Annotated in this window: 69 protein-coding genes and 4 tRNA genes (1 of these 73 running past the window's edge); 48 read left to right on the forward strand and 25 right to left on the reverse strand. The window is 51.8% G+C overall.

Features of this window, described 5'->3' with window-relative positions; all coding sequences use genetic code 11:
• The first annotated feature begins 135 nt into the window (after positions 1–135).
• Positions 136–483, forward strand: coding sequence for a tetratricopeptide repeat protein (locus FTO68_RS06075; protein WP_255332492.1), 348 nt, complete (start codon positions 136–138; stop codon positions 481–483).
• Between the two features lie 8 nt (positions 484–491).
• Here FTO68_RS06075 and FTO68_RS06080 read toward each other — a convergent pair whose 3' ends face one another.
• Both FTO68_RS06080 and FTO68_RS06085 read right to left on the reverse strand, forming a co-directional pair.
• Entirely contained in the window at positions 492–911 is a 420-nt protein-coding gene (locus tag FTO68_RS06080) for a rhodanese-like domain-containing protein (RefSeq protein ID WP_255332493.1), read from the reverse strand.
• Between the two features lie 51 nt (positions 912–962).
• Positions 963–1,679: a glycerophosphodiester phosphodiesterase gene (locus FTO68_RS06085; protein WP_255332494.1), complete on the reverse strand. Its 717-nt coding sequence runs from the start codon at positions 1,677–1,679 to the stop codon at positions 963–965.
• 237 nt (positions 1,680–1,916) lie between these two features.
• Here FTO68_RS06085 and FTO68_RS06090 point away from each other — a divergent pair, with 237 nt between their 5' ends.
• Positions 1,917–3,908: a hybrid sensor histidine kinase/response regulator gene (locus FTO68_RS06090; protein ID WP_255332495.1), complete on the forward strand. Its 1,992-nt coding sequence runs from the start codon at positions 1,917–1,919 to the stop codon at positions 3,906–3,908.
• Between the two features lie 10 nt (positions 3,909–3,918).
• On the opposite strand, the gene FTO68_RS06095 is transcribed toward FTO68_RS06090, so the two are convergent.
• Together FTO68_RS06095 and FTO68_RS06100 are read right to left on the reverse strand one after the other, a co-directional pair.
• Positions 3,919–5,358, reverse strand: coding sequence for a PAS domain-containing protein (locus FTO68_RS06095; RefSeq protein WP_255332496.1), 1,440 nt, complete (start codon positions 5,356–5,358; stop codon positions 3,919–3,921).
• Positions 5,359–5,432: 74 nt separating this feature from the next.
• A complete protein-coding gene (locus FTO68_RS06100) occupies positions 5,433–6,998 on the reverse strand; it encodes a beta-ribofuranosylaminobenzene 5'-phosphate synthase (protein WP_255332497.1) in 1,566 nt (521 codons plus the stop codon).
• An 87-nt stretch (positions 6,999–7,085) separates the two neighbouring features.
• Between FTO68_RS06100 and FTO68_RS06105 the strand changes: the two genes are divergently transcribed.
• From FTO68_RS06105 to FTO68_RS06130, 6 genes are all read left to right on the forward strand, one after another.
• A complete protein-coding gene (locus FTO68_RS06105) occupies positions 7,086–7,532 on the forward strand; it encodes a PPC domain-containing DNA-binding protein (RefSeq protein WP_255332498.1) in 447 nt (148 codons plus the stop codon).
• Between the two features lie 118 nt (positions 7,533–7,650).
• A complete protein-coding gene (locus tag FTO68_RS06110; protein ID WP_255332499.1) occupies positions 7,651–7,905 on the forward strand; it encodes a FeoA family protein in 255 nt (84 codons plus the stop codon).
• A gap of 2 nt (positions 7,906–7,907) precedes the next feature.
• Positions 7,908–8,147: a FeoA family protein gene (locus FTO68_RS06115; RefSeq protein WP_255332500.1), complete on the forward strand. Its 240-nt coding sequence runs from the start codon at positions 7,908–7,910 to the stop codon at positions 8,145–8,147.
• Positions 8,144–10,144 carry a ferrous iron transport protein B gene (gene feoB / locus FTO68_RS06120; RefSeq protein WP_255332501.1) on the forward strand — a complete coding sequence of 667 codons (2,001 nt, stop codon included), beginning with the start codon at positions 8,144–8,146 and terminating at the stop codon, positions 10,142–10,144. The genes FTO68_RS06115 and feoB overlap by 4 nt, the downstream gene beginning before the upstream one ends.
• 3 nt (positions 10,145–10,147) lie before the next feature.
• A complete protein-coding gene (locus FTO68_RS06125) occupies positions 10,148–10,588 on the forward strand; it encodes a hypothetical protein (RefSeq protein ID WP_255332502.1) in 441 nt (146 codons plus the stop codon).
• The gene (locus tag FTO68_RS06130) at positions 10,589–10,852 is read left to right on the forward strand and encodes a hypothetical protein (protein ID WP_255332503.1); all 264 of its coding nucleotides are present in this window, start codon (positions 10,589–10,591) and stop codon (positions 10,850–10,852) included.
• Here the strand turns inward: FTO68_RS06130 and FTO68_RS06135 are convergent.
• Both FTO68_RS06135 and FTO68_RS06140 read right to left on the reverse strand, forming a co-directional pair.
• Positions 10,849–12,603, reverse strand: a complete 1,755-nt coding sequence (locus FTO68_RS06135; RefSeq protein ID WP_255332504.1) for a serine hydrolase domain-containing protein — start codon at positions 12,601–12,603, stop codon at positions 10,849–10,851. The two genes, FTO68_RS06130 and FTO68_RS06135, sit on opposite strands and share 4 nt — an antisense overlap.
• Positions 12,600–13,316 carry a SagB/ThcOx family dehydrogenase gene (locus FTO68_RS06140; protein ID WP_255332505.1) on the reverse strand — a complete coding sequence of 239 codons (717 nt, stop codon included), beginning with the start codon at positions 13,314–13,316 and terminating at the stop codon, positions 12,600–12,602. The genes FTO68_RS06135 and FTO68_RS06140 overlap by 4 nt, the downstream gene beginning before the upstream one ends.
• Positions 13,317–13,400: 84 nt before the next feature.
• Between FTO68_RS06140 and FTO68_RS06145 the strand changes: the two genes are divergently transcribed.
• Complete coding sequence (locus tag FTO68_RS06145; protein ID WP_255332506.1) at positions 13,401–13,871, forward strand: peptidylprolyl isomerase; 471 nt, start codon at positions 13,401–13,403, stop codon at positions 13,869–13,871.
• A gap of 13 nt (positions 13,872–13,884) precedes the next feature.
• On the opposite strand, the gene FTO68_RS06150 is transcribed toward FTO68_RS06145, so the two are convergent.
• The 3 genes from FTO68_RS06150 to FTO68_RS06160 form a co-directional block, all read right to left on the reverse strand.
• Entirely contained in the window at positions 13,885–14,706 is an 822-nt protein-coding gene (locus FTO68_RS06150; protein WP_255332507.1) for an ATP-binding protein, read from the reverse strand.
• Positions 14,696–16,663, reverse strand: a complete 1,968-nt coding sequence (gene cooS / locus FTO68_RS06155) for an anaerobic carbon-monoxide dehydrogenase catalytic subunit (protein WP_255332508.1) — start codon at positions 16,661–16,663, stop codon at positions 14,696–14,698. Before cooS ends, FTO68_RS06150 begins: the two co-directional genes overlap by 11 nt.
• A gap of 180 nt (positions 16,664–16,843) precedes the next feature.
• Positions 16,844–16,916, reverse strand: a tRNA-His gene (locus FTO68_RS06160).
• Between the two features lie 180 nt (positions 16,917–17,096).
• Here FTO68_RS06160 and infB point away from each other — a divergent pair.
• Together infB and FTO68_RS06170 are read left to right on the forward strand one after the other, a co-directional pair.
• Entirely contained in the window at positions 17,097–18,872 is a 1,776-nt protein-coding gene (gene infB / locus FTO68_RS06165; RefSeq protein WP_255332509.1) for a translation initiation factor IF-2, read from the forward strand.
• A gap of 69 nt (positions 18,873–18,941) precedes the next feature.
• Positions 18,942–19,343: a 30S ribosomal protein S6e gene (locus FTO68_RS06170; RefSeq protein WP_255332510.1), complete on the forward strand. Its 402-nt coding sequence runs from the start codon at positions 18,942–18,944 to the stop codon at positions 19,341–19,343.
• A gap of 18 nt (positions 19,344–19,361) precedes the next feature.
• Here the strand turns inward: FTO68_RS06170 and FTO68_RS06175 are convergent, their stop codons facing one another.
• From FTO68_RS06175 to hypB, 4 genes are all read right to left on the reverse strand, one after another.
• Positions 19,362–19,841 carry a DUF2240 family protein gene (locus FTO68_RS06175; RefSeq protein ID WP_255332511.1) on the reverse strand — a complete coding sequence of 160 codons (480 nt, stop codon included), beginning with the start codon at positions 19,839–19,841 and terminating at the stop codon, positions 19,362–19,364.
• Entirely contained in the window at positions 19,838–20,260 is a 423-nt protein-coding gene (locus tag FTO68_RS06180) for a hypothetical protein (protein ID WP_255332512.1), read from the reverse strand. The genes FTO68_RS06175 and FTO68_RS06180 overlap by 4 nt, the downstream gene beginning before the upstream one ends.
• 147 nt (positions 20,261–20,407) lie before the next feature.
• Positions 20,408–20,785, reverse strand: coding sequence for a 30S ribosomal protein S8e (locus FTO68_RS06185; protein ID WP_255332513.1), 378 nt, complete (start codon positions 20,783–20,785; stop codon positions 20,408–20,410).
• Between the two features lie 107 nt (positions 20,786–20,892).
• Positions 20,893–21,543, reverse strand: coding sequence for a hydrogenase nickel incorporation protein HypB (gene hypB / locus FTO68_RS06190; protein ID WP_255332514.1), 651 nt, complete (start codon positions 21,541–21,543; stop codon positions 20,893–20,895).
• A gap of 50 nt (positions 21,544–21,593) precedes the next feature.
• Here hypB and FTO68_RS06195 point away from each other — a divergent pair, with 50 nt between their 5' ends.
• The 5 genes from FTO68_RS06195 (at position 21,594) to FTO68_RS06215 (ending at position 23,945) form a co-directional block, all read left to right on the forward strand.
• The gene (locus FTO68_RS06195) at positions 21,594–21,869 is read left to right on the forward strand and encodes a signal recognition particle subunit SRP19/SEC65 family protein (RefSeq protein WP_255332515.1); all 276 of its coding nucleotides are present in this window, start codon (positions 21,594–21,596) and stop codon (positions 21,867–21,869) included.
• On the forward strand, positions 21,866–22,519 hold the full coding sequence (locus FTO68_RS06200) for a histidinol phosphate phosphatase domain-containing protein (protein ID WP_255332516.1): 654 nt from the start codon (positions 21,866–21,868) through the stop codon (positions 22,517–22,519). Before FTO68_RS06195 ends, FTO68_RS06200 begins: the two co-directional genes overlap by 4 nt.
• A gap of 98 nt (positions 22,520–22,617) precedes the next feature.
• The gene (locus tag FTO68_RS06205) at positions 22,618–22,866 is read left to right on the forward strand and encodes an H/ACA ribonucleoprotein complex subunit GAR1 (protein WP_255332517.1); all 249 of its coding nucleotides are present in this window, start codon (positions 22,618–22,620) and stop codon (positions 22,864–22,866) included.
• Positions 22,854–23,861 carry a transcription initiation factor IIB gene (locus FTO68_RS06210; RefSeq protein ID WP_255332518.1) on the forward strand — a complete coding sequence of 336 codons (1,008 nt, stop codon included), beginning with the start codon at positions 22,854–22,856 and terminating at the stop codon, positions 23,859–23,861. Before FTO68_RS06205 ends, FTO68_RS06210 begins: the two co-directional genes overlap by 13 nt.
• 12 nt (positions 23,862–23,873) lie before the next feature.
• Positions 23,874–23,945: transfer RNA gene (locus tag FTO68_RS06215), tRNA-Ala, on the forward strand.
• A gap of 1,056 nt (positions 23,946–25,001) precedes the next feature.
• Here the strand turns inward: FTO68_RS06215 and FTO68_RS06220 are convergent.
• Positions 25,002–25,340 (reverse strand): hypothetical protein, encoded by a 339-nt coding sequence (locus FTO68_RS06220; protein WP_255332519.1) that lies wholly within the window; start codon positions 25,338–25,340, stop codon positions 25,002–25,004.
• Positions 25,341–25,445: 105 nt separating this feature from the next.
• On the opposite strand from FTO68_RS06220, the gene FTO68_RS06225 reads away from it, so the two are divergent.
• The 26 genes from FTO68_RS06225 to FTO68_RS06350 all read left to right on the forward strand — a co-directional run bounded on the left by FTO68_RS06225 (position 25,446) and on the right by FTO68_RS06350 (position 38,576).
• Complete coding sequence (locus tag FTO68_RS06225) at positions 25,446–25,691, forward strand: hypothetical protein (RefSeq protein WP_255332520.1); 246 nt, start codon at positions 25,446–25,448, stop codon at positions 25,689–25,691.
• Positions 25,692–25,878: 187 nt separating this feature from the next.
• A complete protein-coding gene (locus tag FTO68_RS06230) occupies positions 25,879–26,229 on the forward strand; it encodes a hypothetical protein (protein ID WP_255332521.1) in 351 nt (116 codons plus the stop codon).
• Positions 26,229–26,492: a hypothetical protein gene (locus tag FTO68_RS06235; protein ID WP_255332522.1), complete on the forward strand. Its 264-nt coding sequence runs from the start codon at positions 26,229–26,231 to the stop codon at positions 26,490–26,492. The genes FTO68_RS06230 and FTO68_RS06235 overlap by 1 nt, the downstream gene beginning before the upstream one ends.
• Before the next feature lie 152 nt (positions 26,493–26,644).
• A complete protein-coding gene (locus tag FTO68_RS06240; RefSeq protein WP_255332523.1) occupies positions 26,645–27,037 on the forward strand; it encodes a hypothetical protein in 393 nt (130 codons plus the stop codon).
• A complete protein-coding gene (locus FTO68_RS06245; protein WP_255332524.1) occupies positions 27,038–27,502 on the forward strand; it encodes a hypothetical protein in 465 nt (154 codons plus the stop codon).
• Positions 27,502–27,879, forward strand: a complete 378-nt coding sequence (locus FTO68_RS06250; RefSeq protein ID WP_255332525.1) for a hypothetical protein — start codon at positions 27,502–27,504, stop codon at positions 27,877–27,879. The genes FTO68_RS06245 and FTO68_RS06250 overlap by 1 nt, the downstream gene beginning before the upstream one ends.
• 183 nt (positions 27,880–28,062) lie before the next feature.
• The gene (locus FTO68_RS06255) at positions 28,063–28,350 is read left to right on the forward strand and encodes a hypothetical protein (protein WP_255332526.1); all 288 of its coding nucleotides are present in this window, start codon (positions 28,063–28,065) and stop codon (positions 28,348–28,350) included.
• Entirely contained in the window at positions 28,350–28,475 is a 126-nt protein-coding gene (locus tag FTO68_RS06260) for a hypothetical protein (protein ID WP_255332527.1), read from the forward strand. The genes FTO68_RS06255 and FTO68_RS06260 overlap by 1 nt, the downstream gene beginning before the upstream one ends.
• Positions 28,476–28,709: a hypothetical protein gene (locus FTO68_RS06265; RefSeq protein WP_255332528.1), complete on the forward strand. Its 234-nt coding sequence runs from the start codon at positions 28,476–28,478 to the stop codon at positions 28,707–28,709. It abuts the gene before it with no gap.
• Positions 28,693–28,932: a hypothetical protein gene (locus FTO68_RS06270; protein ID WP_255332529.1), complete on the forward strand. Its 240-nt coding sequence runs from the start codon at positions 28,693–28,695 to the stop codon at positions 28,930–28,932. The genes FTO68_RS06265 and FTO68_RS06270 overlap by 17 nt, the downstream gene beginning before the upstream one ends.
• 189 nt (positions 28,933–29,121) lie before the next feature.
• A complete protein-coding gene (locus FTO68_RS06275; protein ID WP_255332530.1) occupies positions 29,122–29,562 on the forward strand; it encodes a hypothetical protein in 441 nt (146 codons plus the stop codon).
• A complete protein-coding gene (locus FTO68_RS06280) occupies positions 29,562–29,729 on the forward strand; it encodes a hypothetical protein (RefSeq protein ID WP_255332531.1) in 168 nt (55 codons plus the stop codon). The genes FTO68_RS06275 and FTO68_RS06280 overlap by 1 nt, the downstream gene beginning before the upstream one ends.
• Positions 29,722–30,267: a hypothetical protein gene (locus FTO68_RS06285; protein WP_255332532.1), complete on the forward strand. Its 546-nt coding sequence runs from the start codon at positions 29,722–29,724 to the stop codon at positions 30,265–30,267. The genes FTO68_RS06280 and FTO68_RS06285 overlap by 8 nt, the downstream gene beginning before the upstream one ends.
• A gap of 1 nt (position 30,268) precedes the next feature.
• Positions 30,269–30,949 carry a type IV secretory system conjugative DNA transfer family protein gene (locus FTO68_RS06290; protein WP_255332533.1) on the forward strand — a complete coding sequence of 227 codons (681 nt, stop codon included), beginning with the start codon at positions 30,269–30,271 and terminating at the stop codon, positions 30,947–30,949.
• A gap of 1 nt (position 30,950) precedes the next feature.
• Positions 30,951–31,301 (forward strand): hypothetical protein, encoded by a 351-nt coding sequence (locus tag FTO68_RS06295; protein WP_255332534.1) that lies wholly within the window; start codon positions 30,951–30,953, stop codon positions 31,299–31,301.
• The gene (locus FTO68_RS06300; protein WP_255332535.1) at positions 31,301–31,462 is read left to right on the forward strand and encodes a hypothetical protein; all 162 of its coding nucleotides are present in this window, start codon (positions 31,301–31,303) and stop codon (positions 31,460–31,462) included. The genes FTO68_RS06295 and FTO68_RS06300 overlap by 1 nt, the downstream gene beginning before the upstream one ends.
• Before the next feature lie 305 nt (positions 31,463–31,767).
• A complete protein-coding gene (locus FTO68_RS06305) occupies positions 31,768–32,760 on the forward strand; it encodes a hypothetical protein (protein ID WP_255332536.1) in 993 nt (330 codons plus the stop codon).
• A 259-nt stretch (positions 32,761–33,019) separates the two neighbouring features.
• Positions 33,020–34,333, forward strand: a complete 1,314-nt coding sequence (locus tag FTO68_RS06310) for a hypothetical protein (RefSeq protein ID WP_255332537.1) — start codon at positions 33,020–33,022, stop codon at positions 34,331–34,333.
• A complete protein-coding gene (locus FTO68_RS06315; protein WP_255332539.1) occupies positions 34,330–34,677 on the forward strand; it encodes a hypothetical protein in 348 nt (115 codons plus the stop codon). Before FTO68_RS06310 ends, FTO68_RS06315 begins: the two co-directional genes overlap by 4 nt.
• Before the next feature lie 200 nt (positions 34,678–34,877).
• Positions 34,878–35,159 carry a hypothetical protein gene (locus FTO68_RS06320; RefSeq protein ID WP_255332540.1) on the forward strand — a complete coding sequence of 94 codons (282 nt, stop codon included), beginning with the start codon at positions 34,878–34,880 and terminating at the stop codon, positions 35,157–35,159.
• A 1-nt stretch (position 35,160) separates the two neighbouring features.
• The gene (locus tag FTO68_RS06325; RefSeq protein ID WP_255332541.1) at positions 35,161–36,852 is read left to right on the forward strand and encodes a hyaluronate lyase N-terminal domain-containing protein; all 1,692 of its coding nucleotides are present in this window, start codon (positions 35,161–35,163) and stop codon (positions 36,850–36,852) included.
• 10 nt (positions 36,853–36,862) lie between these two features.
• Positions 36,863–37,018, forward strand: a complete 156-nt coding sequence (locus tag FTO68_RS06330; RefSeq protein WP_255332542.1) for a Loki-CTERM sorting domain-containing protein — start codon at positions 36,863–36,865, stop codon at positions 37,016–37,018.
• On the forward strand, positions 37,018–37,143 hold the full coding sequence (locus FTO68_RS06335; RefSeq protein ID WP_255332543.1) for a hypothetical protein: 126 nt from the start codon (positions 37,018–37,020) through the stop codon (positions 37,141–37,143). Before FTO68_RS06330 ends, FTO68_RS06335 begins: the two co-directional genes overlap by 1 nt.
• Entirely contained in the window at positions 37,140–37,553 is a 414-nt protein-coding gene (locus FTO68_RS06340) for a hypothetical protein (RefSeq protein ID WP_255332544.1), read from the forward strand. The genes FTO68_RS06335 and FTO68_RS06340 overlap by 4 nt, the downstream gene beginning before the upstream one ends.
• Positions 37,554–38,076: 523 nt before the next feature.
• Positions 38,077–38,298, forward strand: coding sequence for a hypothetical protein (locus tag FTO68_RS06345; RefSeq protein WP_255332545.1), 222 nt, complete (start codon positions 38,077–38,079; stop codon positions 38,296–38,298).
• A 2-nt stretch (positions 38,299–38,300) separates the two neighbouring features.
• Positions 38,301–38,576, forward strand: a complete 276-nt coding sequence (locus tag FTO68_RS06350; RefSeq protein ID WP_255332546.1) for a hypothetical protein — start codon at positions 38,301–38,303, stop codon at positions 38,574–38,576.
• Between the two features lie 102 nt (positions 38,577–38,678).
• Here the strand turns inward: FTO68_RS06350 and FTO68_RS06355 are convergent, their stop codons facing one another.
• From FTO68_RS06355 to iorA, 5 genes are all read right to left on the reverse strand, one after another.
• Positions 38,679–39,047: a hypothetical protein gene (locus FTO68_RS06355; RefSeq protein WP_255332547.1), complete on the reverse strand. Its 369-nt coding sequence runs from the start codon at positions 39,045–39,047 to the stop codon at positions 38,679–38,681.
• Positions 39,044–40,210, reverse strand: coding sequence for an integrase (locus FTO68_RS06360; protein WP_255332548.1), 1,167 nt, complete (start codon positions 40,208–40,210; stop codon positions 39,044–39,046). Before FTO68_RS06360 ends, FTO68_RS06355 begins: the two co-directional genes overlap by 4 nt.
• Positions 40,211–40,244: 34 nt before the next feature.
• Positions 40,245–40,481 (reverse strand): ChaB family protein, encoded by a 237-nt coding sequence (locus FTO68_RS06365; protein ID WP_255332549.1) that lies wholly within the window; start codon positions 40,479–40,481, stop codon positions 40,245–40,247.
• A gap of 102 nt (positions 40,482–40,583) precedes the next feature.
• Entirely contained in the window at positions 40,584–41,165 is a 582-nt protein-coding gene (locus FTO68_RS06370) for an indolepyruvate oxidoreductase subunit beta (RefSeq protein ID WP_255332550.1), read from the reverse strand.
• Positions 41,162–42,931, reverse strand: coding sequence for an indolepyruvate ferredoxin oxidoreductase subunit alpha (iorA, locus tag FTO68_RS06375; RefSeq protein ID WP_255332551.1), 1,770 nt, complete (start codon positions 42,929–42,931; stop codon positions 41,162–41,164). The genes FTO68_RS06370 and iorA overlap by 4 nt, the downstream gene beginning before the upstream one ends.
• Before the next feature lie 172 nt (positions 42,932–43,103).
• Between iorA and FTO68_RS06380 the strand changes: the two genes are divergently transcribed.
• Together FTO68_RS06380 and FTO68_RS06385 are read left to right on the forward strand one after the other, a co-directional pair.
• Positions 43,104–43,177, forward strand: a tRNA-Ile gene (locus FTO68_RS06380).
• Positions 43,178–43,240: 63 nt separating this feature from the next.
• Positions 43,241–43,702 carry a hypothetical protein gene (locus FTO68_RS06385; protein ID WP_255332552.1) on the forward strand — a complete coding sequence of 154 codons (462 nt, stop codon included), beginning with the start codon at positions 43,241–43,243 and terminating at the stop codon, positions 43,700–43,702.
• Positions 43,703–43,708: 6 nt separating this feature from the next.
• Here the strand turns inward: FTO68_RS06385 and FTO68_RS06390 are convergent, their stop codons facing one another.
• The 4 genes from FTO68_RS06390 to FTO68_RS06405 all read right to left on the reverse strand — a co-directional run bounded on the left by FTO68_RS06390 (position 43,709) and on the right by FTO68_RS06405 (position 46,805).
• The gene (locus FTO68_RS06390) at positions 43,709–44,245 is read right to left on the reverse strand and encodes a hypothetical protein (protein WP_255332553.1); all 537 of its coding nucleotides are present in this window, start codon (positions 44,243–44,245) and stop codon (positions 43,709–43,711) included.
• A gap of 119 nt (positions 44,246–44,364) precedes the next feature.
• Positions 44,365–45,447, reverse strand: coding sequence for a CPBP family glutamic-type intramembrane protease (locus FTO68_RS06395; RefSeq protein WP_255332554.1), 1,083 nt, complete (start codon positions 45,445–45,447; stop codon positions 44,365–44,367).
• Between the two features lie 184 nt (positions 45,448–45,631).
• Complete coding sequence (locus tag FTO68_RS06400) at positions 45,632–46,117, reverse strand: FKBP-type peptidyl-prolyl cis-trans isomerase (RefSeq protein WP_255332555.1); 486 nt, start codon at positions 46,115–46,117, stop codon at positions 45,632–45,634.
• 85 nt (positions 46,118–46,202) lie between these two features.
• Positions 46,203–46,805 (reverse strand): superoxide dismutase, encoded by a 603-nt coding sequence (locus tag FTO68_RS06405; RefSeq protein ID WP_255332556.1) that lies wholly within the window; start codon positions 46,803–46,805, stop codon positions 46,203–46,205.
• A 269-nt stretch (positions 46,806–47,074) separates the two neighbouring features.
• Here FTO68_RS06405 and FTO68_RS06410 point away from each other — a divergent pair, with 269 nt between their 5' ends.
• Positions 47,075–47,830 carry an FkbM family methyltransferase gene (locus FTO68_RS06410; protein WP_255332557.1) on the forward strand — a complete coding sequence of 252 codons (756 nt, stop codon included), beginning with the start codon at positions 47,075–47,077 and terminating at the stop codon, positions 47,828–47,830.
• A gap of 227 nt (positions 47,831–48,057) precedes the next feature.
• On the forward strand, positions 48,058–48,456 hold the full coding sequence (locus tag FTO68_RS06415; protein ID WP_255332558.1) for a polysaccharide biosynthesis C-terminal domain-containing protein: 399 nt from the start codon (positions 48,058–48,060) through the stop codon (positions 48,454–48,456).
• A 95-nt stretch (positions 48,457–48,551) separates the two neighbouring features.
• Here the strand turns inward: FTO68_RS06415 and FTO68_RS06420 are convergent.
• Together FTO68_RS06420 and serA are read right to left on the reverse strand one after the other, a co-directional pair.
• Positions 48,552–48,625, reverse strand: a tRNA-Val gene (locus FTO68_RS06420).
• 100 nt (positions 48,626–48,725) lie between these two features.
• Positions 48,726–50,312 (reverse strand): phosphoglycerate dehydrogenase, encoded by a 1,587-nt coding sequence (serA, locus tag FTO68_RS06425; RefSeq protein ID WP_255332559.1) that lies wholly within the window; start codon positions 50,310–50,312, stop codon positions 48,726–48,728.
• Between the two features lie 119 nt (positions 50,313–50,431).
• Between serA and ppsA the strand changes: the two genes are divergently transcribed.
• Both ppsA and mfnA read left to right on the forward strand, forming a co-directional pair.
• Positions 50,432–52,726 carry a phosphoenolpyruvate synthase gene (gene ppsA, locus FTO68_RS06430; RefSeq protein WP_255332560.1) on the forward strand — a complete coding sequence of 765 codons (2,295 nt, stop codon included), beginning with the start codon at positions 50,432–50,434 and terminating at the stop codon, positions 52,724–52,726.
• Positions 52,704–53,753, forward strand: the 5' portion of a protein-coding gene (gene mfnA / locus FTO68_RS06435) for a tyrosine decarboxylase MfnA (protein WP_255332561.1). It continues 48 nt past the right edge of the window; 1,050 of the gene's 1,098 nt are visible here — the first part of the coding sequence; the start codon lies at positions 52,704–52,706; its stop codon lies beyond the right edge, outside the window. Before ppsA ends, mfnA begins: the two co-directional genes overlap by 23 nt.

Below are 53,753 nucleotides of genomic sequence, written 5' to 3' on the forward strand. Positions count from 1 at the left end.
CTTTTCAAAGGTGATGCGGATCTCCTATGAAGGGTTTGACCAGATCACTGAGGTGCCAAAGAAGGTCCGGGAGCTTGAGAAGAAGCTGAAACTTGATTTATTCCCTAAGTGAGAGCATAGTTTGGGCAGAATATTATGGCAGCAGCACTGGTGGAATTGGGACGGCCGGCTGAGGCTCTTCCTCTTCTTGAGCAAAATCTCTCAATCGATCCAGAGAGTGGGTATGCCTGGCATTTTCATGGGCGGGCACTGATGGACTGTAAAAAATATGTTGAAGCGCTTGAATCCTTTGAAAATGCCCTCGAATATAATCCGGAGAATGCAAATACCTGGTTCTATCGAAGTATCGCCCTTCATACTCTTGGAGAGATACAGGAAGCAGAGAAATCAATGAAAGAGGCGGCAAGCCTTGATCCGGTTAACATAGGATTGACCGCTTCACGGTATCTGACTATCTTCTCAGATCTGCTCAGAAGAACATGATCTCCCCTTCATCTGGCGATGGCTCCCCCTGCCCTCTCCCAGGCGGAGATTCCTCCTCCGAGATTATAAACTCTCATAAAACCCTGCTCTCCCATTATCCTGAGTGCAGAGCTGCTCTTTCCGCCTGCTGTACAGTAGAGGAGGTATGATCCATTTCGATCTAAAGTCTCCACATTATCAGCAAATGATGAGGAGATATCGATATTCACTGCGCCGGGGATATGTGCGGCAGCATACTCATCAGATCTTCTGAGATCGATGATTGTAAGGGTGGGATCTAATTCAATCAGGATGATCGCCTCCTCTGCTGTAATCGTCTGGAGTGTTGGAACCTCACTATTATCCGTAGATTCTCCCTGGCTCATACATCCGGATGCTGCAAGCAGCATAAGAAGAATTACCGCTGCCGGCAGGATTGCATTTCGCATAGGATCTCTATTGCCTCACACCGGATATCTGTTTTCCTGCCCGCAACGTTGCTATGAATCAAATGGATCCTTTTCTGCATCTCTCACATTCCTCAAAGAGCAGAAGAATGACCATGCTGAAGAAGGATCATCTGTTACTACTCCCTCAACTCCGATTTTAGAGGCTTCTGCATATGCTTTGTCCGAATTGAGGGTCCATACAATGACATTGAGGTCTGCTCTCTGGCTGAGATCTCTCAGCTCCTCTGTCATGTCTATAAACCGCAGAAGGATATATGATGCTGGGATTGATGCCGCCACCCGGACCGGATCAGCACCGGGAGAGCGGAAGATATACCCGATCCCGGCATCAGGGAGCTGGAGTGCGATCCGGCGGAGGCAGTCTGCATCAAAGGAGACGATCAGAACCTTCGAAAGCCCTGCCTCTTCTACAAGAGTGGCAACCTGCTCCTCATATCCTCCCTCCTTCAGCTCGATCACAAGGCCGCATTCACCAATGTCAAGGGCGAGCACCTCTGCGAGTGTCGGGATTCGCTCGCCCTCCCCGGCATCCAGTGCTTTCAGCTCAGCGAGGGTATAATCCCTGACAAAGCCAGTTCCATCTGTTGTCCGGTCAAGGGTTGGATCGTGGATCACAACCGGAACACCATCCCGGCTGATCCGGACATCTATCTCGACATAGTCAGACCACCTGCTCCCTTCCCGGAGTGCGGCGATGGTGTTCTCAGGCCGGGTGGCTCGGGCACCCCGGTGGCCGATGATGATCATATACTACAACAGGTTCGGCTTTTTGGTTAAATGTATTGAAAGAACGCTTATCCAGATTGCAAAAAAAATCCGATATCCCGGGAGATTTTCGATAGTCGAATCCCGGAGATTTGTGTTCTCTCTTGTATGAAGGATGATGCTGTATCTGAAGTGGCGTGTATGGGTCTTCGGTCTTTTCAATAAAACAGAATATTCTTCGTACTGCCACTATATCTACCAAATATCAGAGATCTCTGCGTGAAATCATCAGGTTGTGTTACAATCCATTCTCATGAATCCTATGAGGAGAGGCTTGTTCAAAATAACGGAAGAAAAATGCATCTGCTTCATGTCGATGATGAACCGCTCTTCCTTGAATTGACAGAGATCTATCTGAACCGAAGCGGGGATATGATGGTCACCAGCTGCTCCTCGGCAGCAGAGGCTCTCAGGCTGGTTGAGACAGAGGATTTTGACGGAATCATCTCTGATTACCAGATGCCTGGAATGAATGGCATCGAATTCCTCTTTGAATTGAGAAGCTCCTCAAATAACCTGCCATTTATCATCTTCACCGGGAGGGGGCGGCAGGAGGTTGTTATTGAGGCTCTCAATAATGGGGCGGATTTCTACATCCAGAAAGGCGGTGATATCAGCTCGCAGTTTGCAGAACTGGAGAATGCAATCCGGCAGGCTGTTTTGAAATACCGATCAGATATTCATCTCCGCCAATCCAGGCAGCTTATTTGCGACATCTTCCATCATCTCCCGGATGCCACCTATGCAATTGATTGCATGGGAAGGGTAATTGCCTGGAACCGGATGATGGAGAGGATGGCCGGAATAACCGCAGGCCAGGTGATCGGGAGGAGCGGGCATCCCTACGCTATCCCTTTCTTCCGGGAATCCAGAAAGACCCTCGTTGATTATATTCTCCATCCTGACGAAGAGATTTTGCGCACATATTCTCTTCTCAGGAAGGAGCATGGGATGATTATAGCAGAGACGGAAGGAATACTGCCCAATGGAAAGCCAATTTTCCTCAGGGCAAAAGCCTCGCTCCTGTATGATGAAAAGGGAACTGTTATTGGCTCCATTGAGTCAGTGCGTGATATAACAAAGAGCAAGATGGCAGAAATGGAACTCATCTCTGCTGGTGAATACCGGCGTACCCTGATCGAAGCACATATCGATCCACTTGTAACAATCGGTTCTGACGGCGGGATACAGGATCTGAATGCCGCAACAGAGGCATTAACCGGCATGACACGCGATGCATTGATAGGGCGATCATTCTCCTCCCTCTTCACCGATCCTGAATCTGCAGAATTGATATATCAAAAGACGATACGATCAGGTGCCGAAAGAAAACACTCTCTCTTCATCCGTTCGCCAGATGGGGGGGCTCTCCCTGTCATATTCTATGGCACAGTCTATCGTGGCCCGGATGGTGATGTACGGGGTGTCTTTGCAGAACTCCATGAAAGTATTCCTGCTCTTGATGCGATCCCGGCATCCTGTCCATGCAGCGAGGGAAGGTGCGGGTGTGCTGAAGCTGAGCGAGAATATACCCTGCATTTTGATATCATTCTTCATGATCTTGGAAATGCCGTACATACGGCACGTGGGTATATGGATCTCCTCGATGTACGTCTTGAAGAGGATCTTCGTACTGTTTCAGGGAAGATGAAGCAGGCTGTTGTCAAGGCAGGTGAGATCATCAGGATGGTGGGAGATGCGCGAAGAAACGGCAGTCAGATCACAATAGACAGGCACCAAGCAGTCATCCCTCTTGATGAAGTGATACGAAACGAGATCTCCCATTTCCCGGGAATCAGGATCGAGTATGGGGGATGTGATGAAGAGGTGCTGGCAGATGATCTTCTCGGTGAGGTGATCTGGAATCTTCTGCATAACAGCGTTAAATTTGGCGGTGACGATGTTGCCATCAGTATCAGGGTTGAAGGACGTGAGGATCGGATCATCCTCACTGTCACTGATACAGGGCCCGGTATTCCCGTGGATGTCATCATTCCTCCACCACAGAATCTCAGTGGCCGCGGGCTGTGTATCGTCCGTGATCTGGTTGCAGCCTATGGCGGTGAGCTATGGGTTGAATCCAATTCTTCCGATGGGGATGGGCGGGGTGCCTCCATCAGCCTCTCGCTCCAAAAGGCTGGTCTGGCAGGGTCTTCTGTATCCACCGGCGTGCCTTCATCGTCTCATCGGCTTCAGGAGTCAATCCAATAAACACACATATTCAACATTTCATATCCTCGGGGTTCCGCCATCCTCCCTCCGGCACATGTATCTCAAAACGTGCCCCTTCACCGTACACTCCGTTCTCGTGGATGGTGATGCCGGTGATTGAGAGGATCTCATTGGCGAGAAAGAGCCCAAAACCGGTATTCTTTCCAAAACCTTTCGAAAAGATCTTCTTCTTCAGATCATCAGGAACGCCGGATCCGTCATCCTCCCAGGCAACGACGAGCCCGCCATCTGAGGTCTCGCATGTAAGATGAACACCGGTTGCCTTTTCACCATGCCGGATTGTGTTATCCATCAGGTTGGCAAAGACCTTCTCAAGCATCGGATCAGCGTAGATCTCAATGTTCCCGCACTCATTGGTAAGAGGAATACCGGATCGACCGGATCCTTCAACAGACTGTGCCAGATCAGTCAGGGAGAGCCAGAGAGGCTTATCGACCCCGATCATCTCATATGCACGGGTGAATTCACTGTCCCGCTGTATAGCCGTTGCTGCCTTCTTTACTTCGTCAAGGTATCGTGCCTGAACTTCATCCACACAGATCTCCTCTGCAAATTCGAGATATCCCTGCAGTACCATCACCTGATTGAGTATGTCATGCCGGGTGATTCCGGTCAGGATCTTCAGTTTATGATTTGCAATCCTGAGTGCTTCCTCTGCATGCTTCCTGTCAGTGATATCACGGAGAACACCATCCTCCTGAACGAGATTTCCCTCCTCATCATAGCGGGCATGGGAATGGAGTTCCTTCCATGTGATGATATCATTTTTGCCAAAGCATCGGAATTCAAGCCCTTTTGTATACTCCCGCCCCTCTTCGATAGCTTTTAAAAAGTCATTTACTACCAGTTCACGGTCTGATGGGTAAATGAGATCGAGGAATGGTTTTCCAACAGCAATCGCCGGTATATAATCCTCTATGGTCCCCGGAGCCTCATTCAGAAAGAGTATGGTTCCATCTCTGTCCAGTGAATAGATCACATCAGGAATATTCTCCATAAGGACCCGGTATTTCCTCTCACTCTCGCGTAGCGCTTCCTTGATCTGTTTGCGCTCGGTGATATCTGCAACAAGCCCAACGCATATGAGAGGCTTTCCTTCCTCATCATACTCTGCTACACTTGCAGTATCTGAAATCCAGATGTATGTTCCATCAGAGAGCCGGATCCGGTATTCGATCTGATGCCGATCAATTGTGCCGGTGAGGAGATCTTCGGTTGCCTCTCTTACCAGTCCAAGATCATCAGGGTGAATAATCCTCTCAAAATCGGTATACCCTGCAAAGTCTTCAGGCTGGTATCCGAGCATTGAGAGACTCTGATCAGAAAAACTGATCGAGCCGCTCCGGCAGTCAATCTCCCACCAGGATATGCCAGCAGCTCCCATCACCGTCATCAGCCGGTTATACAAAACCCGTTCCTCATCTCTCATCTGAGAATCCCTCCTCTTCCCCTCATTATTATACCTGCCCTATGGCTGTTCCGCGTCTGAGATCACGGAATGTCTCACCCCATCCTTACAATCGCTCCCCTGTTTCTCGCGGTGACCTCTTCCACCGTACCGCCGATCCCAAGAAGCGCACGCCGTGCTGCCTCTGCAACCTGTGTATCGCCCCTGTCGATGATTGCAAAGACAGTCGGCCCGAATGAGGAGAGGCCCGCCCCGTATGCCCCTGCCTCACAGAGCAGGGCGGGGAGGTTCCGGAGTTTCTCCGGCTGGAGTGATGCCTCCACCCTCTTGAAGCCGATCTCCTGTATCCGGTTCACTGCCGTCCCGAACCGCCTGATATCCCCTTCGACAACAGAGGGGAGCATCTGCATCATCACGAGATGGCAGATCTCCTGCACCTCGGCAAGAGGCACCGGGCAGTATTCCGAGAATATATCCACCTCTGCCTTCTCTGAGGCGCCAGGCATCGTATCCGGTGTGACCAGCAGAATCCCCCAGTCTTCGGGGAAGGAATGGCGGAAAATAACCGGTGCCGGTGCCACTCCACGTGAGGCAGATGAAGGCTTAAAACCCGTTTTCTCCTGATCGGGGCCGAAAAGGTGGCCCCCATCGATAATGATCCCCCCTGCGTCAAAGGCAGCCGTTCCAATCCCGGATGTCCCTCCTCGGCCGGTTATCCGGGCAAGCTCCAGTGCTGTCGCCTCTCTTCCGAAGAGTTCTGCCACCGCCTTTGCTGCTGCAAGTGCAATCTGCGTCCCGCTCCCAAGCCCCGAGTGGCGGGGGAGGAGGGTATGAAGGATGATTGTGACACCCCCGGTGAGCCCGAAGTGTTCGATCACTGAAGCTGCTGCATCTGCCGCACGCCGCCTGCTCTCCTCATCCCCTCCATGCACCGAAATACGGCCGGCAGCACGTGCTTCGATGAGAAGATGCGGCCGGTCAAGGGTGATTCCGACTCCACCGTCAACGCGGCCGATGCTCCCGTTCAGGTCGATCAAGCCGATGTGAAGGCGGGACGGGGTATCCACGATGACCCGCTTTGTATCTGAGAATGTGCCGGATGGAAAGATCTCGGTGATTACCATGAGGGGCTCGTCTTTGTGGATGATCCGATACCGCCGGGCAAAGAGCGGCTCACCCGGAAGAATGCCGAAGATCCTGGCGAGATGCTCATCTGCCGGATATGAATCAATCGACAGGATCTCACGGCGGGACTCGATTTTGTGATTTTTGAGGATAATTCCTATCGGAATATCGGCCTTCATCATATCCAATCTCATCTCTGGAGCAAGCCGGTTGATCGGGGTGTAGGAGATGGCATAGATCAGCGGCTGCCCCTCCTCCCCCTGGCCGAGATCGACGATCCGGTGGTTCACCTGGTCACCCTCGCAGATGGCAAGCAGGTGCGCTGTCTCGCGATCTGCTGTGAGCACCTCCTGAAGCCGTGTCTTTACACCCACCTTTGACTCGGTTGCAAGTGAGAGGAGGTGGGTGACTGATCCGTCTGTTCCAAGGAGCACCTTCTGGAAGGGAGATAGATCTCCGGTATTCACCTCAATCTCACCGATACGAACCGCGATCTCGGTTGCACTGAGCGGGTGGATCTCATGACCGGTATTCATTATGATGAGGTACTGACCCGGAGGTTCTTACCTCTATTGATCCAGAAATCCCAAACCATAACCACGATCAGATCCACACTATTGTATATGCAGTATTCGGAAGGCACAGTCGGCCGGGTCTTCTTCCTCCGGTTTGATGATGGTGAGGATCTGATCGAATCGGTCCGTTCATTTATACAGAAGATACAGATACGCCACGGGGTCATCTCATTTCTTGGAGCGCTCCATTCTGCCGGTCTTGTGACAGGTCCGGAAGAGGCGGTGATCCCCCCGGTACCGCACAAGGAGCATATTAAAGGCGGCTGGGAGTGCCTCGGCACCGCCACCATCTATCCGGGCGAGGATGGCCCCTCCCTCCATCTCCACGCAGCTGCCGGGCGTGGCCGCGATGCCGTCTGCGGCTGCCTCAGGACAGACTGCCGTGTCTACCTTGTGGTGGAGGCGGTCATCTGGGAGGCTCTTGGTATAGAAGGAGAACGCATCCATGATCCTCAGATCGGGGCGGCGCTTCCTGTGCTGGCAAACCGCCTGTAGTTCGCAATCAAAATCTTCGGTTTTCCAATAAAAACCGAATACTTTTCTATATTCTCCTCTCTTTTCGAATCTTCTTCGACTTGGGGTTATCCCTACCAAACAACAGAACAAGCAGGTAATGAGTTCACCAGATCACTCACCAGTTACCCTTGACACAGTCATATCCGGAGATAAGGCACGGATTGTGGGTGTCAAAGCGAAGGGGCATCTCAGAAAGCGCCTCCTTGAGATGGGCATTATTCCGGGTGCCATCATCGAGTCGATCCGGGTTGCCCCACTCGGCGATCCGGTAGAGTTCCGGGTCAAAGGCTACAACCTCTCCATCAGGAAAGGAGATGCCGCCTGTATCGAAGTCGTGATGGAGGTAGAGTGAGAATGGCATCCTGTCCGCTCTCTCTCCTTTCCGCCGGGACTACCGGGAAGATTACGGGCGTCCATGCAGGTGAGGGGCTTCGCCGCCGCCTCTATGCACTTGGTCTTATCCCTGAGGCGACTGTTACGGTTGTCACACGGGATCGTGGATCGATCATCGTCTCTGTCTGCGGCTGCCGGTATGCCCTCTCCCGCGGGATGGCGATGAAAGTCATAATCGCACCGGAGGTGGCAGCCCGATGAAGAAGACGATCTCGGTTGCTTTAACCGGCAACCCGAATGTCGGGAAGACGACTGTCTTCAATACCATAACCGGCTCCCGCCAGCATGTCGGGAACTGGCCCGGCGTCACTGTCGAGAAGAAGACGGGGAGATGTGAATATGCAGACACTTCAATTGAAGTGACCGATCTCCCCGGCACCTACAGCCTGACCGCATATTCGGCAGATGAAGTGATTGCCCGGAACTTCATCATCGAGGATAATCCGGATGTCGTTGTCCAGGTTGTGGATGCCTCAAACCTTGAGCGTAACCTCTACCTGACGATGCAGCTGGCAGAACTCGGCAGACCGGTCATCGTCGCCCTGAATATGGTTGACGTGGCCGAGGGGCGGGGCGATACCATCGATGAGAAGCGGCTCTCGGAACTCCTTGCAATGCCGGTTGTCAGGACGGTTGGGACGAGCGGCAGGGGGCTTGATAGGCTTCTTGAAACGATCATCGCAGTTGCCGCAAAAGGTGAGAAGCATACTCATACCATCGGCTATGGAGATGAGGCAGAGGCGCTTATCTCGGATCTCGTCCGGATACTCGACGATGATCCGGCTCTTGCAGGTGGATACCCGCTCCGCTGGCTTGCCGTACGGGCAATCGAAGGAGATTCTGCTGTCCTGGCACTGATCGAGAAAAGCAGTGTTGCAGGTGCCGTGCAGGCAAGACTTCAGCAGATCGATCTCGATGAATATGAAGCGCTTCTCGCTGATAAGCGGTACGAGGCAATAGGCGCAATCCTCCCGCAGGCATGCACAATGTGTGTCAGGAAGATGACCGGATCGGATATGATCGATCGTGTCGTCACCAACAAGTACCTTGGCATACCGATCTTCCTCGCCCTCATGTGGGGGGCATTCCAGCTCACCTTCGCGGTTGCCGAGCCGTTTATGGCAGGAATCGAGTATGTCTTCGGCTGGCTCGGTGAAGTGGTTGCAGGCTCAATTGGAAATGAATGGCTTGCCTCTCTCCTTGGAGATGGTGTGATCGGCGGGGTCGGCGGTGTGTTCGTCTTCGTCCCGAATATCTTCATCCTCTTCCTGATCCTCTCAATCCTTGAAGGGAGTGGGTATCTTGCCCGTGCCGCGTTCATTATGGATCGGCTGATGTACGTGATAGGGCTTCCAGGCAAGTCATTCATCCCGATGCTGATGGGTTTTGGCTGCAATGTCCCTGCGATCATGTCGACCCGGACGATTGAGGATGATCGTGACCGGCTCATTACCATCCTGGTCAATCCATTCATATCCTGTGGTGCCCGGCTTCCGGTGTATATCCTCTTTGCGGGGGTCTTCTTCGGAAGGGATGCAGGAAACGTGATCTTCGGTCTCTATGCCCTTGGTATTGTTGTTGCGATCCTCTCGGCAAAGCTCTTCAGGTGCACCATTCTGCCGGGCGAATCATCACCATTCATCATGGAGATGCCGCCATACCGGATCCCGACCATAAAGAACGCGATGCTGAATATGTGGGAGAAGGGATCGATGTACCTGAAGAAGGCCGGTGGAATCATCCTTATCGGCTCTTTGATCGTCTGGTTCCTCGCCTCATACCCGGCTGGTGTTGAGTATGGGAGTGAAGAGAGCTTTGCAGGGATGATCGGGCATCTGCTTGAGCCTCTCGTTTCACCGCTTGGCCTTGACTGGAAGATTGCGGTTGCATTGATCTTTGGGTTTGTTGCAAAAGAGATCGTCGTCAGCTCACTCGGTGTCCTCTATGGGGCAGACGAGGGATCAGCTGCCCTCTCGGATGCGCTGCTAGCAGATCCCGCCCTCTCAATGGCAGGAGCCCTTGCGGTGATGGTCTTTGTCCTCCTGTATATGCCCTGTGTGGCAACCCTCGGTGTAATCAAAAAAGAGACGGGATCATGGCGCTGGGCCGGTTTCTCGGTTCTGTATGGGCTGGTCGTGGCATGGATACTGGCGTTTGCCACCTTCCATCTCGCCAGCTACTTCCTCGGAGGTGCATAAGCGATGTCAGAATATCATAAGCAGTTGTTTGCAGGTTTCCTCGGGCTCCTGTATCTCATTGTGGGTGTGGCTGCGCTCATAGCGCTGGTGGTGCCGGATATTAAACTCTTTGAGCTCTTCGGGATCTCAGGCGATCCGGCTATGGGCTTTGTCCTTGTGGTCATCGGGCTCACCCTGATCTCCGGGTTTTTCGAGCTATCGAAGAAGATCCATGAGGGGGTTGCATACCTGCATGTCGGGATCGGACTTGCCCTTGTCTTCGGTATGATCTGGTTCCTTTCTGTGGGTGCAGAGTTTGCCACACTCGCCATCTTTGAAGGTGAGGAGATCACCCTGGAAATGATAAGGGAGGCGATTGTACCACAGCTCTATCTTGCTGTCATTGCCCTCTTCGGCTTCATTGCATGGGGAAAGGAATTCTCTGCCGGACTCCTGAGGGATTGAATGTTCAAGGACATTCTTTTGAAACTTGCAGTGGGTGGGGTTGCAGTCCCCATGCTTGCTGCCGAACTTGGTCTCTCTCCTGATCAGCTCCGTGAACGGCTCAGGATGATGGAGCATATGGGCTATATCGCCGGTGGTGCGGCATGCACTCCCGTAGACACCCCCCCTCTCTGCGCCTGCTGCAGCGGGTGCATCTGCAGTTCTCAGGAATTGCCTGCCCGGTATCTTCTCACCGATAAGGGCCGGCGGCTGATCCGCTCCTAAACCGGGAGCAGCAGGTTCCAGGAATTGAGCCAGAGCAGGAATAAGATTGCAATGGCTCCGATGAAAACCTCCTCAATCTTTCTCTTCTGCTTGTTCTGGATGGTATGCAGGATCAGGTATGCCGCCAGGATCGCAGTAAGAGCCGGTATGCACCGTATCACAATAAACCAATGCGGGAGGCCGAAAAGGATGCCGAAGATCCTGATGGTTCCAAAGAAGAGGAGCATGAAGAGGATCGCCGTTCCAGAAACAAGGGTGATTAGGAGGTATCCCTTCTTCTGAAATGAATTGGTCGTTTCAAATGCCCGTTTGCCCCCGATGACTGCCCCGGAGAGGAAGACTCCGGCAAAGAAGAGGAGAAATGCATACTGGATCTGCGGGTTCTCTCTCCATCCTGCCCGCTTCCATCCGATTGATGGCAGGCTGTCCAGGAAGAGCCAGTCTTCTCCCTCCCTTTCAGAGAAAACAAGCCTGTCCGGATTATTCAGCCCAATACAAAAGCCCGGCTCCACCTCTGCATATTCAGCATCATTGATTACAATCATCTCTCCTTCCAAACGCACCCAAATCGATAGCTGATCGCGTCCGATTACAAGCAGTATCTTCTCAAATCCTGCAAGAGGGGCACGCGATGATATGTAGGTTCCCGCATAGTCCTTTGTTGATTCTGTTTGGTATGTGAATTGTTCTTCTCTCTCTGTCTGCAGGTATGTATCAAGGAAGGTATGAAGGAGTATAAACCGCTCGGCTGATCCGCCCGTTCCTGTATAGCAGATATAAATCCCGAGATTCTCTTCGGGTATGAGGGCGAGAAGGGTGGACGTTCCGGGAACATCCCCTGTATGCCAGAGAATACGTTTCTTTCCATGGTACCGCTCAAAATATCCGCCCTGAACGATCCCTGAAAGCCGGTTGTCATGGGAGAATATCCGGGGGTAGGCGTCTTCTCCTGCTTCCAGCACATGGATCATATAGAGCCCCATATCATGTGCAGTCGTATGCATGCCGCCTGCCGGGGAATAGCGTGAGTAGGCGGGGATGCCTTCTGTCAGGATCATCTCTGGGGATCTGGATGCAAGATGATCCGGGAGGGGTTCCCGTGCCGCAGTCGAAGCCATCCCGAGAGGTGTGAGGATCTCCTGCTCGATATACTCCTTGTAGGATGTGCCGCTCACCTCCTCGATCACCGCTCCGGTAAGGAGAGCTCCTATATTGGAGTATGAGGCGATCCTGCCTGGTTCACGAATCCGTTCCGGCTGCGTTTTTGTATAAGTCTCAAATGCGGGGAGTATCTCCTCAGGATTCTGTGTGAAGATACCAACTGCCACTTCATCCAGGCCGGATGTATGGGTCATCAGGTGAGTGAGCGTTATTGGTTCGGTATAGGTGTCCGGGATGACCGGCTCTGGAAGGAAACTATTGAGATCCGAATCGAAATCGAGCAATCCCTGTTCTGCCAGCGAGAGTGCCGCCTCCCAGGTGAAGAGCTTTGTCACTGAACCGATCGGAAGGATTGTATCCTCAGGATCGAGTAGATAGCTCCCGTCAGCATCAGCGGTTCCATACCCGAGGAGAGCGACGATTTCACCGTCATCGACGATTGTAATGACCGCGCCGTTTATGTCCGGATCCCTGAGATCTTCTGCTATATGCGTGGTGAAGAACTCCCCAAGGCTGTCCTCTTCAAGTGCTGCTGCGATCCCACAGATCCCGGCGAGGAGGATGAGTGAGAGGAGGAGAGCCCTGATCATAGCCTCTTCCCAACCGGCATGAGATAGAGGGGGATCTCATCGTCCGGGAGTCCAATGATCTCAACAACCGCTTTATCATCAAAAGCGCCGATAGCAACGGTGCCAAGCCCCCGTGCAGTGGCTATCAGGTAGCAGTTCTGGGATGCATGCCCCGCCTCCATCCAGGTATACTGCTCTGCCCGTTCGCCATACCGTGTGCGTGTCCGCTCGTATATGCCTGAGATGACGAATGTGACAGGGGCATCTGCAGGCATCTGCTGGCTGAAGGCTGCTGCTGAGAGGCGTTCCCTCTGGTCTCCATCATGTATCTTCCTGATCTGGTGGGTTGCCGGGATATACCGGTATGAACCGGGTGAGAGCCCCTCAACCCTGCCGACGGCTACCGTCACCTCAAGCGGGTACTGTGCTCCTGCAGAGGGGGCTGTCCTGAATCCTCTCGGATCGGTCACCCCTTGTGTTCCCCAGAGGAGCTGCGAGAGATCGTTCATATCCAGTGGCTCATCAGCATAGGTTCTCACCGATCTCCGCTCTGCAAGTGCCTTTTCAAGGGTGTTCGATCCTGTAAGATCCGGGGGAGGGAGCATGATCGCCTCGCCATCTGCCATGGAGGTGATCTGTGCAGGTAACGGTTCCTCTCCTTCCACACTGACACAGAGGTGTGTTGCAGAGGCAAAGAGGATGAAGGCGGCGACTATCCAGATCGAACGCACCATACTGGCTCCACTTGTCCTCTGCCATCAAAAGCATATGGGTGCTTTTGAGAAGCATTATCGACTCTTATCGCATATCCACTATGCATGACTGATGTACAGAGCGGACAGAAGGTTCTGCTGAAGACGACGATGGGCGATATCACCATCGAGCTCTTTGATGATATGCCGATTACTGCCGGGAACTTTACGAGCCTTGTGAAGAAGGGTTTTTATGATGGGATCATCTTTCACAGGGTTATTGCCGGATTCATGATTCAGGGCGGCGATCCAAAAGGCACAGGGACTGGCGGGCCCGGATACACCATCAAAGACGAGTTCTCGCCAAAGAGAAAGAATCTCCGTGGAACGATTGCAATGGCAAACGCCGGACCGAATACAGGGGGCAGCCAGTTCTTCATCAACCTGGTAGACAACACCTACCTCGACTCAAAGCACCCTGTCTTTGGGCAGGTCGTTGACGGGATGCAGGTCGTCAATGCCATCGGCAAGACGAAGACCGGTCCAAACGACCGTCCAAAGACCGAAGTGAAGATCATCTCGGCAACGCTTGTCTGAGTACTTATTTCCTCTATTTTTTTAATAGCAGGGTAGCGATCCCTGCGATAGCTTCTGTGAGCGGGCGTTTCTCTCCGGCTGCAAGTGCTGTCAGTTCTTTTTGTCTGGTGAGCCCCTCATCATACGGAAGATGGAATACCTCTGCAAAAAGGTCTGTATCTCCGAGAATCTCACGGGATATCTGGAAGTCTTCTTCATTCCGAATTTTGTTTATGGCAAGGAACCGGTTTTGAATGCCCAGTTCGCCTGCGAGTTCGGCGGTTCTGCATGCCGTTCTGAGTGCCTGTGCGGTTGGCTCGGATACTGCGATCAGGTGCGAAAAACCCCTGCCAAGCCCGCGGCCGAAATGCTCAAGCCCGGCGGGGGTGTCCATCAAAATTGCCTCCCCATCTTTTACGCGAACCTGCCTTGCGATACTCCTGATGATGGTATTCTCAGGACAGAGGCAGCCGCCCCCGGCGGAGTCCACAGTTCCCATAACGAGGAGGCCTATCCCGTCTGCTCTTCTGGTACCACAGCGGGTGACAATATCCGAGAGGTCGGGGTTGAGATTGATGATCCCTCTTCCTCCCACTTTCTCCTCCAGATATGCCCTGTTCTTTGTTACAGGAGTAATCTCAGATTGTGAGAATCCAAGTGAATATGAGAGATCTTCCTGTGGATCAGCATCAATTGCAAGGACAGAGAGCCCTCTCTCTCTCAGCTCACCGGCAAGGAGAGCGGTGAAGGTTGTCTTCCCGACACCGCCTTTCCCGGTGACAATCACCCTGAGTCCTGAAAGTGGCTGTTGTTTTCCGCTTTTTTGCGGGATTCGCTTTTTCCTCTCAGATGCCAAGTGCTTTCCTCTTCTCCTCAATGTGGGTTATAATCAGCTCTGCTGCCTTCAATGGATCGGGCTCAACTGCAAACTTCGCATTCACAACGCCTTCCAGCCCGTTGGTGAGGAGATCGATAACAGCGGGGCTGCCGCTGATATTCGGCATCGGTCCAAGGACGGTATAGACGCCGGATGCAACAAAATATGCTCCTATGGATACTGCCTTCTGCGAATACCATTCAGGTGCCGCACCCGCAACCGGGAGCTGATGGATGCCAACGCCGAGGGTATTTGCAAGAGCTGCCAGGAGGACAAGGATTCGTGAGCAGTCTACACAGGAGCCCATATGAAGAACCGGCGGGATGCCGACTGCCTTGCAGATCCCTTTCAGCCCGTCACCGGCAAGGAAACAGGCATCTGGTGTTAGGAGACCTGCCTTTCCTGAGGCAACTGCTGCACACCCGGTCTCAACACAGAGGATGTCATGCTTGATCAGTTCCTTTGCCAGGGTTACGTGCCCATAGTCGTGTTTGATCTTTGGGTTATTGCACCCGACGATCCCGACAGCACCCCTTATCTTTCCGCTTGCGATGGCATCGACAAGTGGCTGAAGAGTCCCCCCGAGTGCCTTTGTGATCGCTTCCACCGAGAATCCTGCAGTCACTGCAACTGGTTTTCCCGGTATGAAGATCCTCTCAGGAATCCTGTTTTTGAAGTTTTCAACTGCGGTCATGACGATTGTTTCAGCCGCTTCGGTGGCATTCTCAGGCGAGAACTCGACATAGTAGGAGCCCGGTATCTTTGCCTTCTGGCTTGTCGAGATGATCTTTGTATGGAAGCAGCTTGCCGTTCGTGGGAGTGAGGGGAAGATACACTGGTAATCTACAATCATCGCATCAAGCGCACCTGTTGCTATCACCAGTTCCTGGTTGAAGTGGTTGCCTGCCATCGGGATGCCTCGCCGCATCAGGAGTTCGTTGCCTGTACAGCAGAGTCCGATGAGGTTGATGCCGGTTGCCCCGTTCTTCTTTGCGAGAGCCTGCATCACTTCGCTCTCCGCAGCCTCAACGATCATCTCCGACAACATCGGGTTGTGGCCATGGAGCGTTATATTCACCTGATCTTCTTTGATAACGCCGAGGTTCATCATCGACTCTACAGGTGTCGGGGTGCCGAAGAGGATGTCGGAGACCTCTGTTCCAATCATCGATCCGCCCCACCCGTCTCCAAGTGCGGTTCTCAGACCATGGAGGAGCATGTTGGCGTAATGTGCCCCGACACCCATATGGACGCGGTGCATCGCCTCAACAATCTCCCGGTCAATCCCCCGCGGCAGGATGCCTGCTTCTTCCCAGATGGCGTATGTGGCATCCGGGGCTCTCCGGCAGAGTTCTAATTCACCTTTGATCGTCCCGAACTCATCAAGGAAAGCAAGAGCAAGATCATGGGCCACCTCGATTGCCGCACGGTCGGTTGGGATATTGTACTCTTCTGCAATGGCAAACAGCTTTTCAGTGTCTTTAATAGTATAGCCGCTGCTTTCTCCTTTACCTACAAGCAACAGCGTTTCTGCAATCTCCCTCCCATGATCGGAATGGGCAGCTGCACCAGTTGTTAGCATATCAAGCAGGTTCCGGGCAACAATCAGATCTGCATCTGCTCCGCAGACACCCCGCACACGGTTCCGTTCAGGGATGATCCGGCACGGCCCCATCGTACACCTGCTGCAGGAGAGGCCGGTTGAACACCATTTGCACTGCGGCTCCTGCATCTCGCTCCTGTCCCAGACGGTCTCGATACCTTCTTTCAGGCAGTGCTCAATCGTCTTCTTTGCGAGTTCGTCGATCGTCCGCTCCTCCACCTTCTCGTGGATCACCTTCGGGTTCATGAGGGACATCTTCGCCCTATCAAGCTCGCAGGTCTCCATCCGTTCGCCCACAAGCTGCGGTTTTGGCTTTTTTGTTCCATCAGACATGTTCATTCACTCCAGACTGGTGAGATGCACCTTCTTCATCTCATAGCGATGAAAGAGCGCAGGGGCTCTTATAGGTAACGGTGTAGGAATGAAGACGCAAAATTGTCCAACAAGCCAATTTTTGAAGGATATAAGGAATTATTGCCATTTTTACAATTATTATGAGAAAAAGGTGATTCAGGCCAGGGCCGGGACTCGAACCCGGGTCAAAGGATCCACAGTCCTATAGGATGTCCAGCTACCCTACCCTAGCATAAATGCTCGTTATTATTATAGGTAAACAGTATTGAACCTAACGGATTGCACCCTGCCAGCTTCTCATAACAGGTTCACGAAGGGCTCTCAAAAGAATATTAATACTCCGAATGCGTTATAGTGTATCACTTTTCGGTGTAATCCGAGATATCACGGCTTTTCGGAGGGAGATGGAGAAATGGCAAAGAAGAATATCAGAACACCTATTGTCTGTGTACTCGGCCATGTCGACCACGGCAAGACGTCGCTTCTGGATAAGATCAGGGGCTCTCAGGTCGTTGACTCTGAAGCTGGCGCCATTACCCAGCATATCGGGGCGACACTGATACCAATCGAATCCATACGCGAGATGAGCGGGGTTTCGGCTGCAACCGAGATCAATATTCCCGGCCTCCTCTTCATCGATACTCCCGGACACCGCGCCTTCACCACTCTTCGCGCACGCGGAGGGGCACTTGCGGAGATAGCGATCCTTGTTGTTGATATCAATGAAGGGTTCAAGCAGCAGACCCAGGAAGCCCTCCAGATCCTGAGAAACTGTAAGACCCCGTTTGTCATCGCGGCAACGAAGGTGGATCGCATCCCGGGATGGCGGATCCATCCGAACGAACCATTCCAGAAGACATTTGCCAAACAGAATGAACGGGTGCAAGGGATCCTTGAAACCCGTCTGTATGAGCTTGTCGGGACACTCTCTGATCTTGGGTTTAATTCGGAACGATATGATCGTGTCAGGGATTTTGCACGTAACATTGCCATTGTCCCGTCTTCGGGGATCACCGGAGAAGGTGTGCCGGATCTCCTGATGGTGATGATAGGCCTTGCCCAGCGGTACCTCACCGAATCGCTCAGGATCACCGCTGAGGGTCCGGGACAGGGAACTGTGCTTGAAGTGAAGGAAGAGCGGGGTCTTGGGATGACACTTGACCTGATCCTCTATGATGGCATGCTCTCAGTAGGCGATGAGATTGCAGTCGCAGGAACAAATGGGTGCATTGTCACCAAGATCCGCTCCCTCTTAAAACCAAGGCCGATGAAGGAGATCCTAATCGAAGACCGGTTCGAACGGGTGAAGTCGGTGACTGCGGCAGCGGGGGTCAAGCTCTCTGCGCCAAACCTGGATGATGTGATCTCGGGTTCCCCTCTCCGGGCAATTAAAGGGAATCGCCAGGAGATGATCGATTCAATCGATGCCGAGATGCAGGCTGCAAATATCTCCCTCTCAGGTCTTGGGATCAGCATCAAGGCAGATACAATTGGGGCGCTTGAGGCGCTCTCAAAGGAGCTGGAGGCAAAAGAGATCGAGATCATGCGTGCCGATGTAGGTCCAGTCAGCAGGCATGATATTATTGAGCTGGAGACGATGCGCGACCCTCTCCATAAGGTGATCATCTGCTTCAATACCGATATCCTTCCTGACGTATCCGAGATGCTGAAGGATCCACGATATGCGGATATCGTCGTCTTCTCCGGCGATATCATCTACCGGGTTATTGATGATTATACTGAATGGAGGGATGAGCAGATCCGCCGCCATAAAGCTCAGCAGTTTGAAGCAGTTATTATGCCTGCAAAGTTCCAGCTCCTTCCAAACTGCGTTTTCAGGCAGAGCGGTCCTGCTGTTGTCGGTGTCCGTATCCTTGCCGGGATTCTCAGGCCAAAGGTTGACCTGATGGCGCCTGACGGCCGCACCGTCGGGACGATCAAGATGATGCAGGATAAGGGGGAGACCGTCACCGAGGCAACAGAAGGAATGGAGATAGCAGTCTCCATTGACGGCCCGACTGTGGGGCGCCAGATCAGTGTGGGTGATACCCTGTATGTGCAGATCCCTGAGCGGCATGTGAAGGTGCTTGAGACTGAGATGATGGCGCATATCAATATCAGCTCACAGGAAGCCCTTGCCGAGTATGCCATGATCAGAAGAAAGGAGAATCCCTTCTGGGGTAAGTAGTATAAACCGGGACACTCAAACAGTATGGGTACTTCGGCTTCGAAATAGAACGAGGAGTTGTTTCAATACATGGTTGACTTAAAAATTGTTGTGTCAGACCCAAAAACCGGCCGTTCCTACAATACTGTAGCAGGTGGGGGTGCAGCTGGCGCCTTTATCGGAAAAGCAATATCATCCAGAATTGATGGTGGCGCAATCGGGCTTGACGGGTATAGTATCGAGATCACCGGTGGCAGTGATAAAACCGGGATTCCCGCACGGAATGGCCTTCCGGGTTCCTCCCGTCGCCATCTCCTTATTGGGGGCGGTGTTGGTTTTAACCCGACAAAGAAAGGTGAGCGAAGGCGTAAGACCGTCCGCGGATCAGAGATCACACAGGACTTTGTCCAGATCAATGTGAAAGTCGTTGAATACGGCGCCACTCCTCTTGCTGATATCCTGGGCCCAAAAGAGGAAGCAAAGGCTGAATAAGCCTTTCTTCTTTTGTTCTCAATCGCTTTTTGAATTTGTTTGTGTCATGAGCTTTTCTTTGAGCTCAGGTTTGTATGTTCCAAATGGAACCTGGTACCGTCGCGCCAGTATCACGACTGCTGCTTCGGGCATCAGGTTTCCAAGGAATGTATCTGAGATGATACGGTTCATCTCAGCATAGATCGATTGCGTTTCGGCTCCTGCTTTTCGTGCAATATCCGCAACCAGCCGCTCGACAGGGTCATGCTTTTCAAGGACGTCTCCTGATGGCTTGAATCCAAGCGGTATATCCACCTCTGCAGGATCAAAAGCAGGGACAAATGTACCATCCTTCTGGATGATCAGACCCTCATCACGTGCCCGCTCGAGAAGGAGCGCAGCCTGATCCTTGTTCATCCATTTACGGTCAATTGAGATGTAATAGATGAACTCAACCTTTTGAAGCCGCTCTTTTCTCAGGTGTCTGAAGGCTGCTGCCACAACCGTCTTCAGGCTCAACTGAGAGCACCTTTCAGCAGATTCTTCAGATCAAGCGAGTCAATCTCGCCCGTTCTTCCCTCATGAACGATGAAACACTCGACCCTTCCCCTCTTGTCATCGACTCTGAGCAGGAAGGTATAATCTGCTGCAGGATACCGGCCATCGCCCTTCAGAAGCGTGTCTCTGATCCGAAATGTGAAATCTGCACGTTCGGTGATATCTGAGATGAACTCCGTATCTGTCCTGACCCTCTCAAAGCCTGTCTTATCTGAGGCGATCTCGACTTTGATCTCACGTTTAAAGAGGCCGAGATCTGTTCTGAAGTTCGTCTGCTTCCCATCCATCCTGCATATTGAAGAGATTGCACGGGAGAACGGCACGTCATGATCGAAGACGAGATCACAACGGTTTGGAAACTGGTAGGAGATGCGACGCATAATACTCGTATATGTGATGATACATGGCATAAACTCTCTCCCCCGATTGGCTGGTGCGCAGTGGAAGGATGCCTGTGTCATTTGCCCGAGGTCTGCGCAAATTGGCTTTTGCTTTGTAGAAAAATGTGAAAAAGAGGTTTTATCGGTTTATTCGATCAGAACGGCGTTGACAGTGCCGTCCTGGCTTGGGCGGGATACGATCTGGGCGCGCCCGATCTCTGTCTTGATGATGGCGCCTTTTGTAAGGAGGTTTCTCCGGACATAGTTTGGGTTTGCGGAGTTGGCCTCGACTTTCTCGATGGCGACTTTCTTTGTTATTCCGGTTTTTCTGTCAGAAACAGAAGCGAATTCTGCACGGAGTGCCCGTATCTTGCTGTTACCTCCGCGGGTGCGGATGATGCGGGTACGGGTGGTTCCGATGACTGTATCTGCCGGAGATCTTCCGATCTCAAAACGCTTCTTGCCTTGTGCGGAGTGGTAGCGTCCGCCTGTTGATTTTCGAATTGATCTTCCTTGCCAGAGCATTGATTCTCCTCGTATCAGATAGTATCTCGCGTATGGGTTTTCCCAAATTGGAGTTCTCTATATATCACTTTACGAGATATTTAAGTTTGGGTTCCTTTATCTCCTGATCATTCCGAAAGGATGGCGTCAAGAAGTCTCTCCGTGCCATCGCCTGTCTTCAGGTTTGTACGGAATACCGGCATTTCAGGATTATATCTCCGAATATCTTTCTCCATCCTGTCGAGGTTGGATCCGATCAAAGGCGCAAGATCGACTTTGTTGATGACGGCAATATCGCCCCCCCGAAACATCATCGGATGCTTGTTCACGACATCATCACCTTCTGTTGCGCTGATGACGACGATCCGCTTCTCAGCGCCGAGCTGAAAATCGGTCGGACAGACCATATTGCCGACATTTTCGATGAAGAGGATGTCGATATCGTTGAGGGGAAGGTGCTCCAGTCCATGTTCGACGAGGTGGGCATCAAGATGGCATTCTTTTCCGGTATTTGCATTATATGCCGGGATGCCTGTTCTCACAATACGCTGGAAATCGTCATCGCCATAGACATCGCCTGCAATGGCACCTGCGCGAAGCCCCCGCGCCTTCAGGATTGGCACCAGCTTCTCGATAAGCGCGGTCTTTCCGGAACCAATAGCACCAAGCAGATCAAATGCCCTGACGCCGTGTTCTTTAAGGTGGCGTGCATTTGCCTCTGCAAGGCGGGTATTGCCATCAAATATGTCCTTTTCCATATGGACGTCGATATGATGCATATAGATACTTGGCGTGATCTGTTTATAGGTTCATCGCGGATCTAGTAGGTATGGGAACTCGCCGGATCCTGTACCCCTGTTACTTCAACCCTTCACTGACACGTGCAGAAGGCAGGAGGATCAATACAACGTATGCATTGAAAGCTCCAAAGATCCAGGAGATAGAGCGGGCGGCTCGGCAGGTTGGCGCGACTAATACTGAGATAGAGCCGCATTCCCACCCTGCACACTGGTTCAGGCGCGAAGGCCGCCTTGTGCTCGACTGGAACGGGAGCAAGGAATCGCTGATTAAAAAGGTTTCACGAAAGCTTGCGGAGAGGCAATGATCGGCATGTACGATTTCCATTGCCATAGCACTCTCTCGGATGGCGATATGCTCCCGATCGAGATGATCAGGAGGATGTCAGTTCTTGGCTATTCGACTGTGGCAATCTCTGACCATGTCGATGCAACCAATCTCTCTGATGTTACCGGTGCAGTCAACAGGTTGAAGCAGTCTGCATCACTCTTTGGTGTCCGGCTCCTCTGTGGGGTGGAGATTACTCATGTCCCCCCTGAAGAGATCCATTCAATTGCCCGTGAGGCAAAAGAGCTCGGGGCCGATATCGTTCTTGTGCATGGCGAGACGGTTGTTGAACCGGTGGCACCGGGCACAAACAGGGCCGCAGTCTCCTGTAAGGATGTTGATATTCTTGCTCATCCTGGTCTAATTTCTCGTGAGGATGCGCAGACGGCGGCAGAGAATGGCGTATATCTTGAGATCACATCCCGGAACGGGCATAACAGGACGAACGGGCATGTGGTACGGACGGGACGCGAATGTGGGTGCGAACTGATCGTCCAGTCTGATGCCCATGAACCGCGTGACCTGCTGGATCGTGAGGCCAGATGGCTGGTTGCACGCGGTGCAGGACTAACTGAAGATGAAGCGTTACGAGTGCTGAGTCCTGAGAGAAGCCTGTTCCACCGCTTCTAACTTTTATATGTTGTCGATACTTTTAAATAGGATCTAAAACACATATATAATTATATAAAGTTACCGAATTGCATTCGGATATCCCATGAGGCTTAAATTTGAAATTTGCAGGACGAATACTCCGTAATTGTGGTGATCGCCTTCTGGTTGCAGCGTGTGACGCAGGACAGCTGCCGCCGCTCTTCTGTGATGTGGTGGATAGCCGTATGAAACCGGTTGGACGGATAGTTGATTTATTTGGAAATATAGCAGCTCCCTATGCGACGATCATATGCCAGAATGATTGCCGTGTTCTGGAAGGGGAGAAGCTCTTTGTGAAAGAGAAGGTGAATAAATGCAGGAGATAGAGAAGTTAAAGCAACTAAAATCTGAGCGTGAAGCACAGAAATTACGCCAGAAAGAGGTTGTAGTTGAGAAGAAGAAGTACGAAGAGCATATCCAGACTGTCTGCCCTGAGTGTGGCGGGAGACAGCTTATCCATGACTATGAGCGGGCCGAACTTGTCTGCCAGGGCTGCGGCCTTGTGCTTGATGATGACTTCATCGATCGCGGTCCTGAATGGCGTGCCTTTGATCATGATCAGCGGATGAAGCGATCCCGTGTCGGTGCCCCTATGACCTTTACAATCCATGATAAGGGTCTTTCGACGATGATTGACTGGAGGAACCGCGACAGCTATGGCCGCGCCATCTCATCAAAGAACAGGGCACAGCTGTACCGTCTCAGGAAGTGGCAGCGGCGTATCCGTGTCTCGAATGCTACCGAGCGGAATCTCGCATTCGCCCTCTCCGAACTTGACAGGATGGCATCTGCCCTCGGTCTTCCGAGGAATGTCCGTGAGACGGCGGCGGTCGTCTACCGTGATGCTGTAGACAAGAACCTGATCCGCGGACGTTCCATCGAAGGTGTCGCAGCTGCTGCCCTCTATGCGGCCTGCCGCCAGTGCAGTGTCCCACGAACCCTTGATGAGATTGCAGAAGTATCCCGTGTCTCGCGGAAAGAGATCGGCAGGACATACCGGTTCATCTCCCGTGAACTTGGGCTCAAGCTCTTACCAACCTCCCCGATTGACTATGTGCCGAGATTCTGCTCGGGCCTGACCTTAAAAGGTGAAGTGCAGAGCCGTGCCGTTGAGATCCTCAGGCAGGCAGGAGAGCGGGAACTGACGAGCGGACGGGGTCCGACTGGTGTTGCCGCCGCCGCCATCTATATCAGCTCGATCCTCTCGGGTGAGCGACGGACCCAGCGTGAGGTTGCCGAGGTGGCGGGCGTCACCGAGGTCACCATTCGGAACAGATATAAGGAACTGGCTGAAAAATTAGATATAGAGATTATTCTCTAATCTTTTTGCCAGGGGCTCGTAGATCAGGGGTAGATCGCTACGTTCGCAACGTAGAGGCCGCGGGTTCAAATCCCGCCGGGTCCATCTTCTTTTCGGTATTCGGGCTTATTCCGGTCGTTATTAGGATCGTTTTGTTTTCAGAATTTGTTTTAAGCGCATTTATCGCACTATCGAAGAATCGGGATGCGTTAAAGCCTTCGTTCTTGATGAAAGTGTGATGATCAGGATCGATACTGAGAGTGATCCTTTTCCTGATTCTCTCAGGTAAAGGGCAGATTTCCTTTTTTGCCTTTGATTTCATTTTCTTTTCTCCTGTGCGTACATGTGCGTACGTGTACGCACACTTTAGTACCGCCCTAACATTTTGAAAGGTCATAAAATGAGAGGAACTTTTTAAGGGTGAAGGGGGGATCCCGGCTGTAACTTACAATGATGGGGGCCTTCCGGCTGTATGTTTTCTTTAAGTATGAAGAGATCCGGACGGGCCGGGTGATCTTCCTGGAGGGGTGAAGGGGGATCCCGGCTGGGTGGAGATCCTGAGTACCTGCAGTACGGCCGGGCCGGGTGATCTTCCTGGAGGGGTGAAGGGGGGATCCCGGCTGGGTGGAGATCCTGAGTACCTGCAGTACGGCCGGGCCGGTTTTCGATCAAAAAGTGAGGTTTTCCACTGGCATAGTGGTTTTCCACTGGCATAGTGGTTTGCCACTGGAAAAGTGATCGTTTTTCATGAAAAATGAGATGGTGATCCGGGGCTGATATGGCCTCAGATCCTCAGGATATGATCCCGATCTGAAAACTCCTCAGAATGAGCTTATTTTTCAGGGGTGTTTTTTGAAAAAATGAAGGGTTTTCGATCAAAAAGTGGGGGTTTTCCACCGGCAAAGTGGTTTGCCACTGGAAAAATGATCGTTTTTGGGGGTAAAGTGATGGATCATCCTCTGAAAAAGATGGCTGATATGAGCGGTTTTCTTGGGGGATGGTGAAACGGGGGGAGATACGGGCTTATTCTCATAAAAAAGGTATAGGGGGGGTGGAGATCTCTATTAATATTATTGATAACATAATTTATGTTATTACTACTACTGTACTGTACTCTGTACTCTATACTACTACTACTACTACTACTTTTATCGAGGAAGATTATTGTTCGCCGTCATGCTCCTCCTCCTCATAATCATCAAAGGGCTCTATTATCTCCCCTACTCTATTAGGGAGAAATTTAGCTTCAATGACGAGACGATCGGGGTCAATATTATAATCGTTCATAATCTCTTGTTTAATATAATCTATACATTGTTGATGGATCAGTGTGAGAATATGATCCCTGTAATAGCTTACAATTAAAGTTTTGATAACTTGCGCATCTGAATCAATACCATATTTTTCAAAGAGGTCTTGTTTGATTATTTCATACTTCTCATTAAGAGGTGCATTCATCGTGAGTGTTAACGATCTCACCATTTTATCTTTTTTAACCATAATCCACTACTAATTGGTTATAATATATATATAAATATCTGATCTTTCTCTTACTTTCACACTCCGACCGATAAACTTATTAAAAAAACAGTATTAGTAATTATTATGCCGCAAAAAACGGTAAAAAAATTAGATGGCGGTGAAACGTCTCTAAAAGCCAGTGTTAACCTAAACGGTGGCGTTCTGGCTATGTATCGAGATCTGAAAGCTAAACTCACCTATCCTGATGCTGCTGATACGGTAGTTATCAGGCTGATTATTCAATCGGCGCATAAGGCTGAGTTTCCATCACTCTATCCTCAGGATGAGGGGGAAGGGCGGCCTTCTGGCGATATCATCATAGGATCGTGATCTCATGTCCTGGAAGAACAAGTTATCAGGCCAGAACGGCCGGGGGGGCCTTCCGTCCAAAGATGATCCCTCCGCTGACCGTTCACCTGGGGCCTACCTCGGATACAGATCCGCTTTCACGGCTGCACTCCGGGGTATAGAAAAATGCTCCGTGTATGATATAGATGTTGTCATAGAACAAAACTCTATGCTGCGGTCTCTTTTTGAGTATAAGCGGTATGAAAAGACGTATTCGCAGATTTTAGTACCATATAATCAGTATGTGGTGATGAAGAAATGGGCGGCTCGACTGGAGATCCCGGCCTATCTGGTAGTTGAACAGGGGCGCGGTAAAGGGCCGGGTTCCGGTGAAGGCTCTTCTTTCTGGGTGGTAGAGTTTAATCCGGCTGAACGGCCGGTTGATCGTCCTGGCGTGGAGATGAAAGGATCGAAGGGCCTGTTTGCTCCCTGGTCTGCTGAAGAAGGCGCGGTACTATCTGCTGAAGACTTCACTGAATTTTGCCAATGGATCGCGCGTGGCCGGGTGGGTGATCTCTGATGAAGATTGATATTTCCATCCCTGAAGAGCTGGCAAAAGCTCTTGATGAGTATAAGGCATCGGGCCGGTCTCCCGATGTTTTGGTATCAAAACTCCTTGCTGCTTACTTCACGGGGGGGTCTTATGAACCTGATGTTTCACAAGTTGATTCCGGGATCTTGCTGGATATTCTCCAGACAGATCTAGAACGGATAAAGGATCAGCTTTCCCGCATCATGAAAGAATGTGCTGATTTGGGTATTGAGATCCGGGGGCGATCCTGATGGTTCGCATTTCTACATCAATATCTCTCTCTGAAGAGAATCATCAACTTTTAAAGAATTATTGTGAAAATTCGGATGCTAAGGTATCTACTCTAATTAACCGTCTTATAAAAGAGTATTTTACCGGGGATCGCTCTGAAAAGGATAATTCTATGGCGGATATTCGGTATGAGATCCTCAAGAAACAGACTGAGAAACTCAAGGAAGAAGTAGCGGCTCAATGGGAGGCCATCCATGCGGCTATATCCGATCACGGCGCGGCCTCTGAAAAACGGATCTCTGAGAAACAGAAACAGGAGGATCAGATCCTTTCCCGGCTGGAGAAAGAATTTTCCGATATCCCGATCCGTGATGGTGCTCTTCAGTACCGTGCCTGGGCTCGCTCCCTGAAACTTGACGGTTCCGATCCTCAGGGTATCATCAAGAATCGGATCGCGTCTATTGCGACACTCACCGGGGCCTCTCGGGCCGATGTCATGGCGATCGTTGGCCGTGACTATCCGGGCATGACGGAGATCCTCAATGCTGATCCGGGGGTGCTCTGAATGACCCTTCTTGAAGATATCGAGATCTGCGATCGGGTGATTGAGAACCGGCGTAAAGAATTGAAAGAGATGGAAGATCACCGGGCCGGCCTGCTGGCTGATGCTCTGAAGCGCGGGATCACGAAAGAGGATCTCCCTCATGGCCTGTATCTCCTGATGCCTGAGAAGCGGATCAGGTATGTTGTCAATACCGGCCGGCTGGCTATTGAAGATCCTGATTGGGAACGACACGCACATATACCGGGGCCTGAAGTGATCCGGCTGCTGGGCCGGGATCGGGTGCGTGATCTGGTAAAGGATCTTGTCACGGCTGATGATTACCTGGAGGCCTTGAGGGTCAACGTGACCGATCTAAAAAAGGCCCTGAAAAAGCGGGCTATGTCATACCTGGATAAAGAAGAGGAGATCACGGGGTATCATGTGCATTATGATCCCCGGCCGATCCGGGTGGGGGGTCGATCCTGATGCCTTTAGACTTTAAATCTCAGGCTGAGGTAGTGGCCTATCTCCGTGAAGCGTCCGAAGATTGCCGGGGCCTCTCTGTATCATGCCGGGCCCGGGGATCCATCCTGGATGCTCATTATCTGGCCGGCCGGGCTGATGCGTTCTCCCTGGCTTCTGCTCTCATCGAGGCCCTGCCATCATTCAAGGGTGAGAAGACGGGGGCCTCTGCTCCCTCTCCTGAGGGTGGGAAAACTAAGCGGGGCGGCGGACGGCCTAAACGTGATCCGGCGGCTGATGGCCGGATCGTCTGTGCTGCTGAATGGACGAACGGCTTTAAAAACGATAATTTGAACGGCTATTGTATAGAGGTTCTTACGGGTGATCCTGATGAAGAGTGATCGGGATGATCTCCCGCTCCTTATGTGGCATTGTGTTTCATGCGGGGGCCGTCCGTGTTTCTTTGTTACTTGCGGCGATCCCGGTACGCGTAACATGGATCATGTGGGATGCCTAAATCCTCAGGCGGCCCGGCTGGGGGTTGTTCCGTCCTGGCAAAAGATCTTTGAGGGGTTTGATCTCTTATGAGTCTGAAGGTGGATCAGGCTTGGGCTGATGAGTACCTGAAGAAGAAGAACCGGGATCCTCCTGTCCTGCCTGAGTCCTGCGCTTGTGCTGATCTCCGTGTGCCGGATATGCGAGAGGGTGATCCCTGTCGGCGGTGTGGTTCCGGGTTGCCGGGGTATAGGCGTTCAATATGTCCGGCTGGAGAGGGGGATCCCTCTGATGGGTTGTTGCTGTTATACGTCTGTGAGGAGTGCGAAAAGAAGACGGTGAAGCGGATCATGCGGCGGGGCCGGGGTGATGAGTGATGACGATCAGAGATCACATTATCCGGGCTGAATATCCCGCGCTCATCCGGGCGGTTTATGAGAAACACGGCCGGGGCCCTCCTGGTAACGTCTGCATCTCCTCAGATCCGGCCGGGGGTGGATGAGTGAGTACCGGGGGGGCGGATCTCCTCCTCTTTATGGAGCGGTGCGGCTGCTGCTCCTGGTATAGGAAAACAGAAGGCGGCGATTTTGCCGGGGTGAGGCTGGACTATTGCCGGTATTATAAGCGGTCTGTCTATGATGTCCTGGACTGTGAACTGGGGGGGCGGCCTCTGGTGAAGAGGCCGCTATCAAAGGATCAGAAGGATCTTTCCCGGTTCGGTGATCCCTCTGCTTGAGATCCTGAAAGGGATCGGGGTGATCCTGGGTATGGCCGGGGCGGTCTGTGTGGCCTCCTCATCTCTCTCTGTGAGGGCGGGGGGCTTTATGGCGTGGATCGGGGCTAATACTGCCTGGGTGGCTGTGGGTCTCATCACTGAGGATCTGTATCTGTTCTCCCTATTTGGGTTCTATCTGATGACGGCTTGGCTTGGGCTGAGGGTTGCGGTGAGGGGGATCTGATCCCTGTTTTCTCCTGATTTCCTCCATTGTTCCTATCTCTTTTTCTCCTCTTTTCTCCTCTTTTCTCTTATGCCGAGGAAAAACCTTAAAACGCTTAAATGCGTGGCTTGCGGGCGGATCTGGACTCCGCGCGATCCTAATCGTCCTAAATATAAGTGTCCGACTTGCGGAAAATACACCTTTGAAGAAGTGGTAAAAGATGCCTCAAAAACCGATAACACTCCTGGATCTGGCCCTGACGGGATATCTGTATCTTCTGCTGATCCTGTTGATCCTTCTGATCCCGGTATTCTGGAGGGTGATACCGATAATCCGATCGTGGCTGGAGAAAAAGAGGTCTCGATACTTTCGGAGATCCCGGCGGCCTCCGGTGTGTCTGGATCTCCTCTGGAGGAAGAGATAGATCCCGGCCATCCTCCAGGCCCTTCTCCCGTACCGGCGGCCGGTCTTGGTGGTGGTCTCTGGATCGGTCTGGTTGTCCTGGTCGCGGGTGTGGTCTCTGCTCTCTGGTATCTCTATCAGAAAAAATCCCTTGCTGAGGATCTGGAAGAGGCGATCCCGGATCGCTCCTATGGTGGAGATGGTGATCTGTATGGCCGGGGTCGTGCAGCATATCGGGGGCGGGCGTAATGCTTGGGGCTATGGGTGCGATCGGGCGGCTGGCTGGGATAGCTGAAAGGCTCCTGGATGATACCCGGCTGAAAGAGAAGTGGGAGAAAGACGGCCGGGTAAAGGGCCGGGTAGAGATTGATGAGTATGATCTGATCTTTGAGCTTGTGAGGCGTTCTGATGACTGATGACGATCTCCCTAAGAACAATAAGGATATTACTGATGATCTGCTGGACTTTGATATCTCGGATGAAGAGGATCCGATCGGCTCTCCTGAGGGGTCTGGAGGGGCTGAGGATCGGGGTGATCATCCGGCGATCGCTCTCCTGGATATGGCGATCAGTACCGGGGCTGACTACTGCAAAAAAGAAAGGCTCCCTCCTCCAAACACGGCCGTTTATGATGGCTTCTCCCGGCCGTTCCTGAATAGTGCGTTCTGGCACTATTTCCCCGATGGTTCCGTACCAGATGATCCCCGGCTCGGTCTTGTGGCCGGGCTGGCCGGTCTTGCTCTTGCTTGCGCTCCTCCTGCTATGGCGATATACAAGAGAGAAGAGGAGAAGAAGAAACAGAAAGAGAAGAAGAGAAGAGATCCTGATGAAGAGGGCGATCAGGCTGAGATCAGAGAAGAGCGGCGCCGGGCTCCTGCTCCTGTCGATCCTCATCCGGGGCCGGTTCCCTCCTGGATGTCCCGGCTCGATGATATGATGGTCCCGGGGATCTGATATGGATCTGGATCTCTCCGGGTCTGTGCATCGGCTGATCGCGGGGCCTACTGGCAGCGGTAAAAGTTACTTTGTGGGATCCCTGGTTGAACAACTACGAAAGGAAGAACGGCCGTTTATCATCCTGGATACAAAGACAAAGAATCACGGCGGCCTGATCTCCCTGGCTGGAGTGGTGCGGGTGGTGATCCGTCCTGGGAAAAGTTACAATTGGGATCGGCTGGTGAAGTATCCCTATGTCCTGGTTGTACCGTCTCCCCGGATGATGATCGGAGATCTGATCGCTCATTATACTGATCTCCTGGATCGGCTGTATGCGGCTGGAGAAGAGCGGGTGATCATCGTTGAAGAGGCTCATAACTTTAACAAAAATGCTTATTCTCCCTCTCCGATCCTTGAGCTCATATCAAGAGAAGGCCGGGGCCGGGGGATCTGTCTCTGGTTCCTCACACAAAGGATACAAGACTTTCCAAAGCTTCTATGGTCTCAATGCTACTGGTCTTATCTGCTTAAATTCCTCATTCCTCAGGATATCCGGTATGCTGAAGCATTGATCCCGGACTTCTCCCTGATTAACCGGGATCTTGATAGGCATGATGTACTCGAGTATGATCATATTACTGGTAAGCATAATATTATCAAGGCTCATGAAGTAACCAGATCATCAAAGCATCTGGGATGATATGATGGCTGCTACAAAGGCACAAAGCACAAAGAAGGGCCGGGATAATTACGGCCGGAATTATGACCGGGGGCGGTCGTGTGAAGAGAAGATCGCTCGATCGCTGCGTGGGTCTGGGTGGTCTGTCTCCCTCTCTCCTGGTTCGCGGGGCTGGGATCTTACGGCTCGGAAAAATGGCCGTACAAGAAGAATACAAATAAAGTGCCTATCATCCCGGCGGATCGGATCTGCTGCTGTTGCACGTACGCGGATCGCTCATCGTCCCTGGAATATCAAGACGATCCCGGCGGGTGCTGAGGTCTGGGTGATTGATGCAGACGGTCGGCGGTATATCATCCGGGGGCCTGCCTGATGGCTGGAGAAGAGAGAAAAGGATGGTGGAAGATCTCTCTTTCCAATCGGGTATATGATCGGCTGAAGCGGATCCGGGCGGATCTGGAGAGAGAGGCCGGGGGCCGGGTCTCGTATGATCAGGTTATGGATCGGCTGATCTCTGATTACCGGCGTTCATAATTGTTCCTATCAATTAATCTCTTCTTTCCTCTATTCTGAGTATGGATCCTGTTGTATTTGGGGTTCTTGGATTCCTTGCGGCGGTCGCTCTGCCTTTTGCAGCGTGGACGTTCGTAATCTATGTTAGGGCCTCTACGGCTCTGTTCTCTGAAGAAAAATCCTGAGGTTAAAAAAATATGGCTCTCAATGTTGAAACCGGCGTAAATGCCGCTAAAGAAGCGTTCTTCAGAACTGCTTTACCGCTCCTTGTGGGATCGTTTGTTGTTGCGCTCATTTTTGCGTTCATGAAAAAGTGAGGTCTGATCATGGCTTACCACAAATACAGAACGTTGAACGATACCCTTTCCCGCGTCAATTCGACTGTACGCCTTCCGCGTGACACGGTGATCGATGCTCTCCTTCTAAGGTGTCAGATTGAAGTGACCAACGGATCCGGCACGTCCTGGACGGGTACTCATCTTGACATGATGAAGGCCCTTGAAGAGATCCGGGTGATCAGTGATGGTACTAACGTACACTATGCCCTGAATGGCCCTGATATTGCAATGCTGAATGCCTATACCGGGGCCTATGGTGGCAGTCATCCGGGCTCATCTGCGATCACTATTGCGAATGGTGATGCTGGCACGGTGGATCTTGTCCTTCCTCTGAATGAAGGGGATATCCTGGCAGTGACGAAAGATTCTCTTGAATTAAAGGGTGTGTTTGCGGCTGAGATTGCGGCTGATCTGGATGTCACTGATGTATCGATCGTGCCTACGATCTCTGAGAATGTCTATACTCCTGAAGAGTTCGCGGGGATGTATGGCGCAGAACTTGAAAGGGCGGCTGAACCTAAAGTGTACGCTCTTGGGGCTCAAATCGGCGCAAATACCGAATTGACCGGGGTTCTTGACCTTCCGACTTCTACCCTTCTCAGGCGTGGCCTGTGTCAGTTCCGTAACGGCGCGGGGGTGCTTGGTGCTGCTGATCCTCTCAGGTTCGGTCTCATCGTGACGGCTCCCGATCGCCGGGAGTTGGTGAACGTGAACTATGACACTTTCCGGGGGATCCAGAACTTCAAGTATAACGCTGGATCGGCTCTCCCGGCTGGTACTGTCTCGATCGACTATGCTTCAGAAGTCACCGGGGATGGCTTCGGGCTCCGGGGCTGGAGATGGACAAAGGGAGATTATGAGCTTGCAGTCCGTACGAACAATGCGGGATCTCTCCGGTACGTCTCCTGTGAGCATGTCGTAACTCCGGCGGTCTTTGAGGCCCTGGGCGGGGCTGTACTTGAGGGGCGGCCCGGCTTCTAAATTCTCTCCATTTTTGGAGGTGTGATCAATGTTCGGCGGTCTATTCAAAGCTGGATCAAAGATCCTTTCCTCCCTTCCTCCGATCAAGGTTCCTTCACTGCCTAAGGTCTCTATTCCTCAGGTGAAGATCCCTCAGATATCGATCCCTAAGATCACGGTTCCTTCACTGCCTAAGGTCTCACTTCCTCGGGTGAAGATCCCTCAGGTATCGATCCCTAAGATCACGGTTCCCTCTCTGCCTAAGGTCTCTATTCCTCAGGTGAAGATCCCTCAGATCTCTCTTCCGGCTGTGAAGCTTGGGATAGGTGCGGGCGCGGGGGCTCTTGCCGGGGCTGCTGTTGGTGGTCTTGGATCTGCCTTGCCGAAGATCTCCCTGCCTGATGTAGGGGGGGCGGTCTCTGGTACGGTATCCGGGATCGGCTCTGCTGTATCCGGGGGGATCTCCTCTGTGAGTGCAGCGGCCGGGGGCCTGGGTGCTGGTGCTTCTGGTATTGCAGCGGGGGCCTATGATTGGACGTACTCCTCCTATGACGAGGCGGAAAAGAAGATGGGAAGTGAGGATCCGGGTGAACGGCTGGAAGGGTTCGGACAATATGCCGGTACTTTAGGTTTTCATGTTCTGGCTCCGGTGGAGCTTGGGAATGTCGTTTCTGCTCATGCAGAAGGGCGGGCCGGGGATCTGACTTTAGAAGATTATGCCTGGGCCGGGTTCGATGCCGTTTTCCTTGCTTCCATTCCGTTTACCGGGGGGCTTGGATGGGTTGCTCGGTCTGGGATCAGGACGGCTATAAAAGGCGGTGGTGTTATGGGAAAAGGAAAAGTTGTTAAAGGAGTTCCTAAGGCCTGGACGGCTCTTAAGGGCTTATTTTCCGGGGCCTCAAAGGCTGGGAAAATTGGAGATGTTGGTAAAATAGGCAAAGCTGGCAAAGCTGGAAAGGCCGGGAAAGGTGCGTCTGAGTTTGCGGCGTATCAAAAGAAGATGGCCTCTCAGATAAAAGCGTATCAGAAGAGTATGGCCTCTCAGATCAAAGCATATCAGAAAGGCGTTGCTACTCAGATCAAGGGTGTACAGAAGAGTGTCAAGGGCATTTCTGGGGCCGCTCCTGCTTCGCGGTCTCTCCTCCGTCCTCTGGCAGCTGCCGGGGCGATCGGTGTCGGCGGGGCGGGTATTACTGCTCTCATGCTGGGTGCTGGTGGAGGGGATCAGGTTACGGGCTGGGATGATGGCCTGGGGGATCCGGCTCTCACTCCCGGGTACTATGATCAGTCTGGATCTCCTCTCTGGGATTCATCCATGTTTGATCTGCCGTACGATCTATCTGAGGATTGGTACTCAGATTATGGATCGGCGGGGTATTATCCGGCTGCGTATCCCGGCGGGGATGCTCTGATGCCTCTGGAGGCTTACTCTCAGGATATGCTTGATTATATGCCATTCGGAGAGGAGATCAACCAGAAAGGGATCGCTTTCCCGGTGCTTCTCCTGGGTGGTCTGGCTGTTGGGGCCGGGGGGCTGTATCTGTACAAGAACCGGGCGAAGATCGGCCGGAAAATACGGGGGATTAAGAAATGAGTCTATATCCATTAATCCGGCCTCTGAAGGCGGGGGGGGCTTCTGCTCTCTCTATCTCAAGGGCTGCGTTCGGGAAAGCGGCGGCGGGTCTTAAATCCCTCCCTGAGGGTGCAAAGGTTACTATGAGTAAGCTTGGCCGTTATGCTGCCTATCCGGCGGGTATTGGTGCGGGCGTGGGTCTGGGATCCCTGGCAGCGGGTGAAGGGATCCGGGCTGGGTTCGGTTTTGATCTCTCTGATCCGGCTGGCGTTAAGAAAGCGTCTGGCACGATAACCGGGGTTGCGATCTTTGCGGCTGTGGTGCTGCTCCTGGTCTTTGTGTACTTCAAGGTGATCAAAGGATAGGGGGGGGCTGATTGTGTTTTTTGATCTTCAACTGATCGCGATCCTTCTGGCTATCCTCGGACAATATGCGATCATGTTTGCCGTGTATCGGGATCTTCAAATGATACAAACTGAGTTTTCCCTGTGTAAATATCACCGATCCGTGACTCAGATCGGGGATGCTCTGCGTAATGGTGAAAAAATCTGGAAGGATGATTAAAATGACGTTTAAAGGCGTTGCTGAAAGGATCGGCCGTAAATATGCCATGTGGAACGCTAACCGGATCCGGGGTGTCCTGGTAGATGATACCTTCAAGGCTGATGGCCGGGTTCTCATGTATCACGCGGCTTCTGATCGGCTGGTGTATGTCGATCTTCCGTCCGGGGGCTCTCCGTTTGTCACCCTGGACGGTGGAGATCCGGGTACTGGTGGATCGCTCCTGATCGATTGCGGCGATCCGGGATCTGTTGGTGGTGCGATCATACATTGCGGGGGTGTTTAAAATGAGTGATTTATTATATAAAATCAAGAACCGGCGCGGCCTGGCTGCTGAATGGCTGCTTACTGATCCGGTGCTCTCTGCTGGAGAGTTTGGTATTGAATCCGATTCGGGGAAAATAAAGGTAGGGGATGGATCTACGGCGTGGTCTGAATTGCCGTATCTCACGGATCACGATCATGATGAGGCGTACGCTGCGATCGGGCATGCTCATGATGAAGCATACTCCGCGATCGATCACGATCATGATGAGGCGTACGCTGCGATCGGGCATGCTCATGACGGGATCGGGGATGCTCTCACTATCAAGGGCGTGATCGTGGATGATACCGATCTGGCCGATGGTCGGATCCTGGTCTATGATGAATCCGGGGATGGATCCCTGAAATATATGGATCCTCCTGAAGGCGGGGGCGGGGGTGGTGCTGCTCCTCTCATCTATGATCACCGGGGACCGGGGTATCCGGCGATCTCCCTGCCTGAGGAGTTATCATTTATCGGGCTCGGGTGGTATGATGCTCCTGCTGTTGGCGGCCTCTCTCCGCTTCTACATGCTGCGGTACTCCATCCTAACGGTAAAGCGTACTTTTTCCCGCGTTATATCGATCCCGGTGATCCGGGGGATCCTACCTATCCCGATCAGGATCGGATCCGGGTGTATGATACGGCTTTGGAGGTCTGGAGTTCGATACAGATAACCGAATCGGCCCTGGAATACTTCGATAAACTCCGTTGTGCGTGTGTGGCTGCCGATGGCCTGATCTATTGGTGGATGGGTGATCTAAGTGACAAGATCATTAAGTTCGATCCTACTACTGAAGCACTAACGATCCTCACTGTATCCTTTACCGGGGGGCAGTATGAACCGGCGGATTTCTACGGTAAAGTGGGATCCCTGGTTCCTCTCCCTGACGGGCGGATCGTGTGTTGGCTGGATACCTCAGATAGTGATCTCCCTATCTACGATCCTGCAACTAATACGGCCGATCTGATCTCGCTGGGTTCGGGTGATTATGGATCCTGCACTAATGGGATCCTGTCCTCGTCTGGCTTGGTATATGCGGGGCCGGGTTATGAGGATGCAAAATTACGGATCTTTAATCCGGCTGATAATTCATTATCCGGGGTTGTTGTGTCGGATCTGGGTGGTGGGGGGATCATCACTGAGGATCAGTATGGGCGGATCTGGATTATTGATAACGCGGCTCCTATTGATAAAAAAATTCATATCTACGATCCTCATGAGTGGACTTCTACCGGGCCGGGCCGGTTATATGAGGCTGCTTATCCTGTTCCGTTCTGGGATGGTGCAGGGGCCGGGATCGTCCCGATCGGCTGGGCGTCTGCTCATCTTGCGAAAAATGGCCGGATCTATTGTGTGCCGGCTGGTTCCGATCAGGTGATGGATAATGCATATGCTTATATCGGATCTTCTTATTGGTCTCCGATCCTGGAGATCGATCCCTCTACGGTGGTACTAAATCTGAGTGATGGTACTTTCACCTATGCGGCGCGGGTGATCCTGGTAGAAAGAGATTCTCAGATCAGCGAAAGATCATCAGGTGGGCTGATGTTACCGGATGGCCGGATCTGGGCGGTTCCTCGCGCCGATAAAACCGGATTCCTGGAGATTGATCCGGGGCCGGGTGGTTTCCCGGTTGATCCGTTGATCTCTGTGTATCATAACAAGATCTGAGGTGGGAAAAATGCGTTTAACGGGGATTATAGAGAAAGGGGGGGCTGATGTCTCCTCCCTTTCTACTGAAGAGAAGGCGGGGATCGATTGGCTGAAACTGTGGCCTTATCTCCTGGCTGCTGCTGTTCTGGCTGCTGTTGTTCTGTGGTGGAGGCGTAAGAAATAATGCCGGCTGAAGCTGACGATCTCGGGCCCTCTACTTATGAAGAGGACGGATCCCGGTTCCGGTGGTCTCTGGCCCTCGGGGCCGTGGTGCTGCTCCTGGTTATCTATGCCTGGAGGGGTAAATGATGGCTGATAAGTATAATATCGCGCTGGAGACTCCCGAATATGGATATACTCTTCAATCTGCTGATATTGCTATGACTACGGCGGCGGGAAATACTCAGGTATTCCGGCTTGATAATATGCGGGGGGTGATCCATGCGATCTATCTTGTGGTTAATGATCCTGATGCTGCGATCCGGCTGCTGGTGGATGGCGTGGAGATCTCCGTATCGTCTGCATCTTTGAATCAGTTGATCGCGGGCGGTCTGGATCTGCCTCATCCGGTGTACCCTGGGGCTCTGGGGCCTGATCTCTGGGTCTGGTGTCCTGTATCAGGTCATAGGCTGTCCCGGTTTCTCCAGTCGATCATCGTTGAGGTAGGGCCGGGGGCGACTGTGACCGGCCGGGCGATCTGGTCTAAAGCTGAGATGTGAGAGGGGGATCTGTATGGGTGGATCTTATCCTCTCCCTGGATCCCCGTATTCTGTTTCAATCTCGGGGATTGTGGGGTTTAATGGCGTTCCTCTGGAAGGCGAAAGCGTTAATATTTCCCGCTATGATGCCGTACCGGGGGCTTATCTGGTTTCATGTTCCTGTCATGAAGTTGTAACAGAAGAACGGGGCCTGGTTTATCCTTATGCTGCTGAAATAACCCATAATATCAGTATTGGCATACCGTTTTATCTGGTACTTCATACCGTTGTGAGTGGATCCTATGTATCCGATCAAATACCTCCTATAAATCAGGATGACTATTCACCGGCGGGTGATTGGTCTCCTCGATTAACCATAACTGCAAGAGATTCGCGGGGTCATGAGTGGGGGATCGGTACATTCTCACCGGGCCCTCTTAAATCGGGTGAATCAAAAACTTTCGGGGGTGAATATGAGCATTTCGGGGATCTTAAGTATTGTGTTTGGGGCTGGAATTGCGATCCGCTTGTCCGTTATAGGCTAATGCTGCGTAATTGGGCGCGGGGCGGTGCTGCTTCGATCGGATATTCTGGATTTACCGCTTTGATCATTATCCCGGATCCTGAGATTGATCCTTCTGAATATGTGATCCCTCCTGAGTGGTGGGCGGAGTCCGATCCCGATCGCCGGCGGCGTGCTGCCTGGGTGGCCGGGGCCGGGGGCCGGTTCTCGGGGGCCTTATCCGGGGAAATGAGGGGGATCTGATCATGTCCTCCTCTATCCCTGGGATCAGAAAGTTTGCCGGTAAAACCTACATTTTTGAGCGGCTGCATACCTCTGAAGCAAAGGCAAAGGATCATCTTCATGATCTCCGGTACTGGGGATCGCGACCGGCCCGGATGGTGAAGATCACGGCCGGAAAAAGAACGATCGGCTATGCTGTCTATGCTCGCAGTAAGAACAGCCGGTCTCAAAAACGGATCTCGGCCGGGAAAAAGAGAAAGAGGGGGGATAGTGTGGAGAATAACGGCGGTTTCATTTGAAACGCTTATCCTGGCGTTTCTGGCACGTTCCTTTCTATCACGATAAATCATAAGGGGGGATCTGAGATCCTCCCTCATTCCTTCACTATGAAGGCACTTTTTTTAGATCATGAGTATCTGAGGGATGATTCCGGTTTTCAGGGCTCCTATCATCAGGATCCCGATCCTGGGTGACCAAAAAAAGATCTTGTAGTAGTGGTACTCCTGGAGGAGATCATTCATGAGTTCCGGGCTGATGTCATAGGCTGGGATCTCGGAGTACTTGAGCGGCTTGATCATAGTGAAGGTATGGATGATTCCGATCCCGGCTGCGTGGATTTCTCCGCACTCATTCAGGAACTCCGCGATCGGGCCGGTGGGATTGTAAAGGCGGGGGGTGATAGTGATCCCGATCAGGATCCCGATCATAATACCCGCAAGAAGGGCCGACATAAAGACGGCTGCATAATCAAGCGGGGGGATCGGGATCATGACTTGGTCCTCCTGGGTGTGGCCTGGTTTGTCTTTGCAGCGGGGGTCTTGAAAGTAGGGAGTGAGTCAAGGGCCTGATTTACTACGGCTGCTGCTGTCTCCTGAGGGTTTACATAATTAGTTAAAAGAACCGATCTTAAGCTTCTCCCCTGGATATAATCGATCATGGTTGTATCAGGGCTTCTATCTCCGAATGACTCGATCAGGGCTTGGGCCTGGTATTTCCTGATCTGTTTTGTGGTTACTCTGACCGGGGCCTCTCCTCCTGCCTCTCTAATCTCTGTGTCTGTGGATAGGTGTATAAATCGGGGTGCGATCCGGGCTCCTGCATCTCTGATCATCCGTGTTAAAGTGGATTCATGATAATTAGGGATCCGGTATTTCTCGATCTCTGGGATCATGGAAGAGGGGAAAAAGGCGATCTCTGTCTCTTTGGTTCCCGTGGATAGATCAGAGGTATCATACCATGAGATCTTAGGATGTTTCTTTGAGGTTCTGATCGCTGAAGGATCAAAGGCCTTCATCATCCGGATCAACTGTGATCCTCTCATTCCGGTATAAACTAACATTTTAAAGAACGGCTGTATCTCCGGGCTTAATTCATGATATACGGCTTCTATCTCTTCCGTCTCAAGTTCTTTTCTTTTCTTTGTTTTTCCTCTCTTGGGTGCTTTTATAAAGGCCTTCCATCGTTCAACGGTATAACCTCCGATCGTCTCTACTTCGTGGATTTTATCAATATACTCAATCAGGGCGGCCAATCCTAAAATAGGCGTTTCTTTAAGGTTGGCTTTCATCAGTTCTCTTGGATCTTTCAGGTTAAGCGGTTTTACTGTGTTATTGAGGGCGTTAATATACGTCCGGGCTCTTTGTACTGTGATCGCTCTTCCGTACGGTTCCGGGCCTATGAGGTATTGGAATAACTCCTTCTTCTCATACTCTGTGATCGGGGCTGGTGGAAGTTCATTCGTTCCTTTCACATAAGCATATTTAAGGATGTAGTGATTAATGGAATTAAGAGGTGTGTCCAATTTTCCGCGAGGTTCCGAATTTTCAATATTATTATCGAGTGCCGATAACGCCGATAATTTCTCCAATTCGGAATCAGACGATGCAGGCGTTCGCAACGTAGAGGCCGCGGGTTCAAATCCCGCCGGGTCCATTCGTTTTCTCTCTTTATTTTTTTAAAATGGGTTTTCAATCGCTCTTTTTCTTCCAGTTACCTGTTTCTTCGTCTTTCTCATATTTGTTCTTTACAGCAGCCCAGGCAACCCGATGCGCTGTTTCTTCACGGGATGCATCATCCCGCCTTTTTTCAGGGTCGCGATATTCGTCCCATGCGTTGTTAAAAGCCGCCATATATATCTCCTGGGCATGATCGGGGAGATTATCTTTTACAGCATCTGGTAATTCATCAACGTTTTTGTATGGCATTTTCGATCAACTCCTCTGTCATCCCCGGTTGGGAAGACCGGCCTGATAATATTTTCGTTAAAAAAAGGGCTCTTATACTTTTTTTGTAAAAAAATGTGTTATTCAGGGGTTTACTGCTGCCCTGCCATCCAGGAATGCCTTCTCATTGATCGGGATCGTCTTCTTCGGAACACACCGCCTGACTCCTTCAAGGAGCGATTCAAGGCCAAGTGGGATAGAATGGGATGCTGCACCGAGAAGGGCGATATTAGCAGCCAGAGGGCTTCCAGCGGCGGTTGCAATCGCGGTTGCATCAACAATTGATATCTTCAATCCCTTCAGCATGCCGATAATGTCGTTCTCAGTGGGTGGCGCCTGCCCTGAGGTGAAGGTGGATGTCGGAAGGACGAGCTGGTTGTTTACGATCATCTCCCCACCCTCTTTCAGGAAATGCCGGTACCTGACAGCCTCAAGAAGGTCAAAGGCGATTAAGAGATCTGCCGTCCCCGGTACAATGAGCGGACCAAATTCGCAGTTGATCCGGATCTGGCTCTCGACTGAGCCGCCTCTCTGAGCCATGCCATGTGTCTCTGCTCCCCGGACACTCCGTCCCTCGACAAGGCATGCCTCGCCAAGAACGTTTGAGGCGAGGATTGTCCCCTGACCGCCGATCCCGACAATCATGATGTCAAAACCAGTCTTCATCTTTTCACCTCCCGCCGGATTGCACCCGCAGGACAGATGTCTGCACAGACTGCACATCCACTGCAGAGATCGTTTATGGATGCCTTCTCATCATGGAACTCGATTGCCGGGCATCCGTATTTGACACAGAGCTGGCAGCCAGTACAGGTATTTGTCTCCACCATGAAGGGGCGGCGCTTCAGCCCTTCCCGCTTCGCAACGATAATACAGGGCTGGCGGGCGATGATCACCCTGACGCCCTTCTCAGCTTTTGCCTTCTTCATCGTCTCAAGCAGAAGCGTGAGATCATAGGGATCCACGGTTTCGACAAATGATACCCCGCAGGAACGGCAGAGTGATTCAAGAGAGAGCGGGGGGCTGCTCACCCCGCATGCGGTCTTCCCGGTATTAGGGTTCGGCTGGTGCCCGGTCATTGCGGTGATCCGGTTGTCCAGGATGACCACGACCATGTCTGCGCCGTTATACACTGCATTGATAAGCCCGTTTACACCTGTATGGAGGAAGGTCGAGTCCCCGATGGTGCAGACCACATCACGTTCCTCCCCACAGAGACTGATCCCGCTTGCAACGGTGATGGATGCGCCCATACAGATGGTGGTATCAACGGCACCAAGCTGGAGTCCGAGCGTATAGCACCCGATATCGCTTGGGAAGATCCCGTCTTTGAAGACCTTCTTCATCGCATAGAAGGTGGAGCGGTGCATACATCCTGCACAGAGGATTGGGGGCCGGATAGGAAGATTCTCTGCCGGTGTGACTGCAGGATAGAGTTCCCCGGTGATAAAGCTGGCCTTCTTCAGCGCACCTGCGATGAGTGACGGGGAGAATTCGCCCTCATAGGGGAGATAGCCGTTTTTCTTGCCATAGATTGTCTGTCCACAGGCAACTTCGAGAACCGCACTTTCGATGACCGGCATCAACTCTTCGATCACCAGGATCTCGGTATGCTGTGAGACGAATGCCTTCAGCCATTCTTCATCAATCGGATATGCGCCGATTGTTGCAATCGAAACATCGTCCGGGATGACTTCACGTGCATAGGCCGCGCTGATCCCGCCGGCAATAACTGCTTTTTTGCCCCGGATTACCTGCGTATTGAATCCTTCCTCGATGAGGCGTTTCTTTATGCCGGGCTGCTTTTCGTTCAGCTGCTTGTGGAGAATCCGGGTGTGGGCGGGGATGACGACGTACTGCCTGGGATTTTTTGTGAAGTTACCACTCCTGTGGCCGGTTGCAGGTTCTCCAAGGTTGATGTCGCCTTTGCTATGGCAGATCCGGGTGGTGGGCCGGACCATCACGGGAAGGCCGAACTCTTCTGAGAGGTCAAATGCCTTCACCATCCCGTCATGCGCCTCCTGGATTCCCTGTGGATCGATACAGGGAATCTTAGCAAAACCTGCATAGATTCGTGAGTCCTGTTCATTCTGTGAACTGTGCGCAAAGGGATCATCAGCTGCGAGCAGTACAAAGCCGCCGGTGACGCCAGTATAGCTGCTGGTCATCAGGGGATCTGCTGCAACATTGACGCCCACATGCTTCATCGTCACAAGGGCGCGGCATCCGCACCAGGCCGCGGCAAGGGCATTTTCGAATGCGACTTTTTCGTTTACCGACCATTCCAGATGGGGGATCTCATCCGATACCGTTCTCAGGCTCTCAATAACTTCTGATGACGGTGTTCCCGGATAACCGCTGACAAAATCAACGCCCGCTTCCCTGCACGCGTGTGCGATAGCAAGGTTTCCGAGGAGATATTTTGTATCCATGTCTTCCTCCGGCTCGCTCAATAGTACACTTGTCGTCCTCTCACCATAAATAACAAAACGTTCGGAAATGTTCCGGAAACCTGATCCTCTCTGGTATGATCTTCCAAAGGATGCCAAAATGAAATTGACAATCTATAAATGTAGTTAATGTGAATGTATTAAGGTAACATCTGGGCCCGTAGCATAGCCCGGTGGTGCGCTCGGCTGATAACCGAGAGGTCATGCGTTCGAATCGCATCGGGCCCACTTTTCTTTTTCTTAATTGATCGAATAGCTATTGCTTATATCCTCTGAATATAGAATCTCTCTATGGATTCACGCCAATCTTTACTCATCCTTATTGGTGCGATCGCCTGTCTGGTGTCTGCATATTTTGATTTTTTCCTTGCTCTTGGTGTCGCCGTTATCGTTTTTACCCTTTATATGATGCTCTGGATCATGCAGGATTCTGCATACCTGCCCCATGTTGTCTGCTCATTGTCTGAGGATGCAAAGTCAATCATCGTTCGAAATGTCGGGACCGCATCCGCCAGAAAGATTCATGTCGCACTTGTTCCGCTTGATATCGAGTTTGATATCAAAGAACTGGAGCCGGATACAGAAGAGGTATTCGTTCTTGAAAAGATGATACAGCAGGCGAAGGTCGTGGTCCGGTATACGGCTGAAAAGAGCGACACGATCATCGAGAACTCCTATCCGCTCTCAAGTGTTGACGGAGGGGCATATGATCCCCTCAAACCGATGTTTCCAATCTTTGGATGGAAAAAATAGGGGATATTATTCTTCTTTTTGCTGAATGAAGGCGAGTGTGGTGTCAAGCGCCACTATCAGCTCCTCCTGAAGGTTTCCATAGTCATTGAGTGCCCGGTAGAGCATAAAGAGCAGCTCAGGCCCATAAAGATCGAGCGCTTCTTCCGGGGTGAGCGGATTGATATAGCTATCAATGATAAAGCCGTCGTCCGAGTACATCAGCTCTGCGATCTTTCCATCTTCTGTGAGGACGCAGAACTGTTTCTGAACGGATTTTTTCAGGTCATCCGGGCGGTAGGATGCGGGTTCATCTGCACGCCCGAGGATGATCATCTTCTTCTCGTAATGGATGCTGTCGTAGAGCTCACCCTTTCCATCCTGCTTGCTCTTTTCAAGAAACTGGTTGCCAAGCGTTCCCACAAGCGGAGTTGCGAGGGTTGCCATTCGTGCAAGAAGCCCGGAGAGATCTGCGAGAATCTCTTTCTCCAGTGCACCTCTCTTTTCTCCGAGCTCCTGTATCGTCTCGGTAAGACGCGTAAACCCTTCTTCAATGATTGTATCCATGGTATATGCCTCCTTATGTTTTCGTATACTATGATTGACTCCCGTTGATAAGGTTCTTCTGATTCCTGGATCAACTGAAGCTTCTAAACGTCTTTTACTCCGGTGTGAACGTGTTTGTGCTAATAATTGTGTCCAGACAGCCTTTTAGCTACAAGAGTACTGGCTTTTTCCCAGATGTCGAGCCTGAGGAGGAGGAAGATCGCTATGATGCCGAGAATGGCAACTCCGTATATCCCCGTCCCAAACGAGTATATCATATCTGACGGATACGAGAGATACAGCCATGCAAGTGGTTCCATGGTATCCGTGATCAGGTGCAGTATGACTGCAATCCAGACGCTCCCTGTTTTCAGGACAGCAATGGAATAGAAAATTCCCATCACGATTGCGAAGAGAATCATTATACTATTTCCGAGTATTGGCTGACCGGGATAGTTCATCCCCATCAGGATCAGGCCGCTGTGCCACAGGCCCCAGATTATCCCGATCACTATTACTCCTTTCAATCCTCCGAGGATAGTAAATACGCGATCCTGCAGGTAGACTCTCCATCCATACTCCTCACCGAAGTAGAACTGCCATCCGACGAGAAAACCGATGAATAAATTTATAAAAAGAGCTGTGGTAAACGCCTCAAGGTTGAACTCCCAAATAGGGTTGCCGGAATTGGTGATATGATTTAAGAAATAGACTCCAAAAAAGAGCATCCCAAAGAGGACGGGAATGATGCCATACCATCTGGGGTTGTGTCCGAAGGATAGTCCGGCGGGGTAGAGCTCTTCCCGGCTCTTTTGTACGAGGTTCATTGCAATCAGAATCAGGACGCTGATCGATGATACAATGATGGAGAGGGTGGGCATGAACCGGTAGATCGGCAGGTCAAAGGGAGTAAACGGTACGATCGGGGATATGCCCATCTCCCAGAGAAATACTGCGGCATTGAGAAAGACGAGTATAAAAAAAAGCTTTGCAGATGGTGAAAGGGTTTGATCACGGAAGAAAAAGATACAGAATATTGCCACCAATGCAGGTATCATCATCTGGACGAGGGTGCTATAGGGTGGAACATTATTGATTGTGCCGAATGAAAGGATCAGCCAGAGATTGTAGGCATACGTGAGAAAAAAAGTGATGCCAATGAATGCAATAAGTTCTTTATGGATTCTCCTTATCCTTCCCTGTTCAGAATGTGATGAATTCATAGATGCACTCCTATGAGATTGTATTCTCTGGTATGAGTTTACCTTTATAAAAGTTCTGATTCTCTCATTGTTATACACCTTACCTGATGGTCCGGATGAGTAGTTCTCTCTCAAAAAAACTCTCTGGTTGATTATTTTCTATTTTCGTTTGAAATTGGATGAGAAAAAAAGTGAGTGGTATCGTTTAGAGAATCTCAACGAGGGTGATGGTAAATGTCAGATCCTCTCCGGCAAGATGGTGGTTCTGGTCGATCATAACGACCTCATCGTCAACAAGGATGATTGTTCCCCGTGGCTGATAGAGGGATGTACCGACAACTGCGATCTCATCCGGCACCTTCTCCCTTGGAACAACCAGGATCAGATCCTCGTCATAGTGCCCATATGCCTCTTCGACCGGGATTGTCACGGTCTTCTCTTCACTAACAGCCATGCCCAAAACAGCATTATTAAAGCCGGGTATGACCTGCCCTGCTCCAAGTGTAAATTCTAAAGGCTCTCCTCCTGCAGAGCTGTCGAAGGTAGTCCCGTTGGCGAGGGTGCCTGTATAGTGAACCTTAACGGTATCGCCGTCACCTGCTGTTGGTGCTGCTCCCGTGCAGCCTGCGATGAGCAGGAATGCTGCCAGCAGACCAAGCAGGCATATGAAAAATCTGGTCTTTCCTTTCATCAGAAAGATCGTTGGCGCCCCGTCCATAAAAGGGTAAATGGTACAATGCCTTACCCTTCATGCTGACTGGAGTTTGCTTTCTGACTCAGATCCTTCGGTTTACCTCATCCCAGTTCACGATATTCCAGAAGGCCCCGATGAATGCCCCGCGATCATTTTTGTAGTCGATATAGTACGCATGCTCGAAGAGATCCAGAACCATCAGCACCTTGCATGCCGGGAAGACATTGGTGTTATGCTTCTCAACCTGCATGATCTGGAGACTTTTTGTGAGCGGGCATTCGATGAGGGCTGCCCATCCCGATCCTTCTACACTTGCTGCTGCCTGGGTGAATTCTGCCTTGAACCGTGCAAAGCTGCCAAAGCCGGTTTTGATCTTGTCAGCTACCGCTCCTGTCGGCTCCCCCCCTCCGCCTTTTCCGGCGGGAGCCAGGTTTGCCCAGAAGAGCGAGTGGAGATAGTGGCCGCCGAAGTTCCATGAGAGATCTTTTAGGACCGGTTTCATGTTGGGATCTGTTCCCTTCTTCCTTCCGTCGTCAAGTGCGGCAAGGTTGGCATTGGCGCCGTTTACATATGCCATGTGGTGCTTGTCATGGTGTATGGTGAGCTGTTCCTTTGATATGTACGGCTCAAGCGCATCTGCTGCATAGGGCAGGTCCGGTAATGAATACTTTGCTTCTCCTTCCATTCTCTTTTCACTCCTTGTACACAATTACACCTTCAGAGTGCAATCCGGAACATCTCTTCTGTTATAATGTTCCGTTATGCTCTCTTCCACCCTCCATGCACTTGAAGGTAACGGATTGAGGCACCTCGGTGTCGATAGCCTGGTTATCTGTGGTTGATATGGTGTCTGGAGATGCGTTACCTCCCATACTATGCTGTCAGGATGCAGTGAACCTGGAGCGGAAACGTGATACGTCTGCATGACTAATACAAAAGGCTAAATGAGTGCCGGTGCGCTCCGGACAGGAATCCGGCCGGATGGCGCAACCGGACTGGCAGGAGATCTCCGATATGAGTCTGTTTAGGTATGCACACACCATCTACAAGTACAATGATTTTGTCGATCTCTTCTTCGGTGCCTGCCGGTATGTCGCAGCAAACGGTCTCTCCGAAAAGGGTATAGCCGATGCCCACCACCGGCTCACCAGGCCGGGAGATAGGGTCGTTATCATCGGTGGCGGAGACGGCGTGACGGCGGTCACTGCGGCAAAGCTGGTGGGGAGAGCGGGTTCGGTGCAGGTCTATGAAGGGGGGGACCGGGCTGCCGGCCGGCTCATTACGCTCACTGCACGCGAGGGCATCAGCGGGATCTGCACCATCCACCACGCGGTCGTCGGCCCGCATATCGATGTCTATGGTGGGGATTTTGCCAATGCCGATCATGTTGCGCCGGACGAAATCCCTGAATGTGATGTTCTGGAACTGGATTGCGAAGGATCAGAAGTTGAGATCCTCAGATCAATGACGATCCGCCCCCGTGCGATCATCGTCGAGATCCATCCCTTCCTCTTTGCAGAAGATCCGGGATGGGTCACAGACCGGCTCGCGGATCTTGGCTATCAAATCGTCTACAGAAGCGGACACGACGGGATCGAGATCGACGACAAAGACCTACAGAAGCTCCTCACCCGCTCAAAGCAGTGTGGCGTCATCTACTTAAAGAACGGAGCACGGTCGCCGGTTGTTGTGGCTGCGGTCAGGGGATAATACGGCTAATTGATGACTTTTTGTCCTATCAGCCTCTTTTATATGAAAATGCTTGGGAACACCCAGCATTTTCATCTTGTATGCCTGTTGCCTCAGTGGGCATCATGAGCGTTTTTTTCAGGTTATTTTGGTTATATCCCTATCTCATAACGTTTTCCGGGATGATACGCAGTTATCTCATGTATTCGCAAGACTCATTTTATCAAATACCGTACCTGTTCTCTTGTATGGATGACATCTGCCTTAAACGGGAAAAGCACATCCGGAAAGATGGCTGGCTCTGCGAACTTGTCTCATCGCGGTATCTTGATGAGCCTTTTGTCGGAATCCATACCTATGTTGTCTCCATTGCTCCCGGATGCACCAGAGCAAACCACTACCATAAAAAGAAAGAGGAATGGATCGCTGTTACGTCTGGAAAGGTTGTCCTGTATCTCGAGTGGGTGCATGGAGGTAGAAGAGAGACTATCCTTCTTGATGCGATGTCTTCTGATTGCAACCTGGTTCATATTCAGCCATATGTTGCACATACTGTCTTGAATCTGGCTAAAATCTCTTCTTCAATAATTGTATTCAGCAAAACGCCTGAGGATAAGGAGGATACAATTCCCTATTCGATTGTATGAGGGTATTCAACTTTTTGTGCTCAAGGGATTGTGCCAGATGGTGATATGTGTAACCGTTTTTGATTTATAAAGCAATGTAACAAAAAAGCAAACGATGGGCCCGCTGAGATTCGAACTCAGGACCTCCGCCATGTCAAGGCGACGTCATAACCAGCTAGACCACGAGCCCCATGCCTTGCGACCTTACGATATTGGCTTTTGCAGTATAAAAGAATTGGTTTTTGCTTCAGTGATCTGACCCACTGAAGCTCTCTAAGATGGCAAAGCCTTCAGAGCGTTGCAAATGTTGCCGAGATGATGCCCGGTACCGCCCTCAGCTCGTCCATGACATTTTCAGGAACAACCGAGTCCACATTCAACACCATGAGCGCCTCTTCACCGGCACTCACCCGGCCGACCTGCATCCCGGCAATATTGATTGATTGTTTGCCAAGAACCGTTGCGGCAGGCCCGATAACGCCGGGGCGGTCGATATGGCGGGAGATGACGACTGACCCCTCGGGAACAAGATCCATTGTGAAAGAACCGATCTCAACGATCCGCACCCGTTTCTTCCCAAAGACCGATCCGCTGATCGTCTCCTCGCCATCTTTTGTCCTGACGGTGATGCTGATTAAGTTCTTAAACCCGTGAGATTCCTCAGTCATCGTCTCGGCAACGGCAATCCCCCGCTCCCGTGCAACAAACTCGGCATTCACGATATTGACCGGCCGCTGAAGCACCGGGTCAAGGATGCCTTTGATCGCCATCCGGGTCACAAACTTGAGATTCTGCCGCATCTCGATAAGATCGCCTGCATAGGTCACCTCAACCTTTGTTATTGCGCCGCTGACAATCTGGGAGACGAGCCGCCCCATCTTCTCGGCAAGCCGGGCATATGGCTCGATCGTCTCCTGTAGCTCTGTTGGGATCATCGGAGCATTCACGACATACTTCGCAGCACCGCCTTTTAAGACATCGATGCACTGATGTGCAATTGAGATAGCGACATTCTTCTGCGCCTCGACGGTGCTTGCCCCGAGATGCGGAGTCACAACGACATTGTCAAGCCCAAGGAGCGGGGATTCGGTCGGCGGCTCCTCTTCAAAGACATCAAGTGCCGCACCGGCAACCTTCCCGCTCAGAACGGCATCGGCAAGCGCCTTCTCATCAATGATGCCTCCTCGCGCACAGTTGATGATCCTGACGCCGTCTTTCATTGTTGCAATCGAGGCAGCATTCACCAGGTGCTTCGTCTCCTTGATGAGCGGCGTATGCACGGTGATCACATCGGCGACTTTGAAGAGATCCTCGACACTCATCATCTCAACGCCAAACTGCGCACCGCGCTCGGGTGTGATGAAGGGATCATAGGCAACGACCCGCATGTTGAAGGACTGGGCACGCTGCGCCACCTCGCGGCCGATACGCCCGAAACCGACGACACCGAGCGTCTTCTCGTTCATCTCGACACCCATGAACTTCGACCGCTTCCACTCACCTTTCTTGAGAGAAGCATTTGCAGATGGAATTCTCCGGGCAAGTGAGAGCATCATCGCCATCGTGTGCTCAGTTGCGGCAAGGGTGTTTCCTTCTGGGGCATTTGCGACGATGATGCCTTTCCGGGTTGCGGCGTCTGTATCGATATTGTCGACACCCGCACCGGCACGGCCGATATATTTCATCTTCGCGGCTGCTTCGATGACCCGTGCTGTGACCTCGGTTCCGGACCTGACGATAAGTGCGTCATAATTGCCGATTATACTGATCAGCTCATCCTCAGAGAGTCCTGTCTTCTCGTCCACGTTACAAAAATTTTTCAGTATTTCAATACCCTCTTCAGCCAGCGGATCACTGACAAGGACGTTATAGCTCATGTGAAACCCGAGTACGCATTTATATCTCACAGGTAATGATGGTTGTTCTCACCGTGATCCTGAGTGAATGCCTTCACCCTCTTTTATGTATCTTCGGGTCGATTCATACCTGAGATGCTATGAAGGACGCGCCGAACATTCTCTGGCTTGAGGAGATCAGAAAGAACGATCTGCCATCGGTAGGTGGCAAAGGGGCATCGCTTGGCGAAATGTCCTCAATCGGTCTTCCTGTACCACAGGCATTTGTCGTAACTGCACAGGCTTTCCGCCGGTTCCTTGTCGAAACCGGGCTTGAAGAATCGCTCTATTCGATCCTCGAAGGACTTGATGTGGATAATAACAACGCATTAGAGTCGGCTGCCGGAAAGGCGCAGGATCTAATTCTATCCGTTCCTATACCCGGGCATATGGCCGGGGAGATTAGATCTGCGTATTCCCGTATGGGTGGCGATACTGTTGTCGCGGTCCGTTCAAGCGCAACAGCTGAAGATCTTCCCGATGCAAGTTTTGCCGGGCAGCAGGAGACATTCTTAAACATCCTCGGGGAAGATGATGTGATTGAAGCTGTCCAGAAATGCTGGGCATCGCTCTATGGAGCGCGGGCGGTATATTACCGTTCCAAGCAGGGATTTGATGACAGAAGCGTCAATATCGCAGTTGTTATCCAGCAGCTCATCTTCTCTGAAAAAGCCGGGGTGCTCTTCACCTCCCATCCGGTTACCGGGGAGCCCCTCACCATCATCGAAGGATCATGGGGGCTCGGTGAAGCAGTCGTATCCGGCTCTGTCTCACCTGACAATTATGTCTTTGACCAGATGAAACAGAAGGTCATCGATACGATCATCGCAAGCAAGGAAACAGAGATTATACCGGATGGTAAGAAGGGGACAAAGGAAGTTCCCGTCTCTGAAGAGAGAAAACATGCGCAGGTCCTCTCTGTGGCTGAGATCGGGCGCCTCGCAGCCCTTGGCAAACTCTCTGAAGATCACTATGGGATCCCGCAGGATATCGAATGGGGTATCGTCGGGGATGATCTCTATATCCTCCAGTCACGCCCGATCACCACGATTAAACCGGCATCCTCCCAAAAAAAGGCTGATACATCCACAGGATCAGAGAAGATCCTTCTTGAGGGGCAGGGTGCATCTCCGGGTATTGCAACGGGCAGGGTAGCCATCATTCAAAGTGTGAAAGATTCGGGCTCGGTGAAGGAAGGAGACATCCTCGTTGCAAAGATGACGAACCCTGATATGGTGCCGGCTATGAGGCGAGTGAAAGGGATCATCACCGATGAAGGCGGGATGACCTGCCATGCAGCAATCGTCTCACGCGAACTTGGCACTCCGGCCGTTGTAGGGACAAAGAAGGCTACTTCAACACTTAAAGATGGTCAGATCGTCACAATCGACGGTGACAGGGGCATCGTCTATGAGGGCGAAGTCCGTAAAGCCCAGGATGAAACCCCTGCTGTTGTGCAGGGAGGATCAGCTCCGATCGTTACCGCAACCCTTGTCAAGGTGAATGTTTCGCTCCCTGAGGCGGCACAGCGGGCAGCTGCCACCGGCGCAGATGGTGTCGGGCTGCTCAGGATTGAACACCTTATTTTGGGATTGAATCGGACTCCCCAGTGGTTCATCGCCAATAACAAGGAAGAGGAATTTATCTCAGAACTCTATGACGGCATCAGGATCATCCTCGATGCATTCCCCGGCAAACCCGTCTGGGTCAGGACACTGGATGCACCGACTGATGAGTTCCGGAATATGGAAGGTGGGGAAGACGAGCCAATCGAACACAACCCGATGCTTGGATGGCGCGGTATCCGCCGTGATCTCGGAGCACCTGAGCAGTTCCGGCTTCAGATCGAGGCGTTCAAGCGGCTCTGGAAGGCAGGGTATGAAAATCTTGGCCTGATGTTCCCGCTCGTAAATCATCCAAGGGAATTTATCCAGGCAAAAGAACTCCTCCGAGGATGGGGTGTTTCTGTGGATTCAGTTACCCTTGGTATCATGGTCGAGGTTCCTTCATCTGCAATCATGATCGATGAATTCATTCAGGCGGGTATAAAATTCGCCTCATTCGGCACTAATGATCTTGTCCAGTATACGCTTGCAGTTGACCGGAACAATGAACATGTGGCGTCGATGTACGAACCGACGCATCCGGCAGTCCTCAGGCTGATCGACTATGCAATACGAAGGTGCCGTGCGGCAGGTGTCGAATGCTCCATATGCGGGCAGGCGGGATCTGATCCGAAGATGGTCGCCTGGCTTGTCGAACACGGTATCCGTAGCGTATCTGCGAATATCGATGCTGTGCAGGCGATCCGCGAGTCAGCAGCCCGCACCGAACAGCGGATGGTCCTGGATATGGCATTCTCCAAGGGTGGAAATGAAGGAGAACGGTTCTTCTGAGGAGGAACTCTTCTCCTACCTCTCTTCCGTCAGGGAAGAGGATCTGAAGTACGGCCGGATTCTTTCATCAATGTGCACACGGCCCCATCCGGTTGCTATCCGTGCACATATGCAGTTCATCGAGACGAACCTCGGGGACCCCGGTCTCTTCCCCGGCACCATGGGGCTTGAGGATGAACTGATCACGATGCTTGGGGATCTCCTCCACCATAGCGGAGCAGGTGGATATGCCACATCCGGTGGCACAGAATCAAATATTCAGGCGCTTCGGATCGCAAAAAAGCAGAAGCCGGTTGATACCCCGAATGTGATCATCCCGGCATCCGCACATTTCTCCTTTGATAAGGCCTGCGACATGCTCGGGCTTCAGATGCGTTCGGTTCCGCTCGATGCAAATTACCGGATGGATCCTGTCCTTGTGAATGAGGCCATTGACGAGAAGACGGTTGCAATAGTCTCGGTCGTCGGCACTACCGAATACGGGATGATCGATCCGGTCAAAGAGATCGGATCGGTTGCAGCCGATCACGATATCTTCTTCCATGTCGATGCCGCATTCGGGGGTCTTGTAGCGCCGTTCCTCCCAGGTCTTGCACCCTGGGATTTTCTGGTTCCGTCCGTATCAAGCATCTCGGTTGATCCACACAAAATGGGGATGAGCACCATTCCCTGCGGTGCCCTCCTCCTCCGTGATCCCGAGGCGTTTGGATGCCTGAATGTCGATACCCCGTATCTGACAGTGAAGAAGGAATGTACCCTTGCGGGAACCCGCCCCGGTGCGCCTGTAGCTAGTGCCTATGCGGTTCTCCGATATCTTGGCCGTGAAGGCCTCTCTGCACTCGTGCAGGGGTGCATGGAGAACACCCGCCGCCTCATCGAAGGGATGGAGGCATTTGGTTATGCCCGTGCAGTGACTCCCGATGTGAATGTCGCCACCTTCGACTGCCCGCTTGTGCCAACCGGGTGGCGCGTTTCCAGGACCCGCTGGGGTCATATGCGTACGGTACTGATGCCACATGTGACACGG

It is taken from the genome of Methanocalculus taiwanensis (assembly GCF_024372745.1).
Classification (GTDB): Archaea; Halobacteriota; Methanomicrobia; order Methanomicrobiales; family Methanocorpusculaceae; genus Methanocalculus; species Methanocalculus taiwanensis.

Bases quoted from the DNA above. Each gene is read 5' to 3' on its own strand.
- FTO68_RS06075 (WP_255332492.1), top strand. From the start codon at position 136: ATGGCAGCAGCACTGGTGGAATTGGGACGGCCGGCTGAGGCTCTTCCT.
- FTO68_RS06080 (WP_255332493.1), bottom strand. From the start codon at position 911: ATGCGAAATGCAATCCTGCCGGCAGCGGTAATTCTTCTTATGCTGCTT.
- FTO68_RS06085 (WP_255332494.1), bottom strand. From the start codon at position 1,679: ATGATCATCATCGGCCACCGGGGTGCCCGAGCCACCCGGCCTGAGAAC.
- FTO68_RS06095 (WP_255332496.1), bottom strand. From the start codon at position 5,358: ATGAGAGATGAGGAACGGGTTTTGTATAACCGGCTGATGACGGTGATG.
- FTO68_RS06100 (WP_255332497.1), bottom strand. From the start codon at position 6,998: ATGAATACCGGTCATGAGATCCACCCGCTCAGTGCAACCGAGATCGCG.
- FTO68_RS06105 (WP_255332498.1), top strand. From the start codon at position 7,086: ATGCAGTATTCGGAAGGCACAGTCGGCCGGGTCTTCTTCCTCCGGTTT.
- FTO68_RS06110 (WP_255332499.1), top strand. From the start codon at position 7,651: ATGAGTTCACCAGATCACTCACCAGTTACCCTTGACACAGTCATATCC.
- FTO68_RS06115 (WP_255332500.1), top strand. From the start codon at position 7,908: ATGGCATCCTGTCCGCTCTCTCTCCTTTCCGCCGGGACTACCGGGAAG.
- feoB (WP_255332501.1), top strand. From the start codon at position 8,144: ATGAAGAAGACGATCTCGGTTGCTTTAACCGGCAACCCGAATGTCGGG.
- FTO68_RS06125 (WP_255332502.1), top strand. From the start codon at position 10,148: ATGTCAGAATATCATAAGCAGTTGTTTGCAGGTTTCCTCGGGCTCCTG.
- FTO68_RS06130 (WP_255332503.1), top strand. From the start codon at position 10,589: ATGTTCAAGGACATTCTTTTGAAACTTGCAGTGGGTGGGGTTGCAGTC.
- FTO68_RS06135 (WP_255332504.1), bottom strand. From the start codon at position 12,603: ATGATCAGGGCTCTCCTCCTCTCACTCATCCTCCTCGCCGGGATCTGT.
- FTO68_RS06140 (WP_255332505.1), bottom strand. From the start codon at position 13,316: ATGGTGCGTTCGATCTGGATAGTCGCCGCCTTCATCCTCTTTGCCTCT.
- FTO68_RS06145 (WP_255332506.1), top strand. From the start codon at position 13,401: ATGACTGATGTACAGAGCGGACAGAAGGTTCTGCTGAAGACGACGATG.
- cooS (WP_255332508.1), bottom strand. From the start codon at position 16,663: ATGTCTGATGGAACAAAAAAGCCAAAACCGCAGCTTGTGGGCGAACGG.
- infB (WP_255332509.1), top strand. From the start codon at position 17,097: ATGGCAAAGAAGAATATCAGAACACCTATTGTCTGTGTACTCGGCCAT.
- FTO68_RS06170 (WP_255332510.1), top strand. From the start codon at position 18,942: ATGGTTGACTTAAAAATTGTTGTGTCAGACCCAAAAACCGGCCGTTCC.
- FTO68_RS06180 (WP_255332512.1), bottom strand. From the start codon at position 20,260: ATGCGTCGCATCTCCTACCAGTTTCCAAACCGTTGTGATCTCGTCTTC.
- FTO68_RS06185 (WP_255332513.1), bottom strand. From the start codon at position 20,785: ATGCTCTGGCAAGGAAGATCAATTCGAAAATCAACAGGCGGACGCTAC.
- hypB (WP_255332514.1), bottom strand. From the start codon at position 21,543: ATGCATCATATCGACGTCCATATGGAAAAGGACATATTTGATGGCAAT.
- FTO68_RS06195 (WP_255332515.1), top strand. From the start codon at position 21,594: ATGGGAACTCGCCGGATCCTGTACCCCTGTTACTTCAACCCTTCACTG.
- FTO68_RS06200 (WP_255332516.1), top strand. From the start codon at position 21,866: ATGATCGGCATGTACGATTTCCATTGCCATAGCACTCTCTCGGATGGC.
- FTO68_RS06210 (WP_255332518.1), top strand. From the start codon at position 22,854: ATGCAGGAGATAGAGAAGTTAAAGCAACTAAAATCTGAGCGTGAAGCA.
- FTO68_RS06220 (WP_255332519.1), bottom strand. From the start codon at position 25,340: ATGGTTAAAAAAGATAAAATGGTGAGATCGTTAACACTCACGATGAAT.
- FTO68_RS06225 (WP_255332520.1), top strand. From the start codon at position 25,446: ATGCCGCAAAAAACGGTAAAAAAATTAGATGGCGGTGAAACGTCTCTA.
- FTO68_RS06230 (WP_255332521.1), top strand. From the start codon at position 25,879: ATGCTGCGGTCTCTTTTTGAGTATAAGCGGTATGAAAAGACGTATTCG.
- FTO68_RS06235 (WP_255332522.1), top strand. From the start codon at position 26,229: ATGAAGATTGATATTTCCATCCCTGAAGAGCTGGCAAAAGCTCTTGAT.
- FTO68_RS06240 (WP_255332523.1), top strand. From the start codon at position 26,645: ATGGCGGATATTCGGTATGAGATCCTCAAGAAACAGACTGAGAAACTC.
- FTO68_RS06245 (WP_255332524.1), top strand. From the start codon at position 27,038: ATGACCCTTCTTGAAGATATCGAGATCTGCGATCGGGTGATTGAGAAC.
- FTO68_RS06250 (WP_255332525.1), top strand. From the start codon at position 27,502: ATGCCTTTAGACTTTAAATCTCAGGCTGAGGTAGTGGCCTATCTCCGT.
- FTO68_RS06255 (WP_255332526.1), top strand. From the start codon at position 28,063: ATGAGTCTGAAGGTGGATCAGGCTTGGGCTGATGAGTACCTGAAGAAG.
- FTO68_RS06260 (WP_255332527.1), top strand. From the start codon at position 28,350: ATGACGATCAGAGATCACATTATCCGGGCTGAATATCCCGCGCTCATC.
- FTO68_RS06280 (WP_255332531.1), top strand. From the start codon at position 29,562: ATGCTTGGGGCTATGGGTGCGATCGGGCGGCTGGCTGGGATAGCTGAA.
- FTO68_RS06285 (WP_255332532.1), top strand. From the start codon at position 29,722: ATGACTGATGACGATCTCCCTAAGAACAATAAGGATATTACTGATGAT.
- FTO68_RS06290 (WP_255332533.1), top strand. From the start codon at position 30,269: ATGGATCTGGATCTCTCCGGGTCTGTGCATCGGCTGATCGCGGGGCCT.
- FTO68_RS06295 (WP_255332534.1), top strand. From the start codon at position 30,951: ATGATGGCTGCTACAAAGGCACAAAGCACAAAGAAGGGCCGGGATAAT.
- FTO68_RS06300 (WP_255332535.1), top strand. From the start codon at position 31,301: ATGGCTGGAGAAGAGAGAAAAGGATGGTGGAAGATCTCTCTTTCCAAT.
- FTO68_RS06305 (WP_255332536.1), top strand. From the start codon at position 31,768: ATGGCTTACCACAAATACAGAACGTTGAACGATACCCTTTCCCGCGTC.
- FTO68_RS06315 (WP_255332539.1), top strand. From the start codon at position 34,330: ATGAGTCTATATCCATTAATCCGGCCTCTGAAGGCGGGGGGGGCTTCT.
- FTO68_RS06320 (WP_255332540.1), top strand. From the start codon at position 34,878: ATGACGTTTAAAGGCGTTGCTGAAAGGATCGGCCGTAAATATGCCATG.
- FTO68_RS06325 (WP_255332541.1), top strand. From the start codon at position 35,161: ATGAGTGATTTATTATATAAAATCAAGAACCGGCGCGGCCTGGCTGCT.
- FTO68_RS06330 (WP_255332542.1), top strand. From the start codon at position 36,863: ATGCGTTTAACGGGGATTATAGAGAAAGGGGGGGCTGATGTCTCCTCC.
- FTO68_RS06335 (WP_255332543.1), top strand. From the start codon at position 37,018: ATGCCGGCTGAAGCTGACGATCTCGGGCCCTCTACTTATGAAGAGGAC.
- FTO68_RS06340 (WP_255332544.1), top strand. From the start codon at position 37,140: ATGATGGCTGATAAGTATAATATCGCGCTGGAGACTCCCGAATATGGA.
- FTO68_RS06345 (WP_255332545.1), top strand. From the start codon at position 38,077: ATGCTGCGTAATTGGGCGCGGGGCGGTGCTGCTTCGATCGGATATTCT.
- FTO68_RS06350 (WP_255332546.1), top strand. From the start codon at position 38,301: ATGTCCTCCTCTATCCCTGGGATCAGAAAGTTTGCCGGTAAAACCTAC.
- FTO68_RS06355 (WP_255332547.1), bottom strand. From the start codon at position 39,047: ATGATCCCGATCCCCCCGCTTGATTATGCAGCCGTCTTTATGTCGGCC.
- FTO68_RS06360 (WP_255332548.1), bottom strand. From the start codon at position 40,210: ATGGACCCGGCGGGATTTGAACCCGCGGCCTCTACGTTGCGAACGCCT.
- FTO68_RS06365 (WP_255332549.1), bottom strand. From the start codon at position 40,481: ATGCCATACAAAAACGTTGATGAATTACCAGATGCTGTAAAAGATAAT.
- FTO68_RS06370 (WP_255332550.1), bottom strand. From the start codon at position 41,165: ATGAAGACTGGTTTTGACATCATGATTGTCGGGATCGGCGGTCAGGGG.
- iorA (WP_255332551.1), bottom strand. From the start codon at position 42,931: ATGGATACAAAATATCTCCTCGGAAACCTTGCTATCGCACACGCGTGC.
- FTO68_RS06385 (WP_255332552.1), top strand. From the start codon at position 43,241: ATGGATTCACGCCAATCTTTACTCATCCTTATTGGTGCGATCGCCTGT.
- FTO68_RS06390 (WP_255332553.1), bottom strand. From the start codon at position 44,245: ATGGATACAATCATTGAAGAAGGGTTTACGCGTCTTACCGAGACGATA.
- FTO68_RS06395 (WP_255332554.1), bottom strand. From the start codon at position 45,447: ATGAATTCATCACATTCTGAACAGGGAAGGATAAGGAGAATCCATAAA.
- FTO68_RS06400 (WP_255332555.1), bottom strand. From the start codon at position 46,117: ATGAAAGGAAAGACCAGATTTTTCATATGCCTGCTTGGTCTGCTGGCA.
- FTO68_RS06405 (WP_255332556.1), bottom strand. From the start codon at position 46,805: ATGGAAGGAGAAGCAAAGTATTCATTACCGGACCTGCCCTATGCAGCA.
- FTO68_RS06415 (WP_255332558.1), top strand. From the start codon at position 48,058: ATGGATGACATCTGCCTTAAACGGGAAAAGCACATCCGGAAAGATGGC.
- serA (WP_255332559.1), bottom strand. From the start codon at position 50,312: ATGAGCTATAACGTCCTTGTCAGTGATCCGCTGGCTGAAGAGGGTATT.
- ppsA (WP_255332560.1), top strand. From the start codon at position 50,432: ATGAAGGACGCGCCGAACATTCTCTGGCTTGAGGAGATCAGAAAGAAC.